This window comes from Proteus sp. G2626 (genome assembly GCF_009915985.1).
Classification (GTDB): domain Bacteria; phylum Pseudomonadota; class Gammaproteobacteria; order Enterobacterales; family Enterobacteriaceae; genus Proteus; species Proteus vulgaris.
Map to the genome: position 1 here is coordinate 288358 of NZ_JAABNH010000029.1, position 57671 is coordinate 346028.

Annotated in this window: 48 protein-coding genes and 1 tRNA gene (1 of these 49 running past the window's edge); 28 read left to right on the plus strand and 21 right to left on the minus strand. The window is 36.9% G+C overall.

Features of this window, described 5'->3' with window-relative positions; translation table 11 throughout:
• Window positions 1-10: 10 nt before the first annotated feature.
• On the minus strand, window positions 11-841 hold the full coding sequence (gene elyC / locus GWJ05_RS17555) for an envelope biogenesis factor ElyC (protein ID WP_036938094.1): 831 nt from the start codon (window positions 839-841) through the stop codon (window positions 11-13).
• Window positions 842-1218: 377 nt separating this feature from the next.
• On the opposite strand from elyC, the gene cmoM reads away from it, so the two are divergent.
• The 8 genes from cmoM (at window position 1219) to GWJ05_RS17595 (ending at window position 13076) form a co-directional block, all read left to right on the plus strand.
• A complete protein-coding gene (gene cmoM / locus GWJ05_RS17560; RefSeq protein WP_036938089.1) occupies window positions 1219-1992 on the plus strand; it encodes a tRNA uridine 5-oxyacetic acid(34) methyltransferase CmoM in 774 nt (257 codons plus the stop codon).
• 9 nt (window positions 1993-2001) lie between these two features.
• On the plus strand, window positions 2002-3324 hold the full coding sequence (mukF, locus tag GWJ05_RS17565; RefSeq protein ID WP_036938087.1) for a chromosome partition protein MukF: 1323 nt from the start codon (window positions 2002-2004) through the stop codon (window positions 3322-3324).
• On the plus strand, window positions 3305-4036 hold the full coding sequence (gene mukE / locus GWJ05_RS17570; protein WP_161681529.1) for a chromosome partition protein MukE: 732 nt from the start codon (window positions 3305-3307) through the stop codon (window positions 4034-4036). The genes mukF and mukE overlap by 20 nt, the downstream gene beginning before the upstream one ends.
• Window positions 4033-8493, plus strand: a complete 4461-nt coding sequence (gene mukB / locus GWJ05_RS17575) for a chromosome partition protein MukB (protein ID WP_036938082.1) — start codon at window positions 4033-4035, stop codon at window positions 8491-8493. The genes mukE and mukB overlap by 4 nt, the downstream gene beginning before the upstream one ends.
• Before the next feature lie 226 nt (window positions 8494-8719).
• Window positions 8720-9433, plus strand: a complete 714-nt coding sequence (aphA, locus tag GWJ05_RS17580) for an acid phosphatase AphA (RefSeq protein WP_036938080.1) — start codon at window positions 8720-8722, stop codon at window positions 9431-9433.
• 350 nt (window positions 9434-9783) lie between these two features.
• Complete coding sequence (ldtD, locus tag GWJ05_RS17585; protein WP_161681530.1) at window positions 9784-11511, plus strand: L,D-transpeptidase; 1728 nt, start codon at window positions 9784-9786, stop codon at window positions 11509-11511.
• A 328-nt stretch (window positions 11512-11839) separates the two neighbouring features.
• Complete coding sequence (locus GWJ05_RS17590) at window positions 11840-12388, plus strand: YcbK family protein (protein ID WP_036938074.1); 549 nt, start codon at window positions 11840-11842, stop codon at window positions 12386-12388.
• A gap of 37 nt (window positions 12389-12425) precedes the next feature.
• Window positions 12426-13076 carry an MBL fold metallo-hydrolase gene (locus GWJ05_RS17595; RefSeq protein ID WP_036938071.1) on the plus strand — a complete coding sequence of 217 codons (651 nt, stop codon included), beginning with the start codon at window positions 12426-12428 and terminating at the stop codon, window positions 13074-13076.
• Between the two features lie 148 nt (window positions 13077-13224).
• Here GWJ05_RS17595 and GWJ05_RS17600 read toward each other — a convergent pair whose 3' ends face one another.
• The 4 genes from GWJ05_RS17600 to pncB form a co-directional block, all read right to left on the minus strand.
• Window positions 13225-14415: an amino acid aminotransferase gene (locus tag GWJ05_RS17600; RefSeq protein ID WP_123821987.1), complete on the minus strand. Its 1191-nt coding sequence runs from the start codon at window positions 14413-14415 to the stop codon at window positions 13225-13227.
• 448 nt (window positions 14416-14863) lie between these two features.
• Window positions 14864-15943, minus strand: a complete 1080-nt coding sequence (locus GWJ05_RS17605) for a porin (protein WP_087803593.1) — start codon at window positions 15941-15943, stop codon at window positions 14864-14866.
• A gap of 340 nt (window positions 15944-16283) precedes the next feature.
• The gene (gene asnS / locus GWJ05_RS17610) at window positions 16284-17684 is read right to left on the minus strand and encodes an asparagine--tRNA ligase (protein ID WP_036938062.1); all 1401 of its coding nucleotides are present in this window, start codon (window positions 17682-17684) and stop codon (window positions 16284-16286) included.
• 257 nt (window positions 17685-17941) lie between these two features.
• On the minus strand, window positions 17942-19156 hold the full coding sequence (gene pncB / locus GWJ05_RS17615) for a nicotinate phosphoribosyltransferase (protein ID WP_036938060.1): 1215 nt from the start codon (window positions 19154-19156) through the stop codon (window positions 17942-17944).
• A gap of 340 nt (window positions 19157-19496) precedes the next feature.
• Between pncB and pepN the strand changes: the two genes are divergently transcribed.
• From pepN to GWJ05_RS17630, 3 genes are all read left to right on the plus strand, one after another.
• Window positions 19497-22112 (plus strand): aminopeptidase N, encoded by a 2616-nt coding sequence (gene pepN, locus GWJ05_RS17620; protein ID WP_036938058.1) that lies wholly within the window; start codon window positions 19497-19499, stop codon window positions 22110-22112.
• Window positions 22113-22316: 204 nt separating this feature from the next.
• Window positions 22317-23327, plus strand: coding sequence for a quinone-dependent dihydroorotate dehydrogenase (gene pyrD, locus GWJ05_RS17625; RefSeq protein ID WP_036938056.1), 1011 nt, complete (start codon window positions 22317-22319; stop codon window positions 23325-23327).
• Between the two features lie 218 nt (window positions 23328-23545).
• Window positions 23546-24097: a cell division protein ZapC gene (locus GWJ05_RS17630; RefSeq protein ID WP_036938053.1), complete on the plus strand. Its 552-nt coding sequence runs from the start codon at window positions 23546-23548 to the stop codon at window positions 24095-24097.
• 267 nt (window positions 24098-24364) lie between these two features.
• On the opposite strand, the gene GWJ05_RS17635 is transcribed toward GWJ05_RS17630, so the two are convergent.
• Entirely contained in the window at window positions 24365-25489 is a 1125-nt protein-coding gene (locus GWJ05_RS17635) for a YcbX family protein (RefSeq protein WP_036938050.1), read from the minus strand.
• 107 nt (window positions 25490-25596) lie between these two features.
• Between GWJ05_RS17635 and rlmKL the strand changes: the two genes are divergently transcribed.
• The 7 genes from rlmKL (at window position 25597) to rmf (ending at window position 34408) form a co-directional block, all read left to right on the plus strand.
• Window positions 25597-27711, plus strand: coding sequence for a bifunctional 23S rRNA (guanine(2069)-N(7))-methyltransferase RlmK/23S rRNA (guanine(2445)-N(2))-methyltransferase RlmL (gene rlmKL / locus GWJ05_RS17640; RefSeq protein ID WP_087803591.1), 2115 nt, complete (start codon window positions 25597-25599; stop codon window positions 27709-27711).
• Between the two features lie 6 nt (window positions 27712-27717).
• A complete protein-coding gene (locus GWJ05_RS17645; RefSeq protein ID WP_087803589.1) occupies window positions 27718-29649 on the plus strand; it encodes an ABC transporter ATP-binding protein in 1932 nt (643 codons plus the stop codon).
• Window positions 29650-29740: 91 nt separating this feature from the next.
• Window positions 29741-31030, plus strand: a complete 1290-nt coding sequence (gene pqiA / locus GWJ05_RS17650) for a membrane integrity-associated transporter subunit PqiA (RefSeq protein ID WP_036938039.1) — start codon at window positions 29741-29743, stop codon at window positions 31028-31030.
• Window positions 31023-32675 carry an intermembrane transport protein PqiB gene (pqiB, locus tag GWJ05_RS17655; protein WP_036938037.1) on the plus strand — a complete coding sequence of 551 codons (1653 nt, stop codon included), beginning with the start codon at window positions 31023-31025 and terminating at the stop codon, window positions 32673-32675. Before pqiA ends, pqiB begins: the two co-directional genes overlap by 8 nt.
• A complete protein-coding gene (pqiC, locus tag GWJ05_RS17660) occupies window positions 32675-33247 on the plus strand; it encodes a membrane integrity-associated transporter subunit PqiC (protein WP_036938031.1) in 573 nt (190 codons plus the stop codon). Before pqiB ends, pqiC begins: the two co-directional genes overlap by 1 nt.
• A 100-nt stretch (window positions 33248-33347) precedes the next feature.
• Window positions 33348-33761 carry an ASCH domain-containing protein gene (locus tag GWJ05_RS17665; protein WP_036938028.1) on the plus strand — a complete coding sequence of 138 codons (414 nt, stop codon included), beginning with the start codon at window positions 33348-33350 and terminating at the stop codon, window positions 33759-33761.
• 476 nt (window positions 33762-34237) lie between these two features.
• Window positions 34238-34408: a ribosome modulation factor gene (gene rmf, locus GWJ05_RS17670; RefSeq protein WP_023581348.1), complete on the plus strand. Its 171-nt coding sequence runs from the start codon at window positions 34238-34240 to the stop codon at window positions 34406-34408.
• Window positions 34409-34750: 342 nt separating this feature from the next.
• Here rmf and fabA read toward each other — a convergent pair whose 3' ends face one another.
• Together fabA and GWJ05_RS17680 are read right to left on the minus strand one after the other, a co-directional pair.
• Complete coding sequence (gene fabA / locus GWJ05_RS17675) at window positions 34751-35269, minus strand: bifunctional 3-hydroxydecanoyl-ACP dehydratase/trans-2-decenoyl-ACP isomerase (RefSeq protein ID WP_023581351.1); 519 nt, start codon at window positions 35267-35269, stop codon at window positions 34751-34753.
• An 83-nt stretch (window positions 35270-35352) separates the two neighbouring features.
• Window positions 35353-37095: an AAA family ATPase gene (locus GWJ05_RS17680; protein WP_036938024.1), complete on the minus strand. Its 1743-nt coding sequence runs from the start codon at window positions 37093-37095 to the stop codon at window positions 35353-35355.
• A 362-nt stretch (window positions 37096-37457) separates the two neighbouring features.
• Here GWJ05_RS17680 and matP point away from each other — a divergent pair, with 362 nt between their 5' ends.
• A complete protein-coding gene (matP, locus tag GWJ05_RS17685; RefSeq protein ID WP_036938021.1) occupies window positions 37458-37919 on the plus strand; it encodes a macrodomain Ter protein MatP in 462 nt (153 codons plus the stop codon).
• A 156-nt stretch (window positions 37920-38075) separates the two neighbouring features.
• Here the strand turns inward: matP and ompA are convergent, their stop codons facing one another.
• On the minus strand, window positions 38076-39167 hold the full coding sequence (gene ompA / locus GWJ05_RS17690) for a porin OmpA (protein WP_036938019.1): 1092 nt from the start codon (window positions 39165-39167) through the stop codon (window positions 38076-38078).
• A 349-nt stretch (window positions 39168-39516) separates the two neighbouring features.
• Window positions 39517-40068, minus strand: a complete 552-nt coding sequence (sulA, locus tag GWJ05_RS17695; protein ID WP_036938018.1) for an SOS-induced cell division inhibitor SulA — start codon at window positions 40066-40068, stop codon at window positions 39517-39519.
• 229 nt (window positions 40069-40297) lie between these two features.
• On the opposite strand from sulA, the gene GWJ05_RS17700 reads away from it, so the two are divergent.
• Window positions 40298-40906: a TfoX/Sxy family DNA transformation protein gene (locus GWJ05_RS17700; RefSeq protein ID WP_036938016.1), complete on the plus strand. Its 609-nt coding sequence runs from the start codon at window positions 40298-40300 to the stop codon at window positions 40904-40906.
• 69 nt (window positions 40907-40975) lie between these two features.
• On the opposite strand, the gene yccS is transcribed toward GWJ05_RS17700, so the two are convergent.
• On the minus strand, window positions 40976-43144 hold the full coding sequence (yccS, locus tag GWJ05_RS17705) for a YccS family putative transporter (RefSeq protein WP_036938014.1): 2169 nt from the start codon (window positions 43142-43144) through the stop codon (window positions 40976-40978).
• Between the two features lie 115 nt (window positions 43145-43259).
• Between yccS and helD the strand changes: the two genes are divergently transcribed.
• Entirely contained in the window at window positions 43260-45311 is a 2052-nt protein-coding gene (helD, locus tag GWJ05_RS17710) for a DNA helicase IV (protein ID WP_036938011.1), read from the plus strand.
• A 2-nt stretch (window positions 45312-45313) separates the two neighbouring features.
• Here helD and GWJ05_RS17715 read toward each other — a convergent pair whose 3' ends face one another.
• On the minus strand, window positions 45314-45772 hold the full coding sequence (locus GWJ05_RS17715) for a methylglyoxal synthase (protein ID WP_036938008.1): 459 nt from the start codon (window positions 45770-45772) through the stop codon (window positions 45314-45316).
• Window positions 45773-45908: 136 nt separating this feature from the next.
• Between GWJ05_RS17715 and GWJ05_RS17720 the strand changes: the two genes are divergently transcribed.
• Window positions 45909-46322 carry a CoA-binding protein gene (locus GWJ05_RS17720; RefSeq protein ID WP_036938006.1) on the plus strand — a complete coding sequence of 138 codons (414 nt, stop codon included), beginning with the start codon at window positions 45909-45911 and terminating at the stop codon, window positions 46320-46322.
• A gap of 78 nt (window positions 46323-46400) precedes the next feature.
• On the opposite strand, the gene hspQ is transcribed toward GWJ05_RS17720, so the two are convergent.
• A complete protein-coding gene (gene hspQ / locus GWJ05_RS17725) occupies window positions 46401-46721 on the minus strand; it encodes a heat shock protein HspQ (RefSeq protein ID WP_179951906.1) in 321 nt (106 codons plus the stop codon).
• Window positions 46722-46918: 197 nt separating this feature from the next.
• On the opposite strand from hspQ, the gene GWJ05_RS17730 reads away from it, so the two are divergent.
• Window positions 46919-47194: an acylphosphatase gene (locus GWJ05_RS17730; RefSeq protein WP_161681531.1), complete on the plus strand. Its 276-nt coding sequence runs from the start codon at window positions 46919-46921 to the stop codon at window positions 47192-47194.
• Between the two features lie 51 nt (window positions 47195-47245).
• On the opposite strand, the gene tusE is transcribed toward GWJ05_RS17730, so the two are convergent.
• Entirely contained in the window at window positions 47246-47575 is a 330-nt protein-coding gene (gene tusE, locus GWJ05_RS17735; RefSeq protein ID WP_036938000.1) for a sulfurtransferase TusE, read from the minus strand.
• A gap of 182 nt (window positions 47576-47757) precedes the next feature.
• On the opposite strand from tusE, the gene GWJ05_RS17740 reads away from it, so the two are divergent.
• Window positions 47758-47845 (plus strand) — tRNA-Ser (locus GWJ05_RS17740).
• A gap of 337 nt (window positions 47846-48182) precedes the next feature.
• On the opposite strand, the gene GWJ05_RS17745 is transcribed toward GWJ05_RS17740, so the two are convergent.
• The 5 genes from GWJ05_RS17745 to GWJ05_RS17765 form a co-directional block, all read right to left on the minus strand.
• Entirely contained in the window at window positions 48183-49115 is a 933-nt protein-coding gene (locus GWJ05_RS17745) for a nucleoside hydrolase (RefSeq protein WP_036937998.1), read from the minus strand.
• Window positions 49116-49190: 75 nt separating this feature from the next.
• Window positions 49191-50378 carry a NupC/NupG family nucleoside CNT transporter gene (locus tag GWJ05_RS17750; RefSeq protein WP_036937995.1) on the minus strand — a complete coding sequence of 396 codons (1188 nt, stop codon included), beginning with the start codon at window positions 50376-50378 and terminating at the stop codon, window positions 49191-49193.
• A 53-nt stretch (window positions 50379-50431) separates the two neighbouring features.
• Window positions 50432-51631 carry a PfkB family carbohydrate kinase gene (locus GWJ05_RS17755; RefSeq protein WP_161681532.1) on the minus strand — a complete coding sequence of 400 codons (1200 nt, stop codon included), beginning with the start codon at window positions 51629-51631 and terminating at the stop codon, window positions 50432-50434.
• 281 nt (window positions 51632-51912) lie between these two features.
• On the minus strand, window positions 51913-52188 hold the full coding sequence (locus GWJ05_RS17760) for a DUF2645 family protein (protein ID WP_161681533.1): 276 nt from the start codon (window positions 52186-52188) through the stop codon (window positions 51913-51915).
• Between the two features lie 487 nt (window positions 52189-52675).
• Entirely contained in the window at window positions 52676-53128 is a 453-nt protein-coding gene (locus GWJ05_RS17765; protein WP_036937992.1) for a multidrug/biocide efflux PACE transporter, read from the minus strand.
• A 100-nt stretch (window positions 53129-53228) separates the two neighbouring features.
• Here GWJ05_RS17765 and GWJ05_RS17770 point away from each other — a divergent pair, with 100 nt between their 5' ends.
• A complete protein-coding gene (locus tag GWJ05_RS17770) occupies window positions 53229-54101 on the plus strand; it encodes a LysR family transcriptional regulator (RefSeq protein ID WP_036937989.1) in 873 nt (290 codons plus the stop codon).
• 62 nt (window positions 54102-54163) lie between these two features.
• On the opposite strand, the gene GWJ05_RS17775 is transcribed toward GWJ05_RS17770, so the two are convergent.
• Together GWJ05_RS17775 and GWJ05_RS17780 are read right to left on the minus strand one after the other, a co-directional pair.
• Window positions 54164-54502 carry a DUF1869 domain-containing protein gene (locus GWJ05_RS17775; protein WP_036937986.1) on the minus strand — a complete coding sequence of 113 codons (339 nt, stop codon included), beginning with the start codon at window positions 54500-54502 and terminating at the stop codon, window positions 54164-54166.
• A 9-nt stretch (window positions 54503-54511) separates the two neighbouring features.
• Entirely contained in the window at window positions 54512-54844 is a 333-nt protein-coding gene (locus GWJ05_RS17780) for a DUF1971 domain-containing protein (RefSeq protein ID WP_036937983.1), read from the minus strand.
• A 367-nt stretch (window positions 54845-55211) separates the two neighbouring features.
• Here GWJ05_RS17780 and cbpA point away from each other — a divergent pair, with 367 nt between their 5' ends.
• The 3 genes from cbpA to GWJ05_RS17795 form a co-directional block, all read left to right on the plus strand.
• Window positions 55212-56153 (plus strand): curved DNA-binding protein, encoded by a 942-nt coding sequence (gene cbpA / locus GWJ05_RS17785; RefSeq protein ID WP_036937980.1) that lies wholly within the window; start codon window positions 55212-55214, stop codon window positions 56151-56153.
• Entirely contained in the window at window positions 56153-56461 is a 309-nt protein-coding gene (gene cbpM / locus GWJ05_RS17790; RefSeq protein ID WP_036937978.1) for a chaperone modulator CbpM, read from the plus strand. Before cbpA ends, cbpM begins: the two co-directional genes overlap by 1 nt.
• Window positions 56462-56736: 275 nt before the next feature.
• A protein-coding gene (locus tag GWJ05_RS17795; RefSeq protein WP_036937976.1) for an amidohydrolase crosses the window boundary here: on the plus strand, window positions 56737-57671 show its 5' portion. It continues 340 nt past the right edge of the window; only the first 935 of its 1275 coding nucleotides appear in the window; it begins with the start codon at window positions 56737-56739; the stop codon falls past the right edge of the window.

Below are 57671 nucleotides of genomic sequence, written 5' to 3' on the forward strand. Positions count from 1 at the left end.
TATCTTTTAATTATTGGCTTTCTTCTTTATCAGATTGATGATTTTCATTTTCAGTAATAGTGGCAGGTTGCCCCGCAGGTTTGACTGATTGCCACATTGATCCTAAAAACTCATACCACGCACGTTCACTATGTTGAAAATAGGTCGCCGAAGGAAAATACTTCTCCCAAGGATGCAATGGCGAAGTGATTGCTAATTGGTTAGCCGGTGCCACAATAGGCTTCATACCTCTGGCTAAAAAGAAACGTTCAGCACGTGCTAAATGGTTGGCTGAAGTCACGAGTAAAAAAGGTTGTTTACCGATGAGCTTATCAACCTCATAGGCTTCTTCTTCGGTATCTTTTGGTATTGATAATGCAATGGTTTTATTCGCGGGTACGCCTAAAGATTGTGCTACCTGAGTTGCAACCTCTGCACTACTTATTTGATTAACGCCAGCACCACCTGTAAAAATCAATGTCGCATTAGGATTACGATAATAAAGCCTAACGCCTTCTACAACACGAAATAAGCTATTATTGAGAAGGTTAGCACTAGGTGCCCATTCGGGGTTATAAGTAAATCCCCCCCCTAAAACAACAATGTAGTTCACATCTTGTGGTGAATTTTCTCGTAATTCATAACGAGCTTGATACTCTTTTTCACTTGGCATTAATAGAGTATCAGCAACAGGTTGTATGCCTAAAATAGTGAGTAGAATAAGTACCACCGTAAGTAGGCTTTTTCCTGTTTTTTGCCAACGAGTAAACCAAAGCAGAGCCAAGGCAAAAAAAGCGATTAATAAGAGCAAAGGTAAGGGCATTAGAAAGCCAGCAACATATTTTTTGAGCAAAAACAGCATAAATCATCCTAAATTGAGTGAAATACATGCAATTGATAGTGAAAGCTTAGTGAAAACTAGGGGATCATAGAGGCATTGTGTCAAAATAGTGAGCACAACGACATTTCACTAAGTTTTAATCAATAGAAATAAAGAACCGTTAAATTATTTATAAAACGATAAGCGTTTGAACGTTAATTTTTTCATTAATAAGCGTTATATTTATACTGCGCTTTGCGAATAGTCTGATTCATGGCTTATTTCTTTAGAGAAAACAGTCAGTATCATAGAACACTGGTAAAATTGCTGTCTTAATTTTATGTACAGTGTCTCATATTTTTTGAATTTATCAGAATGCAAAGAGCGCAAGTAGCAGGTTGTTATCATGAGGCGTTTTAATGTCAGATCGTAATTTTGACGATATTGCAGATAAATTCTCCCGCAATATCTACGGCACAACAAAGGGTAAAATTCGCCAAGCGGTGATTTGGGAAGATTTACAACAATTATTAACTCTTTTCCCTAACCGTACTCTGCGTATTTTAGATGCAGGCGGTGGTGAAGGGTATTTCTCTCGTCAGTTAGCTAAATTGGGACACCAAATTATCTTATGTGATTTATCACAAGAGATGCTTAATCGCGCGCAAGAAGCAGCTATTGACGAAGGTGTTGCTGAGAATATGACATTTATTTGTTGTGCTGCTCAAGAGATTAAAGAGCATAGAGATGAAAGCGTTGACTTAATTCTGTTTCATGCTGTATTGGAGTGGATCACGGATCAGAAAGACGCCGTAAATGTTCTTACCGATATGTTGTTACCTAATGGTATCTTATCGCTGATGTTTTACAATGCAAATGGCATTGTTATGAGAAATGCGATATTGGGGAATTTTCATCTGGCAAATCCTGAAATTCCTCGAAGAAGAAAAAAATCGTTGTCACCTCAAAACCCATTGCAACCTGAAGATGTCTATCAATGGCTGACTGAATTTTCAATGACAATATTAGGAAAGACAGGTGTTCGCGTTTTTCATGATTATTTACAAAGTCGTCAGTTACAAAATAAAGATTTTCCATCGTTGCTTGCATTAGAGCAACGTTATTGTCGACAAGAGCCCTATATCAGTCTGGGGCGTTACATTCATGTCATGGCACAAAAGCGTGTAAATTAAGGATGTACTATGAGTGATTTTACCCAGACCGTTCCTGAGTTAGTGTCTTGGGCGAGAAAAAATGATTTCTCAATCTCACTGCCACCTGAAAGATTAGCTTTTTTGATGGCAGTCGCTGTATTAAACAGTGAACGCCTTGATGGCGAAATTAGTGAAGGGGAGTTAATTGACGCCTTTAGAGAGGTCTGTAAAGGCTTTGAACAACCCGCAGAATCAATACAAGTCCGTGCCAATAACGCCATTAATGATATGGTTAAGCAACGGCTTTTTAACCGTTTTACCAGTGAACTGGTAGAAGGTAATGCAATATATCGTCTAACCCCGTTAGGCATTGGAATAAGTGATTATTATATTCGCCAACGTGAGTTTTCATCGTTACGTTTATCTATGCAGTTATCTATAGTGGCCGGAGAACTCGATTCTGCTGCAAGCTCTGCTGAAGAAGGGGGCGATGAATATCATTGGCATCGCAATGTTTTTGCACCACTGAAATATTCAGTAGCAGAAATTTTCGATAGCATTGATTTGTCACAGAGAATTATGGATGAGCAGCAAAATACGGTAAAAGAAGATATTGCTGAGTTATTAAATCAAGACTGGCAAGCTGCTATTTCAAGCTGTGAACAACTCTTATCTGAAACTTCCGGCACACTAAGAGAGCTACAAGATACGCTTGAAGCCGCAGGTGATAAACTTCAAGCCAATCTGTTGCGTATCCAAGAAGCAAACATGAATACAGGTCATGTCGATCAAATTGATACGTTAGTATTTGAGCTACAAAGTAAGCTTGATCGTATTATTAGCTGGGGTCAGCAATCTATTGATTTATGGATTGGCTATGATAGACATGTCCATAAATTTATTCGTACGGCGATTGATATGGATAAAAATCGTATATTCTCTCGTCGATTACGTCAATCAGTACAAAACTATTTCGACAGCCCATGGGCATTAACTTACGCTAATGCAGATAGGTTGTATGATATGCGTGATGAAGAACTAACGCTACGAGATGAAGAAGTCACCGGTGAATTACCCGAAGAACTCGAATACCAAATGTTCAGCGAAGTGAACGAACAAATAACGCAATGGGTAGAACAAGAGCTTGCTTCTTACAAATTAGAGCAACGAGCATTAGATCTCAGTTCAGTATTAGTTGAATATCTTAATCGTTATCCGCAACAGAAACATTTCGATGTTGCCCGTATTGTCATTGATCAGGCGGTGCGATTAGGTGTGGCAAAAGCTGAGCTCGCAGGATTACCTGCAAAATGGTCAGAAATTAACGAATATGGAGCTAAGGTACAAGCGCATGTCATCGATACATACTGAACAATTTATGCCAGCAAAACTGGCGCAGGCATTAGCGAACTCACTTTTCCCTGAACTGGATAGCCAATTACGTGCAGGTCGGCATATCGGTATAGATTCTCTGGATAATCATGCATTCTTGATGGACTTTCAAGATGAGTTATCAGATTTTTATGTGCGTTATAATGTTGAATTAATTCGAGCACCAGAAGGTTTTTTCTATTTACGTCCTCGCTCAACTACGCTTATTCCTCGTTCTGTACTATCTGAAATGGATATGCTGGTGGGGAAAATTCTTTGTTATCTCTATCTTAGCCCTGAACGATTAGCGAATCAGGGAATATTCACTGTTCAAGAATTATTTGATGAATTAAGAACATTAGCAGATGAAGCCAAACTTTTACGCTTAGTGAACCAACGCTCAACGGGGTCTGATCTTGATTTGCAAAAATTACAAGAAAAAATGAGAACCTCTCTAAATCGTTTACGGCGTTTAGGTATGATTTCATTCTTATTAAATGATATGCAGCGTTTTTCAATCACTGAGTCTGTTTTTCGCTTTGGCGCTGATGTGCGTAGTGGTGATTCACCTATTGAGGCTCAAATACGAATGATCCGTGATGGTGAAGCTATGGCGCTTGAGAACAGTTCCGAATCACCAAACGAAGATGAAGAAAATGAAGATGAGCAGTTACAATCGAGTGAAGATGATGCGGAGGAAGAAAATAAATGATTGAACGTGGAAAATTTCGCTCATTAACACTGATCAACTGGAATGGGTTCTTTGCTCGTACTTTTGACTTAGATGAATTGGTGACGACATTATCAGGCGGGAATGGAGCAGGTAAATCAACCACTATGGCTGCATTTATCACCGCAATGATCCCTGATCTTACTTTGTTGCACTTTCGCAATACCACCGAAGCAGGATCGACAAGTGGTTCTCGTGATAAAGGGCTATATGGGAAACTGCGTCCTGGTGTGTGTTATGCCGTATTAGATGTGATCAACTCACGTCACTTACGTGCTGTGGTTGGTGTGCGTTTACAGCAAATTGCAGGGCGTGATAAAAAAGTTGATATCAAACCCTTTATGATCCAAGGGTTGCCGATGGCAGAGAATCCAACAGAAATTCTGACCCAAGCTGTTGCCGATCGCCAAGCGCGCGTTTTACCACTCAATGAATTAAAAGAAAAAGTTGAAGCGATTGATGGTGTTGTTTTCAGACAGTTTAATTCTATCACTGATTTTCATGCCGTAATGTTTGATTTAGGCGTTATCCCTAAACGTTTACGTTCAGCGAGTGATCGCGCCAAATTCTATCGTTTAATTGAAGCCTCATTGTATGGTGGTATTTCAAGTGCGATCACACGTTCTTTACGAGATTATTTATTACCTGAAAATAGCGGTGTAAGAAAAGCATTCCAAGATATGGAAGGTGCATTGCGGGAAAACCGCATGACACTTGAAGCTATTCGTGTCACACAATCTGATCGTGATTTATTTAAGCACTTAATTACAGAAGCGACATCTTATGTTGCAGCTGATTATATGCGCCATGCTAATGAACGACGTGTTCATCTTGATGAAGCGCTAGAAGTCCGCCGTGAATTATGGCGCCAGAGAAAATCCATCAATAACGAGGCATATCGCTTTATTGAAATGGGTAAAGAGTTGGAAGAGCAACAAGCACTTTCTTCTGATCTTGAGGCGGATTATCAAGCAGCAAGTGACCGATTAAACTTAGTGCAAAATGCGGTTCGCCAACAAGAAAAAATAGACCGTTACGTTGCTGATGTAGAAGAGATCACTTTCCGTTTAGAAGAGCAAAGTGAAGTGGTTGAAGAGGCGGCTTCTAAAAAAGAAGAGCTCGAAGCGCGAGTAGAGTCTGCGGAAGAAGAAGTTGATGAACTGAAAAATCAGTTAGCAGATTATCAGCAAGCATTAGACGTACAACAAACACGCGCTATTCAATATCGTCAAGCAGTACAGGCTTTAGAGCGAGCAAAAGCACAATGTAACATTGCTGATTTAGATGAAACTAATGCGGATCAATGGGCTGAACATATTCAAGCAAAAATTCAAACTCTTACCCATTCGCTACTTTCTATGGAACAGAAACTCAATGTTTCTGAAGCGGCAAAAACACAGTTTGATCAAGCGTATAAATTGGTTAGCGGCATTGTTGGTGAGGTTGATCGTAAAGATGCATGGGGTGTCGCCAAAACCGCATTACGTGAATGGTCTTCTCATCGCCATCAAGCAGATAGGGTTCATCCTATTCGTATGCAGTTGGCAGAATTAGAGCAACGCTTACATCAAAGAAATAATGCCCAGCGCCAGCTTGAAGAATTTAATAAGCATCATGGTAAATCGATGGAGCCAGATGATCTTTTAATTTTACAAGATGAGCTGGAAGCAAAAATTGAAGAGCTTAGCGATTATGTTAACGAATCTGGTGAACATCGCATGCAAATGCGCCAAGAGCTGGATCAACTCAAGCAACAAATTGAAAAGCTGAAAAAACAAGCACCTGCATGGCTTGCGGCACAAGATGCGTTAACACAGCTGTGTGAGCAAACTCGCCAATCTTTTGAAACGGGTCATCAAGTAACTGAATATATGCAACAGTTACTTGAAAAAGAGCGTGAAGCCACAGTATTACGTGATGAAACTGCGACGCGTAAACAGCAGATTGAAGCACAAATTGAACGTTTAAGTCAGCCTAGCGGTGCTGAAGATGGACGATTAATTACGCTAGCAGAGCGCTTTAATGGGGTTTTATTATCTGAGATTTATGATGATATTACATTGGATGATGCGCCTTATTTTTCAGCGCTATATGGCCCTGCACGTCACGCAATTGTTGTGCAAGATTTGTCTCAAGTTCAGGAACAGTTAGAAACGTTAGAAGATTGCCCTGAAGATCTCTATTTTATCGAAGGGGATCCACAATCTTTCGATGACAGTGTATTTAATGCACAAGAGATGGAGAAAGCGGTTCTTATCAAGAGCTCAGATAGGCAATGGCGTTATTCTCGCTACCCTGAAATTCCGCTTTTTGGTCGCGCGGCGCGTGAGAATCAATTAGAAATATTATCTCGCCAACGCGATGAGCTTTCTGAGCTTTATGCAACGCAAGCTTTTGATGTACAAAAAATTCAACGTGCGCACCATGCTTTTAGCCAATTTGTCGGGCAACATATTTCAGTCGCGTTTGAAGCTGATCCTGAAGAGGATATCCGTCAACTTAATCAAAGACGCAATGAGCTAGAGAGGGCATTAACACAGTATGAAGAGAATACTCAACAGCAACGTCAACATTATGCTCAAGCAAAAGAGTCGTTAAATTTACTTAATAAACTGATCCCTCAAGTGAATATCTTGATGGATGAAACGCTAATTGATCGCGTTGAAGAATTACGTGAAGAGCTGTATAGCGCTGAAGAGTCTATGCGCTATTTACAGCGTCATGAAAAAGCACTGGCAACATTAGAACCTATTGCATCAATTTTACAAAGTGATCCACAAGAACATGAGCAATTAGCACAGGATTACGAACACGCTAAAGCAGAACAACAGCGTTATCAACAACAGGCTTTCTTGCTGGTGGAAGTTGTACAACGTCGTGCACACTTTAGCTATAGCGATGCGGTTGAGATTGTGAGTGAAAATAGCGATCTTAACGAGAAACTACGTCATCGTTTAGAAATGGCAGAAACAGAACGTGCTACGGCAAGAGAACTTTATCGTCAGCAACAAGCTCAATGTGCTCAATTTAATCAAGTACTCGCATCATTAAAAAGCTCCTTTGACACTAAATCTGAATTGCTCAGAGAACTTGAGCAAGAGATGCGTGATACAGGGATCCATATTGATGTTGGCGCAGAAGCAAGAGCTAAAGAGCTACGTGATCAACGTTATGCTGCTGTCAGTGCTAACCGTACACGAATTAGTCAACTTGAGCGAGATATCGCACTGAGTGAAGCTGAACGCGATAATCTAACCAAGAAAATTCGTAAACTTGAACGTGACTACATTCAAATTCGTGAGCATGTTGTGAGTGCAAAAGCGGGCTGGTGTGCGGTGATGCGGTTAGTGAAAGAAAATGGTATGGAACGTCGTTTGCATCGCCGAGACTTCGCTTACCTTTCTGCTGATGAATTGCGTTCAATGTCGGATAAGGCGCTAGGTGCATTACGTCAAGCTGTTGCTGATAATGAATATTTACGTGATGCATTACGTCGTTCTGAAGATGCAAAATATCCTGATCGTAAAGTTCAGTTCTTTATTGCGGTATATCAGCATTTAAGAGAGCGTATTCGCCAAGATATCATTAAAACCGACGATCCAGTTGATGCAATTGAACAGATGGAAATTGAGCTTGCTCGCTTAACGGAAGAACTGACAAGCCGTGAACAGAAATTAGCGATTAGTTCACGAAGTGTCGCGAATATTATTCGCAAAACTATCCAACGAGAGCAAAACCGTATCCGTATGCTAAACCAAGGTTTACAAGCGGTTTCATTTGGCCAAGTGCGAGGTGTTCGACTTAACGTCAATATTCGTGAAAGTCATCAAGTGCTTCTTGATGTGTTATCAGAAGAAGATAATCAATACCAAGACTTATTTAAAAACCAAAACCTTACCTTCTCTGAAGCGATGGCGAAGCTTTATCAACGTTTAAATCCACAAGTAGATATTGGTCAACGTATGCCACAAACTGTGGGGGAAGAGCTGTTAGATTACCGTAATTACCTTGAAATGGATGTTGAGGTTAATCGTGGGCCAGAAGGGTGGTTAAAAGCGGAAAGTGGCGCTTTATCGACTGGTGAAGCGATTGGTACAGGAATGTCAATTCTGGTGATGGTTGTACAAAGTTGGGAAGAAGAATCACGACGCTTAAGAGGAAAAGATATTTCTCCTTGTCGCTTACTCTTCCTTGATGAAGCCGCACGTTTGGATGCGAAATCTATAGCGACATTATTTGAACTTTGTGATCGTCTCGATATGCAATTGATTATTGCGGCACCAGAAAATATCAGCCCAGAAAAAGGCACGACTTATAAACTCGTCCGTAAAGTGTTCAACGGTACAGAACATGTTCACGTTGTGGGTTTAAAAGGTTTTGGCCAACACGCTGAAAAAGATAAAATTGCATCATCAAATGTTGCTGAAATAACAGAATAATTTTATTTCGTTATCAACGACAGAGAGAAAAATAGAAAGGCGCTATGGGCATATGCTCATAGCGCCTTCTTTTTTCAAAGTGTTAGATAGATCAAAAAATGAAAGTAAATTAACAAAAAAATGAAAATTTAAATGATATAACGTGCGCCACATCTCATTTAAATGTAAGCGTGATGTCTATGATTGTTGCCGTATGTGATTAATATAAAAAATTAAAGGAAAGAAAATGCGTAAAGTCACGTTAGCTTTTAGTGCAATTGCTTTAGCGTTAAGTTTAAATGGCGCGGCAATGGCAAAAGTTCATATGCCAGAAGTTGTCAGCCCAGGTGTTACTGTTGCTCAATTAGCACAACAACAACCAATTAATTGGGTTTCTGTTGCAGATATAGAAAAAAGCTTAGCAGGCCAAGCGCCAATGGCGGTTGGTTTTGATATTGATGATACTGTTTTATTCTCAAGCCCAGGTTTTTATCGCGGTAAACTAGAATATTCTCCAAATGATTTCAGTTATCTGAAAAATCCAGAGTTCTGGGAGAAAATGAATAATGAGTGGGATAAATTCAGTATGCCTAAACAAGTCGGTATCGATCTTGTTCAAATGCACTTAAAACGTGGTGATACTGTTTATTTCATTACTGGTCGTACTAAAACTAAAACTGAGACTGTGACCAAATATGTTCAAGAAGGTTTAAATATCCCTGCTGATAAAATGCAGCCTGTTATTTTCGCGGGTGACCAACCTGGTGCAAATAATAAAGTAAGCTGGATGCGTGATCATAAATTGAAAATTTACTACGGTGATGCTGATGCAGATATCGCGGCAGCAGATGAACTGAATATCCGTGGTATTCGTATTCTGCGTGCTGCTAACTCTTCTTACCAACCATTGCCAAAAGCGGGTCAGTTTGGCGAAGAAGTTGTTATCAATTCAGAATACTAATTTTTATCCTTTGTTTACCTTTATTTGTCAGGCGTAGGAAACTACGCCTTTTTCTCGATTAAAACACCTTTTATTTAAATAATCTTATTATCTATTTTCAATATTTTATTATATTTTGAAATTTTTTTTCAAAATGTCTGTTTTTTGTTCTTTTGTTGATTTTTTATTTAAACTCTATTTTTGAATATAAAAATAACTAAGTGGTCTTTTTTTGATTGAATAAAATTAAATTTCCATCAAAGGGTTATAAAACTTTAAAAATATTAGTTTATTCCTATAAAACTCTTCTCCAAGCTCATCTAATATTCTAGGATATCAAAATAATAATAAGGGATGAGGGTAGGGGATTTATGGCGTACCAACCAATTAAAAGAGCAATTACATATTCAGTCGTTATAGGAACTCTTCTTTCTGGGCATTATGCAGTGGCTACAGAAGCGGAGTCAGCTATTTTATCTACACCCGAAATAGAAAACGCAACGTTAGTTCCTATGACTAACGAAGCTATGACTATACCTGCCACTGTGGTAATGAATATTCCACAAGTTACCGAGTTAGAGGCAAGAACAAAACTACAATCATGGATCCCAACGGGATATAAACCATTCTATTTAACTCAATTAGTGAAAGTTTACCAAGCAAATAACCTCACATTAATCTGGCAAGATGAAAAAATCGCACAGCAATTACAGGAACAAATTGCAGAAGTGGCTATTTCAGGTATTCAGCCTCAATTTGGACAATGGTTAACACAATTAGAAACACCGGAGTTAACAAAAGAAGGGCGTGATATTATTTTATCAGACGCATTTTTAGGTTATATCAGTTTTGTTGAGCAAGTGAATAAATCAGGCGTATCTTTATTGTATCGTGATGGCGCAAAAAGCCTACCATCACCGTCAGATAAATCCATGGTTGACCTACAACAAAATATTCAAAATAGCACTTTAGGTAGCTTCGTTATTTCTTATGCTCCGTCTCATCCTTATTACGCTTTAATGAAAGAAGAAGTACGTAAACAATTACATAGTTCGATTGTTTGGCCTGAGATGACGGGAACGACATCATTAAAACCAAATCAATCATCACAAGAAGTTGTACCACTGAGACAGATTTTACGTTATTTAAAATTAATTCCTGATTTGGCTGAAAATGAGCAAGAAATTGCGACAATCGTTTATGATGCACCTTTAATCACTGCTGTTAAATTATTTCAAACCGCTCATGGTTTAGAGCCAGATGGAATTATTGGGCGACAAACGCGTGCATGGTTAAATACAACGCCAACACAACGCGCCAGTATTATGGCATTAAATATTCAACGCCTTCGCTTAACACCGGCTATTGGTGACACAGGCATTTGGGTGAATATTCCTGATTTTTCACTCTATTTTTATGCCAACAACGAACTTATTCTTGATTCAAAAGTGATAGTCGGTCGTCCAGATAGAAAAACGCCAATTATGAGTAGTGCATTAAATAATGTTGTGGTTAATCCACCTTGGAATGTGCCAACAAGTATGACTCGCAAAGATATTGTCCCTAGAGGTAAAGCAGATCCTAGCTACTTTAGCCGTAAGGGATATACCATTTATTCCGGATGGGGCAATGATGCTTACCCAATTAATCCTTATGATATTGATTGGCAAAATATGAGTGCAAGTAATTTCCCTTATCGAATTTGGCAGGCGCCAGGACCAACAAACTCATTAGGGCGTTATAAGTTTAATATGCCAAATTCAGATGCGATATACCTACATGACACACCAAATCATTCACTGTTTTCAAAAAATATGCGCGCAATTAGCTCGGGATGTATTCGTGTTAATAAAGCCTCTCAGTTGGCCTCGATTTTATTAGGTGATGCAGGATGGAAACAAGATAGAATTGATGCGGCATTAAAACGTGGATCAACACAATATGCGCCCATTCCTGAACGTATTCCTGTTTATTTATATTATCAAACAGCATGGGTTGCACAGGAAAATGCACCTCAATATCGAGCAGACATTTATGGCTATGATAAGAGCATTACCAATGCACAACCTTATTTAGAGAATATTAAGAAATACTTGTAATATTAATAAATATAAATTGGATAAAGGGCGATTAGTTTAATTGCCCTTTATTTCTATATAAATCAATAAGATGTTTTTTTAATTTTATATATAAAAATAAGATCACTAAAAAATTATAAATTTATAAAATATTTTTAAAATTTCCATTAAAAATAGAAAGATAAAAAGAGACTTTAGTATAAATAGCTAAATTTATAAAATGTCTGATGGCATTAAATTGAAATGAATTGTTATTTACAATACTATACAAACCATAAGAAACAATTCGAGAAAAATATTGTCATAATAAAGGTTCTTCCTCCTGAAATAATTATTGAGTACATATACTATGGATATTATTGATTCACATCGCCGTAAGTGGCTAGGGCTCGGTATGGCCGCTGTGGGGTTGGGGTTATTGCCTTCTCATGCTTTTGCTTCATTAGCAACACCTCGTCCAAAAATCCTTCGCTTTAATAATTTAAATACTGGTGAAACTATTAAAGCCGAGTTTTTTGATGGAAAACGTTATAATAAACAAGAGCTTGCTAAGTTAAATCACCTTTTTAGAGATTATCGTCAAAATAAAATTAAAACCATCGACCCTGCATTGTTTGACCAAATTTATCTATTGCAAGTGATGCTGAATAATAATAAGCCCGTTGAACTTATTTCAGGCTATCGCTCTTTAGTGACCAATAATAATTTACGACAAAGTAGCAGTGGTGTTGCGAAGAAAAGCTATCATACTCGCGGACAAGCAATGGATTTTCGTTTAGTGGGGACTGAGCTTTCAAAAGTTCGTCAAGTGGCGCTAAGAATGAAAGCGGGGGGAGTTGGGTATTATCCAAAAAGTAATTTTGTTCATATTGATACGGGACCAGTCCGCTCATGGTAAGCTATTGAGAATTAGTTAATAGAGAGTGGAGTGATTCATGATGTATCACATTGTACCTGTGACAAACTATATGCAAAATTGCACCCTTATTTGGTGTGATGAAACGAAGGAAGCGGCAATTGTTGATCCTGGTGGCGATGTCGAAAGACTGATTGCGGAAATCGAAAAACGCCAATTAACATTGACCAAAGTATTATTAACACATGGACACTTTGATCATATTGCAGGCACCTCTCAGATTGTTGAGCACTTTCATGTTCCTATTTATGGGCCTCATAAAGAAGATAATTTCTTATTAGAGGAATTAGAGCAACAGTGCCGTATGTTTAATTTCCCTTGCGGAAAGTCATTTGCACCAGATAGCTGGTTAAATGAAGGCGATACCATCACAATTGGTAAAACAATTTCGTTATCTGTTTTACATTGCCCTGGGCATACACCAGGACATATTATTTTTGTAAATCATAAGAATAAACTTATCTCTATGGGAGATGTGTTATTTAAAGAAAGCATTGGCCGTACCGATTTTCCACGCGGAAACCATGCCGATCTTATTGCATCAATCAAAAATAAAGTGTTGCCTTTAGGTGATGATTATCTGTTTATTCCGGGACATGGCCCTATGTCTAATTTAGGGCATGAACGCCAATACAACCCGTTTTTACAAGATGAAATGCCAATCTGGTAATAGTTGCGCTGAGTAAAGTGAATAAGTGAAAGCTCTTTATAATAAAGAGCTTTTTTATACGTAAAAAATATGATTTTTATTTCTTTTGTTTAAATAAAAATGCCACATTGTATAACGTGGCATTCATCTAATTGCACGTTAAAGACAATTAGAGTACTGCAACGATGGCTTCACACAGTGGCACCATATTCTCAAGGGTTAAACCGGCAACGTTAATACGACCAGAGCCTACGATATAAATACCGTATTCAGCACGTAAGCGCTCAACTTGCTCTTTATTCAAACCACTAAATGAGAACATGCCATTTTGGTCAATAATAAAGCTAAAGTCTTGCTTAGCCCCTTTTTCTTGTAGTGTCGTAACTAACAATTGGCGCATACGCTGAATGCGTTCACGCATAGTCGTTAGTTCTTCAATCCACTCTTCTTTTAATTCTGAGTTAGAAAGAATCGTTGTTACCACTGAAGCACCGTGTGCTGGTGGGTTTGAGTAGTTAGCACGAATAATGGCTTTTGCTTGGCTAAAGGCTTTTTCAGCCGTGTCACTGTCTTTGGTGACAATAGTACATGCACCTACACGTTCATTGTAAAGACCGAAGTTTTTAGAATATGAACTTGCAACAATAAGCTCAGGATTTTTTTCTGCAAAGAGGCGTAAACCTTGTGCATCTTCTTCAAGACCGCGAGCAAAACCTTGGTATGCGAAGTCAAAAACAGGTAACCAGCCTTTCTCTGCTGATAGCGCTGCTAATTGACGCCATTGTTCTTCCGTTGGATCAATACCGCTTGGGTTATGACAGCAACCGTGGAACAGGACAACATCACCCGCTTGAGCTTTAGTAAGGCTTGCTAGCATACCATCAAAGTCTAATCCATGATTTTTTGCGTCGTAATAATCATAATTACAGATCTCAAGACCTGCAATTTGGAAAATATTATTATGATTAGGCCAAGTAGGGTTGCTTATCCAAACGCGTTTTGCTGTGGTTTGCTGAGCAATAAAATCAGCAGCAATACGTAAAGCTCCTGTTCCCCCAGGGGCTTGTGCTGTGCGTGCGCGTTTTTCAAAGATAATAGAATGTTGTTCACCAAACAAAAGTGCTTGGGTCACATTGCCAAATTCAGGGATACCGCTAATAGGAAGGTAATTTTTGGTGGTTTCGTTTTCTAACAGGTATTTTTCTGCTTTCTTAACTGTGGTTAAAACAGGCGTTTTACCTGTCTCATCCTTGTAAACACCAATCCCTAAGTTAATTTTGTTTTCACGAGGATCAGAACGGAAACTATCAGCTAAACCCAGAATAGGATCGGCTGGTGCAGCAATGATTTTCTCAAACATAGTGTAATTGTTCCCTAAGCTCAAAACGAAGCCGAAATATGAGTATCAAGAGTAACGCTATGAGGGATTTTTGCCAACTGTTTGTAGAGAAATTAACAAGAAGTTGTGAACTAAGTGAGAATAAATAGCAAATCAAGATGTAAATAAGTGAATATCCTGTGATTACATTAACATGTAAAAATAATCACTAAAAAATAATAATTGTTTAGTATGATAAACTTTTTGAAGTTGTTAAAAATAAAGAAGTTACAATGTTTTTCAGTGAATAAATAAACAGATCTACTGCAAATGCAAAAATAAAGAGAAAGAAAACATCGAGAATAAGAAGAAAAAAGAGGGATAAATAACAAGAGATTGAGATAGACAGTAGTAGTACAAATAAAAAAGCAACACCGAAGTGTTGCTTTTCAAATCAATTAACTTGACTGTTTAATTACCTAAGCGGTAATTAGAACTGATAAGTCAGACCTAAACCAACTACGTTGTCGTCGTTGATGCCCAGTTTGTTATCAGATTTCAGCAGGTTGATTTTGTAATCAACAACTGCAGTCATGTTTTTGTTAAATTTGTAGAAAGAACCTACAGAGATATATTTAACTAAATCTTCGTCATTTACGCCGTTAACATCTAAGTCTTTACCTTTAGATTGAACATAACCTAAAGATGGTTTCAGACCTAAATCAGCGAAGTCATACTGCGCAGTTAACTCAATGTTTTGAGTTTTGTTAGCAATGCCTTTATTGAAGCTAGTCATGTTACGAGTTTCACCGTACATAGCCGCTAAGTAAACATTGTTAGCTGCGAATTTACCACCAACGTTCCATGCTTCTGCACGAGAACCTTTAGCAGTGCTGTCATCTTGCTGCCAAGAAGTACGAGCAGAGTTTGAATAACCACCACCCAGAGTTACGCCCCAGCCTAAGTTATAAGCTGTAGAGAAACCGAAGCCGTCACCATTAGCTTTTTTACCATCACGCTTGTTGATAGTATTTTCGTTGTTTTTGCCTTGGTATTGCAGAGCAAAGTTCAGACCATCAACATAACCGAACATATCAGTGTTACGGTAAGTTAAAACACCAGTAGTACGGCTAGTCATGTAAACGTCAGTTTGTGCCATGGAGTCGCCACCAAATAAAGGTAGAACGTCTGTCCATGCGTTGGTGTCGTAAATTACACCGTAGTTACGACCATAGTCCATAGAACCGTAGTCAGCAAATTTAAAACCTGCGTAAGCAAAACGAGCACGTGAATCAGTATCACCTTCAGCATTGCTAGTACGAATTTCGTATTCAAAACGACCAAAACCAACTAAATCTTTATTGATTTGAGTTTCGCCTTTGAAGCCGATACGTGCACGAGAACCGTCACCGTCTTCACCTGAGTCTTTATCAGCGAAGTAATGACGAACGTCAACTTTACCGTAGATGTCTACTTTGTTGCCGTCTTTGTTGTACATTTCAGCTGCGTTTGCTGCACCAGCAAACATTAAAGCTGGGATTACCACTGCAAGAAGATTGCGCTTCATCATTATTATTACCCTCATTGGTGTTATTCAGACACCTTTGCCACTGCCAGAAATAGTTTCTTAATTTTTATGGAACTATTTATGAGAGTTAAGTGTCGTCTGTGTCGGGTGACAGTGTTCCATTGGTAAAAAATTTTATCTACCCCCAATTTGCTACAAAAACGAAAAAAGTGTAACAAATTGTAACTATGTATTTCAAAGTGTGTATTTAGGGGAACTTTTTAATCAAATAACAGCCATGCATAAAAAAAGCCAACCTTGCGGTTGGCTTCTTTACTTAAGCTAAATCTGTACAATAAAACAGCACTACAAAATTTTAGCTAAATACTAATCAATCACTAAATTAGAAATCTGCATTTCTTGGTGTACGAGGGAATGGAATAACTTCACGAACATTTGCGACACCGGTCACATAAGCAACTAAACGTTCAAAACCTAAACCGAAACCTGAGTGAGGTACAGTGCCATAACGACGTAGATCACGATACCACCAGTAGTCTTCTTTACTCATTCCCATTTCGTCTAAACGTTTATCAAACATCTCTAAACGCTCTTCACGTTGAGAGCCACCAATAATTTCACCAATGCCGGGTGCTAATACATCCATCGCTGCTACGGTCTTACCGTCTTCATTCATACGCATATAGAATGCTTTGATATCTTTCGGATAGTTTTTCACAACAACAGGTGCTTTAAAGTGTTTCTCTGCCAGATAACGTTCATGCTCAGAAGAAAGGTCAACACCCCAGTAAACTGGGTTTTCAAATTTCTCACCACAGTTTTCAAGCACCGTAACTGCATCGGTATAATCAATTTGAGCAAAATCAGAGGTGATAAAGTTCTCTAAGCGTGTGATAGCGTCTTTGTCGACACGTTGTGCAAAGAACTCCATATCATCTTTACGTTCTGCCAATACGGCAGCAAAGGTGTATTTCAACATTTTTTCAGCAAGGGCTGCGATATCGTTAAGATCAGCAAAGGCCACTTCAGGTTCAACCATCCAGAATTCAGCAAGGTGACGACTGGTATTTGAGTTTTCAGCACGGAATGTTGGGCCGAAAGTATACACTTTGCTTAATGCAGAGGCGTAAGTTTCACCATTTAACTGACCTGATACGGTTAAAAACGCTTCACGGCCAAAAAAGTCTTCGCTGAAATCAACTTCGCCTTTATCTGTACGTGGCAGATTGTTCATATCGAGTGTAGAGACACGGAACATTTCACCCGCACCTTCTGTATCAGCCGCTGTAATTAGTGGCGTAGAAACCCAGAAGAAGCCTTGTTCATCGAAGAAACGATGTAGTGCTTGTGCTAATGTGTGACGAACACGTGCAACTGCACCAATTAAGTTAGTACGAGGACGAAGGTGAGCAACTTCACGCAGGTACTCAATACTATGACGTTTGGCGGCCATCGGATAAGTTTCCGGATCATCGACCATTCCTACCACAACAACATTGGTGGCGTGAATTTCAAAGTTCTGTCCCTGGCCCGGAGATTCAACAATTTTACCGGTGACTTCCACAGAACAGCCTGTGGTTAAGTGCAGCACTTCATCTTGATAATTCGGTAAATTATTATTAATGATGGCCTGTACTGGATTAAAGCAGGAACCGTCATAGACGGTAAGAAATGAGATACCAGCTTTTGAATCTCTTCTTGTACGTACCCAACCGCGAACGGTGACGTCTTCGCCAACCGCGATACGGCCTTGCAGTACGTCGACTACAGGCGCAACGATCATAAATAAATCTCTCTTCGTTTAATTAAAATAATTGTTTGGTTAATTCACTCTGCCCCTGTCGGACAGTTTTTCTATGTTACTTGCAATAGCGCAGGAAACAAGTAGGAAATTTTAGTTTAAAGAGTCAATAAAGAAGAGAAAAGCTTTTGTATAAAATAAATTGATAAAAATAGGGGAATTATTGATAAAAGTAGAGGTTATGACAAAAGAAAGGGCAATTATTACCCTTTCTTTTACTAATAAAGATTTTTAGCTAATTAACAGGCTTGTTTGACAAGAGGAACATCAAAGGCTTTGCGTAGCTTGTCAACAAAATCATCGTCTTCGCAAATCGTTTTGCCTGGACTATCTGATAATTTAGCAACTGGCTTACCATTACACTCCACCAGCTTAATGACAATATTAAGTGGCGTTATTTGCGGAATATTACAAGTGAGCCGAGTACCAATACCAAAGATTAAACGAATACGTTTATGGAAATGTTTATAAAGTACTAATGCTTTTTGAAAATCTAGGCTATCAGAAAAGACTAATACTTTACTCATTGGATCGATGCCCAGTTTCTCATAATGTGCAATCGCTTTTTCCCCCCATTCAATAGGGTCGCCAGAGTCGTGACGTAAACCTTGATAACGCTCTGCAAAGGTCTTATCAAAATCACGCAAAAAAGCATCCATTGTAATACAGTCTGTTAATGCAATACCTAATTGATCGGGGTATTCATCTAGCCAAGATTGCAAGGCAGCACGCTGACTATTTGATAGTTCAGGACTAATTTGTTGATGTGCCTGAAACCACTCATGAGCTTGTGTACCCACAGGGGCTAATTGCATACGTTCTGCTAAATGATAGTTGCTTGTACCAATAAGATAAGGAAAATGATTTTTCAGCTCATCCACAATGGCGCACTGCACATCATAAGAAAAACGGCGACGAGTACCAAAATCCATCAATTTAAAATCAGCTAAGTCAATCTGCTGTTCAGCGGCATCACGGTAGAAGATATCAATCAATTTACGTAATTGGTTAACGGCATCATCGGGGGTGATTTGAGGTGAGCGAGTACGATGTACAATTTCACTCACTAAAGCCAATAACGGAACTTCCCATAAAATAACTTCACGCCAAGGGCCTGTAATTTTAATGGTAAGTTGGTTTTCAGGTGTGGTTGAAATATGGACTTGTTCTGGCTTAAAACGGAAATGTTTAAACCATTGCAGATAGTCATTTTTGAAAAAAGGGAGACTCTGAAGATAGTCAAACTCTTCATTTGTTAATGACAGGTTTGCCATCATGTTAACTTGATGGCGTAAGGTTGTTGCATATTCACCTAGACGTTCATCACTCCGACAGCGGAACTCAGCAACGACAGGAATATCACTATAATGGTGGTAAACCGCTTGTTGCATGTGGAGCTTATATGCATCGGTATCCAACAGTGATGTAATAATCGGTGTAGCGTCTAAAATCATAGCGCGTCAAGCATCCTCACGGAGCGTTTTTATGTCTGCTAAATCGTTAAGGTTGGAGAGTATACCCGAATATGATGACAAAGCGTCACTATTCAATAATATTTCTCTGCGACATAAAAACAAGCTGTAAAACTTAGATAAGTTTACCACGTTAAACAAAATTTGGGAGTCTATTAGCATCATTTACCAAATAAATTGATTACATGTATTAATGAAATATTAACATTCTGTTGACTTTTAATGTTTTCAATTGAATATTCGACTGGCTAAACAGATTTTTGACGAGTAAGCTTTGGCAATATAACCGTTAAATAGTCGTGTTAACTAAAAGGTTTTTTCTATGACACAACAAAGAATCGCGAAATTTCGCAAAGATTATCGTGCCCCTGACTACACAATCACCGATTTACATCTTGATTTTATCTTAGATAAAGAAAATACCCAGGTTACGGCGATAAGCCAATGTAAACGTCTAAACTCAAATGCGACAGCATTAGTATTAGATGGTGAAGATTTAACATTAAAATCAATTTCTGTTAATGATGTTGCTTGGACACACTATAAAGAAGAAAACGGCAAACTCATCATTGAACAATTGCCAGAGCAATTTACATTAAAAATTATCAACGAAATTAATCCATCAGCCAATACAGCATTAGAAGGGTTGTATGTTTCTGGTGATGCGTTATGTACACAGTGCGAAGCTGAAGGTTTCCGCCATATTACCTACTATTTAGATAGACCGGATGTGTTAGCTCGTTACACCACAACAATTACGGCAGACAAAAAACAGTATCCTTATTTATTGTCAAATGGTAACCGTATTGCACAAGGTGAACTTGATGATGGTCGTCATTGGGTAACATGGGAAGATCCACATCCAAAACCAAGTTATTTATTTGCGGTAGTGGCGGGTGACTTTGATGTATTACGAGATACTTTTATAACCAAAAGCGGTCGCGAAGTTGCTTTAGAGCTTTTTGTTGATAAAGGTAATTTAGATCGTGCCGATTGGGCAATGACCTCATTGAAAAATGCGATGGCATGGGATCAATCTCGCTTTAATTTAGAATACGATCTCGATATCTATATGATAGTCGCTGTTGACTTCTTTAATATGGGTGCGATGGAGAATAAAGGACTGAATGTCTTTAACTCTAAATATGTACTAGCAAAAAGTGAAACGGCAACTGACAAAGATTATTTAGGCATTGAGTCTGTTATTGGTCATGAATATTTCCATAACTGGACAGGTAACCGCATTACTTGTCGTGATTGGTTCCAGTTAAGTCTAAAAGAAGGCTTAACGGTTTTCCGTGACCAAGAATTCAGTTCAGATTTAGGCTCTCGTTCTGTTAACCGTATCAATAATGTACGAGTGATGCGTACTGCTCAGTTTGCAGAAGATGCAAGCCCAATGGCACATCCAATTCGTCCTGATAGTGTGATCGAAATGAATAACTTCTATACTTTAACAGTATATGAAAAAGGTTCAGAAGTGATCAGAATGATCCATACCTTATTAGGCGAAGAGCAATTCCAAGCGGGTATTCAGATGTATATTCATCGTCATGATGGAAGTGCGGCAACCTGTGACGACTTTATTCAAGCGATGGAAGATGCTTCTAATGTTGATCTCACGTTATTCCGTCGTTGGTATAGCCAATCAGGTACACCACAACTGACAGTGCGTGACAGCTATGATGTGGATAAAAAGCAATACACCTTAACTGTTAGTCAAATGACACCACCAACAGCTGATCAAGCTGAAAAACAAGTGCTACATATTCCATTAGATATTGAATTGTATGATCGTGAAGGTAATGTGATCCCTCTGCGTTCACAAGGTCAGGCGATTTCTAATGTATTGAATGTCGTCCGTGAAGAACAACAATTTGTATTTGATGACGTTCCAGAACAGCCAATCCCATCTTTATTACGTGAGTTCTCTGCGCCTGTAAAATTGGACTATCCATTTACGGATGAGCAACTGTCCTTTTTAATGAAATATGCACGTAATGCATTTTCACGCTGGGATGCAGCGCAATCATTATTAGGTCGCTATATAAAAGAAAACGTCGCCCGTGCACAGAAAGATGAAGCATTTATTCTTCCTGAAATGGTGGTTGATGCTTTCCGTGCAGTATTACTAGATAAAGATATTGATCCTGCATTAGCAGCACTTATTCTGACATTGCCAACGGATGTTGAAGCGGGTGAGTCATTTAGTATTATCGATCCAATGGCTATTCATGAAACACTTGGTTTTATACGTAAAACATTAGCCACTGAAATGGCGGATGAATTCTCTGCTGTTTATCATTCTATGCATATTGGCGCTTATCGTGTTAATCATGAAGATATTGCAAAACGTGATTTACGTAATGTGTGTTTAGGTTATTTAGCGGTTGAAAATGAGCAAACAGGCAACAAACTTGTTGATGCACAATACCACAACAGCGATAACATGACCGACGCGCTTGCCGCACTTAGCGCTGCTGTAATGGCTCAGTTACCTTGCAAAGATGCGCTATTACAAGAATTCGATGATAAATGGCATCAAGATGGTTTAGTCATGGACAAATGGTTTAGCTTACATGCCATGAGCCCAGCAAAAGATGTGTTACAAAAAGTACGTAGTTTGTTATCTCATCGCTCATTTACACTAGCAAATCCTAACCGTACTCGTGCATTAATTGGCGCATTTGTAAATAATAACCCAGTCGCTTTCCACGCTGAAGATGGCTCTGGTTACTTATTATTGACAGAAATTCTGACTGACTTAAATAGCCGTAACCCACAAGTTGCTTCACGTCTTATTGAACCGTTTATTCGTTTAAAACGCTATGATGCAACACGCCAAGAAAAAATGCGTGCAGAGTTATTAAAGCTGAAAGCACTTGAGAATTTATCAGGTGATCTCTATGAAAAAATCACCAAAGCTTTAGCTGATTAATATTACGTTTTATATCATTTTATGAGTGAGTAAATAGTATAAAATCAGTATGATAATTAGATCCCCAGCATAGTCTGGGGATTTTTTATGGCGAATTGTGAAATTGAAACGTTTACTTTTCGTGCTTTTATCTATATGATGCACGACGCTTAATTTGTCGTAGACATATCATTCCTAATACCCGATATTCTCAATGGAGATCGTATGTATTATTCCTTAGTAAGGAAGGCATTGTTTCGGCTAGATCCTGAACGTGCCCATGATTTTACCTTCCGTCAGTTAAAACGTTTATCTCATTCCCCATTTCAATTTCTTATTCAGCAGTCACTTCCTTCAAAACCCGTTTCCTGTATGGGACTCTCATTTAAAAATCCACTTGGTCTTGCCGCCGGTCTTGATAAAAACGGTGATTGTATAGATGCATTGGGTGCAATGGGATTTGGTTTTATTGAAGTTGGTACGGTGACACCTCGTCCTCAAGTAGGAAATGATAAACCTCGTTTATTTCGCTTAGTGGAAGCTGAAGGCTTAATTAACCGAATGGGCTTTAATAACCTTGGCGTCGATAACTTAATTGAAAATGTAAAACAATCTCGTTATGGCGGTGTGCTAGGTATTAATATTGGTAAAAATAAAGATACTCCTGTAGAGCAAGGCAAAGACGATTATCTGATTTGTATGGAAAAAGTTTATGCACATGCGGGTTATATCGCGATCAATATTTCATCACCCAATACTCCAGGTTTGCGTACACTGCAATATGGCGAAGCATTAGACGATTTGTTATCTGCAATTAAAAATAAACAATTAGAGTTGCAAGGAAAATATCAAAAATATGTTCCTGTTGCTGTCAAAATTGCACCTGATTTAACACATGAAGAATTAATCCAAGTTGCAGATAGCTTAGTGCGTCATCATATTGATGGTGTTATTGCGACAAATACCACATTAGATAAATCATTAGTCAGTGGTTTAGATCATTGTAATGAAGCAGGGGGATTAAGTGGCCGCCCGGTACAATCAAAAAGCACACAAATAATTCGTCAATTAAATGAAGAATTAAAAGGCGCATTGCCTATTATTGGTGTAGGTGGAATTGATTCATTAACGGCAGCAAGAGAGAAAATGGATGCGGGTGCTTCTCTCATTCAAATCTATTCAGGATTCATTTATCAAGGTCCTGCACTTATCAAATCTATAATTAATCATATCTAAATACATTTTATAATGAGTTAAGGGCTTTTCTTCTGTCCTTAACTCGTTTATATTGCCCCTAGTTGGTTATTTTTTATTAAATTGCACTGATTGTGCTTAATTAATAGTAAAATGAATCCTGTTTTTGTTAGGTGATATTAAATATTTTATTTATGTCATTTAATTTTGATTATTTGTCAGAGTATAAAACAGGTTATGAATCGAAGGGGGATTAATTAGTGATAATAAAACCCGATGATCGCTGGCGTTGGTATTTTGATGTTGAGCAACAAAGATTAATGCTTGATTTAGCCAATGGCATGGTTTTTCGTTCTCGCTTTCCAAGCAAAATGCTAAGTGAGAGTGCTTGCCAATCAGCATCTTTTACCGTCGATGATGCAGCTCTTTATTATGGATACGATGAGCAGATCCGCCAAATTGATATGCCGTCAGAATCAAGAGCTGAATTAGCTTTAAATGCATTAATAGCCCATCGCTTTTTAAAACCACTGATGCCTAAGAGTTGGTATTTTGAAGTTAACAATAATCAAATCAACCCTTATTTATCGCAAGTGGTAGAGGCTTCATTAAAAGAAGGTAATGAAACAGCACTTTTTTTAGTGGCAGAAGTGGGTACTCAAGCTTGTTTATGCTTATTAGCGCAACCGCAATTAACGTTATTCGATAGAACACTTAATTTTTGTGACCCAATAAAAATTATGAATGACAGGTTAAGTTATTACCATAAAGAGTCGGAGTCAGGATCATTTTTGTACGAAAAAGTTATTTAACAAAAAGAGTAAAAAGGACTTACTCTTTTTATCGTTACACATTATTTATAGCATTCTAAAAACAAATTCACTCTAAACAATACTCCCCAAAATCAAATCTTCATTACTCTCTTTTTGTGATCTTTTTCTAAAAATAAAATAAGCTTATTGATAATTCATCATTAAGTTCTTAATGAGATAATTCTTATTAAATAAACTGTTTTATTTAAAATAAAAAAAGAAGGTAAGTAAAAATTACCTTCTCTTAATTTGTGATAAAGATAAGTGTTATTTTTTATTAAGTGAAAGTTTTACATTACCGTTAGGAACACAGCTACAGGCTAAAATTTTACCTGAACGTTTAATTGCACCGGCTTTTAATGCATTAACATCACCTTCATCTAGTTGGATAACACAAGAGCCACAAAGGCCCGCTCGGCAACTATAAGGAATAGCATAACCATTATTTTCAAGCTGTTCTAATAGAACTTCTTGGTTATTACCTTCGAAAATCTCACCGTTAAATTCAATACTGACAGACTGTTCTTGTGTATTTTCAATAATAGGCGTTGATTGTGTTTCAACAGGAGTCGTTACAAGATACTGTTTCGCTTCTTTATAAGCTAATACCTCAACAGTATCTCCCACCCGAATAATACCCGTTTGGCGAATGATGATATTTTGACCAAAGTCGACATCACCAGTTTCATCACTACGGAATGTTTGCAGTGTTGCAAGTGGTTCTGTGTTAGGATGTTTAACGCCTTCATCAATACTAATTGTGGTCATGATACAACGGCTACAAGGTTTTATCAGATCCATCACAACAGAGCCAACACGAATAGTTTGCCAAGTATCTTCTTCAAAAGGCTTTGCACCTGTTATGAGGATATTACCTCGAAATTGCTCAATATTAATTGAAGCGGGGCAACGCTGTTGTAAGTATTGAAATGAGGCTTCATTAAGTAATAAGTAAGGATAACCATCAGCGAAAGAAACAGCGGTTTCTGGATTTTTTTTCACTCGGCGTGTCGATTTTTCGCCAGTCCAACGAAGTTGAACATCCATTTTTAAATAATGACTGAACCACTGATTTATTTCATCTGGCGCCACATACGCGGTAAAATGGTTGCCCCAAACTTCTGTCGGTTGCAATGTGGTCTCAAAATCTTGATAGGTGATAGCAATACCCTCACCATCAGGGGCTTGAATATAAATACCATTTGCCATGACAGTAGGGATAAAACACAGCAAAACGGGAAATTTTCGTGCCGTGATAAACGTCCCTTCAGGGGTGGTTATCATAAAATCACGATCAAACGTGAATCCGCTCTCACGAGCAAATGCATGAGAAAGCCGAATTCCCTTCATTGATTTAACTGGGTGTATATAAAGGCGTGAAACGTTGATCATCGGTGCTCCCAAAAGACATTATTATTTTTTATAGCCAGTAACTTTATGACAACGTAATACAATTAGCTATAATGCCCAACAATTTTATTTTAGGTGGTAACAATACTATGCGCTCTCTGTTTGCCAGCACAGGCCGAGGTCTGGAAGAACTATTAAAATCTGAACTTGAACACTTAGGTGCTCAGGCTTGCCAGATAACACAAGGCGGTGTTTATTTTCGTGCTGATGATAAAACCATGTATCAGTCTTTACTTTGGAGTCGTTTAGCGTCACGTATTATGTTGCCGTTAAATGAATTCAATGTGTATAGTGATTTAGACTTATATCTTGGTGTGCAGGCAATTGATTGGAGTGAGATTTTTACTGTTGATCAGACTTTTGCTATCCATTTTAATGGCACGAATGACATTATTCGTAATAGCCAATATGGTGCATTAAAAGCGAAAGATGCCATCGTTGACTCATTTCAACGTAAAATAGGGCAACGTCCTGATGTGGCTAAGCAATCTCCTGATATTCGCTTAACTATTCATCTGCATAAAGAAAAAGCATCACTCTCTTTAGACTTAAGTGGTGATGGTTTACATCAACGTGGTTATCGTGATCTAACCGGACAAGCACCTTTAAAAGAAAATTTAGCGGCTGCGATTATTATGCGTTCAGGTTGGAAAACGGATACACCATTAATTGACCCTATGTGTGGTTCAGGAACATTATTAATTGAAGCTGCTATGATGGCTTCGGATTGTGCTCCAGCATTAAACCGTGTGCATTGGGGCTTTCGTCATTGGCTAGGCCATGATGAAGCATTGTGGAAAGAAGTCACTCATGAGGCTTTTACTCGTTTTCGTGAAGGCAAAAAGAATACCACTGCCCGTTTTTATGGTTTTGATGTTGATAAACGTGTGTTGGATATGGCTAGAGCCAATGCGCGCCGGGCTGATGTTGCTGATTTAATTACCTTTGCGCATGGTGATGCGGCAAAACTGGCTAATCCTGTGTCAGCTGAAGTAAAAGGAACAATTATCAGTAACCCACCTTATGGTGAGCGTTTAGAAAGTGAGCCCGCACTAATTGCACTGCATAGTCAATTAGGAAGAGCTATAAAGGCACACTTCCCAGGCTGGCGATTATCGCTATTTAGTGCATCACCTGAATTATTGAGTTGTATTCAATTACGAGCAGAGCGCGAGTTCAAAGCAAAAAATGGTCCTCTTGATTGTGTACAGAAAAACTATTTACTTTCTGATACTCCATCAATGATTAATACCGGGCTTGCTGAAGATTTTGCAAACCGTTTGCGTAAAAATGAGAAAAAACTCGCGAAATGGGCAAAACAACAGCAAATTGAATGCTATCGCTTATACGATGCTGATTTACCTGAATATAATGTTGCTGTAGACCGTTATGGCGAAAAAGTGGTTATTCAAGAATATGCACCACCTAAAACCGTTAATGAACATAAAGCACGCCAACGTTTGTTTGATGTTATTAGCGCTACGATGGAAGTATTAGTATTACGTTCTGATCAACTGATTTTAAAAACTCGTCAACGCCAAAAAGGTAAATTACAGTATGAAAAAATGGCCGAGAAGGGTGATTTCTTTTTAGTTAATGAATTTGGTGCAAAATTCTGGGTAAATCTTACAGATTACCTCGATACAGGACTGTTTTTAGATCACCGTATTGCACGAAAAATGCTGGGTGAAATGAGCAAAGGAAAAGATTTCTTAAATCTCTTTGCTTATACCGGTACTGCATCTGTACACGCTGGGATTGGTGGTGCAAAAAGTACGACAACCGTTGATATGTCACGTACCTACCTTGAATGGGCTGAGAAAAACTTCCAAGCAAATGGCCTATCAGGTAGACAACATCGTTTAATGCAGGCTGATTGTTTACAATGGCTAATGCAAAGCAATGAACAATTTGATGTAATTTTTATCGATCCCCCTACGTTTTCTAACTCAAAACGTATGGAAAATACCTTTGATGTTCAACGCGATCATATTGAATTGATGAAACATCTAAAACGTTTGTTGAGAAAAGGTGGCACTATCATGTTCTCAAATAACAAACGTGGGTTCAAAATGGAACATGACGAGTTAGCAAAAATAGGATTATCCGCAAAAGAGATAACACAGAAAACATTATCACAAGACTTTGCGCGTAACCGCCAAATCCACAATTGCTGGCTGTTAACTCATGCTGGTGAGGAATAATTTACAATGCCGTTAATTAGTTTGACAGGGGCTTATTTATCTTTCAGTGATGCCCCTCTATTAGATAGCACCGATTTATTTATTGAAGAAAATGAACGTGTTTGCTTAGTGGGGCGCAATGGCGCAGGAAAATCAACGTTATTAAGAGTGCTATCTAAAGAGCAACCTTTAGACGATGGCCAAGTTGTTTATGAACAAGATTTGGTCACAGCACGCTTACAGCAAGATCCACCAAGAGATATTGAAGGTACTATCTTTGATTTTGTGGCTGAAGGTGTTGAAGAAGATGCCAAGTACCTAACGGAATATCACCATATTTCAAAACTGATTGAGACAGATCCATCTGATAAAAATCTTAATCGTATGGCGCAACTGCAAGAAGTACTTGATAGCCGTAACTTGTGGTTGCTTGATAGCCGTATTGCAGAAGTACTCGAAAAATTAGGTTTAGACGGTGACTCCGATCTTTCTTCTTTGTCAGGTGGGTGGTTAAGGAAAGCCGCATTAGGGCGTGCATTAGTTAGCGCACCAAGAGTTCTTTTTTTAGATGAACCGACAAACCACCTTGATATTGAAACGATCCTTTGGCTTGAGAAATTTTTAAAAGATTTCCAAGGTAGCATTGTGTTTATTTCCCATGACCGTTCATTTATTCGAAATATGGCAACCCGTATTATCGACCTTGATCGAGGCAAACTCTCTTCATGGCCAGGAAATTACGATAAATATCTTGAGAGTAAAGAAGAAGCTTTACGTGTTGAAGAACAACAAAATGCAGAATTTGATCGTAAATTAGCGCAAGAAGAAGCTTGGATACGTCAAGGAATTAAAGCACGACGTACTCGTAATGAAGGTAGGGTACGTGCTTTAAAAGCACTGCGTGTTGAGCGTAGTGAACGCCGTGAAGTGTTAGGCAGTGCGCGTATGCAGGTCGAAGAAGCAACTCGCTCTGGTAAAATTGTATTCGAGCTAGAAGATGTTAATTACAGCATTGGAACTCGTAAGTTAGTTCATAATTTTTCTGCCAAAGTACAACGTGGTGACAAAATTGCGCTGGTGGGACCAAATGGGTGCGGTAAAACGACGTTATTAAAACTGATGTTAGGTGACTTAAAAGCAGACAGTGGTCGAGTGCATTGTGGTACTAAGCTTGAAGTAGCTTATTTCGATCAACACCGTGCTACACTTGATCCGGACAAAACCGTGATGGATAACCTTGCTGAAGGTAAGCAAGAAGTCATGGTTAATGGTCGACCTCGTCATGTATTAGGTTATTTACAAGATTTTTTATTCCCACCTAAGCGTGCTATGACACCTGTTCGGGCACTTTCTGGTGGCGAAAGAAACCGTTTATTACTGGCTCGTTTATTCTTAAAACCAAGCAATCTTCTTATTCTCGATGAACCAACCAATGATCTTGATGTTGAAACATTAGAGTTATTAGAAGAGCTTGTTGATGCTTATCAAGGTACGGTTTTACTGGTCAGCCATGACCGTGAGTTCGTTGATAATAGTGTCACAGAATGTTGGATCTTTGAAGGTGATGGCGTTATTAACAGTTATGTTGGTGGCTATTACGATGCTCAGCAACAAAAAGCACAAACAGTTTCCTTGAGAAATGAACAAAATAAATCACGTAATGCACCAGAAAAAGCTGAAAAAGAAGCCAAAACTAAAGATAGTGCTAAAAAGAGCACCCGTAGTGGCAATAAGTTAAGTTATCATTTAATGCGCGAACTTGAACAACTGCCCGCTAAGCTAGAAAGTTTAGAAACACAGTTAAGTGCGTTACAAGAAGAAGTGAGTGCTCCAGACTTTTTTACTCGTCCCCATGAGGAGACGGAAAAAGTCCTAAAAACACTTGCTGATAAAGAGCAAGAGCTTGAAGCCGCTTTTGATAGATGGCAAGAGCTAGAAATGATGCAGAACGGTGAATAAATAGCCAGTCTAAGACGGGGCATATTGCCCCGTTTTATTTTCTGGATTAAATATTCTTTTATTGATCATTAAAAAAATAAGAGGTGTCGCTGTGTGCTCTGGTCAACAACATCGTCATGAACATAAACATAAGCAAATATTATGTCCTCAGTGCGATCTGGTGGTCAGTGTTCCCGAATTAGTGCAAGGAACCAAAGCAACATGCCCACGTTGCCACACAATGCTAATTGCACGTTGGCGACAGCCTTTTTATCAACCTGTTGCATTGGCAATTAGTGCATTATTTATGTTACTGATGGCAAGTCAGTTTACATTTGTTAGCATGGAAGTTGCTGGTATTGCTAATAATGTGACATTGATGCAGATCCCAAGTGTGATGTTTAGTGAAAACTATATCGAGCTGGGGGCTTTTTTCTTACTATTTGTCCAAATTGTGCCTGCTTTTTGTATGGTAGCAATCTTATTGCTGTGTACACCAATCAAACTACCTAGAAAACTGCAAATCTGGTTATCTCGCATTTTATTCCAACTTAAATCATGGTGTATGGCGGAGATTTTTCTCGCGGGTATTTTAGTCAGTTTTGTCAAATTAATGGCTTATGGTGAGATTGGTTTAGGGTTAAGTTTTTTACCTTACGTTTTGTATTGTTTATTTCAAATCCGTGCTTTTCAGTGTCTTGATAGACATACACTATGGGAGAAATTAGAACCTCGCCCTGATTACCCAAATATTGAATCAGGTAAATCAGGATTAAAACAAGGTGTGAGATTATGTCGCTCATGTACTGCGATTTTACCGGTTACACAATATGAATGTAGTCGTTGTGAAGTTAAAGGGCATGCCCGAAGACCAAAAAGTTTGCAATGGACAGTATCATTATTGATTACGTCACTTATTCTTTATATCCCGGCTAATTTATTACCTATTATGGTGACCGAATCACTAGGTAATAATATCTACTCTACAATTATGGCTGGGGTGATATTGTTATGGGAAGATGGCTCTTATCCTGTTGCGATGGTGATATTTATCGCCAGTATTATGGTGCCAAGTTTAAAAATGGTCGCTATAGCTTGGCTGTGTTGGGATGCACATAAATCAAAAGGTAAAAGAGATCCTGCTAAAATGCATTTTCTCTATGAAGTTGTTGAATATGTAGGGCGTTGGTCAATGATTGACGTCTTTGTTATCGCTGTTTTAGCTTCATTAGTCAGAATGGGACGTCTGATGAGCATTTACCCAGATTTTGGTGTAGTGCTATTTGCAGTGGTTGTTGTATTAACTATGTTCTCTGCAATGATGTTTGATCCTCGGTTGACGTGGGACAAATGTACAGCCGATGATGATAAATCGAAGATTAAGGAGCCTAAGGGTGACTGAAAAGAATGAAACTGCTTTAACAGAAGCAAAAATTAACAAACTAAAAAGCTGGTCTCCAGTTTGGATCATACCACTTGTCACTTTATTGATCGGTGCATGGATACTTTATTATCATTTCAGCCATCAAGGTCCAGAAGTTACCTTAATTACTTATAATGCTGAGGGCATTGAAGCCGGTAAAACGAAAATTAAAAGCCGTAGTGTCGATATTGGTTTAGTCGAAAGTGTCACTCTCGACAGTAATTTTAGTCGCGTTATTATCAATGCGCGCCTTGATACAGGCATGAATGAACTATTACGGTCAGATACCGCTTTTTGGGTTGTAAGACCGCAAATAGGTAAAGAAGGGGTAACGGGTTTAGGTACTTTGCTTTCTGGTGCCTATATTGAATTGCAACCAGGTTTAACCGGTAAAGAGAAAGAAGAATTTGATCTTCTTGATGCCCCACCTCTGGCCTCACCTGATGCAAAAGGTATTCGTATAAATTTGGTGAGTGAAAGAGCTGGACAGTTAAATGCGGGTGATCCTGTTTTATTCAGAGGTTACCAAGTTGGCTCTGTTGAAACCAGTGAATTCAACATTGATAGCCGAGACATGCATTATCAACTTTTCATTAAAGCACCTTATGACAAAATGGTGACATCCAATGTTCGCTTCTGGAAAGATTCGGGGATTGCTTTTGATATGTCTTCATCTGGTGTACGTGTTGAAATGGCGTCACTTTCTACACTCTTTAGTGGTGGTGTAAGTTTTGATGTTCCTGCGGGCTGGTTGCCTGGTGAACAAATTGCACCTAAAACAGAATTTAAACTCTATGATAATGAAAAGAGCATTCAAAACTCGTTATATACGGATTATCGCAGTTATATCATGTTTTTCTCTGATTCTGTAAGAGGGTTACAAGCTGGAGCACCTGTAGAGTTCCGAGGAATTCGAATGGGGACGGTTGTTCAAGTGCCTTATTACACAAAAGGTATGCAACAATCACTAGATAAAGATTTTCGTATTCCAGTGCTGATCCATGTCGAACCAGAACGTTTTGCCAATGATGTTGGTGAAAGTTTTGATTTCGTCAAAGAGCTCTCTACCGCCTCTAATAATGGGCTAAGAGCCTCATTAAAATCAGGCAATCTTTTAACGGGCGCTCTATATATCGACCTTGATTTTTATCCAGATGAAAAGAAATGGGAAGGACCTCGTGAGGTTGCAGGCTTTCAACAAATTCCTACTGTAGGGTCGGGGTTAGCGCAAATTCAGCAAAAAGTGATGACATCGCTTGATAAGATCAACAATCTTCCTGTTGAACCGATGCTTAAAGAGATGACAGCAACCTTATCTGAAAGCCAAAAAGCGGTAATGGAAGCAAAAGAAACACTAAAAGCATTGAATGCCATGATTGGTAGTGATGAATTTAGAAATCTTCCTAATGATATTCAACAATCATTAAAAGAGATCAATCGTAGCATGCAAGGATTCCAGCCAGGCTCTCCTGCATACGGAAAAATGATCGATAATATGCAACAGCTTGATCAGGTTTTAAGAGAAATGCAACCTTTATTGAAAACACTGAACAATAAAAGTAATGCATTAATTTTTGAAGCGAAGGAAGGTAAAGATCCAGAACCAAAGAGGGCTGAAAAATAATGAGATACATCATTGGGATATTTGTTTTGATGTTAACGGCATGTTCAAGCCAAACTGAGAAAACCTATTATCAGCTACCTGATATTTACCAAACAGGGGTATCAGAACAAGTCACGACCATACAGTCAGCGAAAAAGCCTCAAATTTGGGTTCAGCCGATCCGTTTGTCCAATATGCTGGTTAATGCTGGTATTGTTTATCAAACAACAGATATTAACTATACCGTAGCAAATCAGCATTTATGGATAAATCCGCTTGATCAGCAATTACAGCAGAACCTCATTTCGGGTTTAACAAAAGCATTACCAGGAACGGTTGTTGCCAACCAACCGATTGAAGATAATTTGGCAAAATTAACAGTTACGGTTAATTACTTTCAAGGTCGTTATGATGGGCAAGTGATCATTTCTGGTGATTGGATTTATACTGAAAATAGCAAAGTGATTAGTCAGCCATTTTCTCTAGTGCTAACACAAACAGAAGATGGTTATCCCGCTTTAGTCCGTACATTAGGACAAGGCTGGGAGCAGGTTGTTTCTGATATTGCGACAACAATTCAAGCTCAATACTAACTGACTTAGTCTCACATTTATTAAACCCAATATTCTCTTAGATAATGGCTAAGTTGAGTATTGGGTTTTGTTTATTTAAAAGAAAAACAAAGGAAATAATATGTTAGAAAAACTTAAAAAGAAATATCCAACGGCAATCAGTTGGTCATTTGGTGACAGTGAACAATTAGCTGATGAACTTGCTACATTAGTGATAGAAGGTAAGAAGACAGTAACCTGTAGCTCATTAAGTGGTTTTTTTAGTGATAGTGTTATTCCTGTCATTGGTGGTTTTAGCATTATTCTCAATAGTCATAACCAGCCTGTATGTGTTATTCGAACACGCTCTTTATGGTTAATGCGCTTTAATGAAGTCACTGAAGATCTGGCTAAAAAGGAAGGTGAAGGCGATTTAAGTTTGGCATATTGGCAAGAAGGGCATAAAGCATTTTTTAGCCGAGAAGGCAGTTTTTCAGAAGATATGGAATTGGTATTTGAAGAGTTTGAATTAATCGAAGTATGTAAGAGGCATTAATCGCCTTTTTTATCTTCGATTATGGCTAATCCCTTAATAAAAAAAAGGTAATTAAAACGAGTTTACTAGAAAGAAATAAAAATAGAGCAAAAAATCATATTGATAAATCAAGCTATATATTGACATAAATTTAAAAATAAATATTATTTTATCTTATTTAATTTATTGATTACATAAAATAAAAATAATTGTACATTCTAAAGATTTTAAATAAATATGTTGAATATCAATTTGTTATTTTTATTTTTTTGATGGTCTTTAAATGCGACAGATAAATTTTTAATTTAAACGTTAAATAAAAACAAATAGTAACAATGGTTACTTTATTTAATGTTGGCTTGACATCACAAATATGACATTTGTATTAACTTCTTTACTTGCTTAAATGCTCAATAAAGCGTATCAATTTATAGGTGTTGTTGAAAAAACAATCACTATCTTTCCGCTTAAACTTAGAACGTGAGGGTTGTCTAGATATGAAAAGACAGAAACGAGATCGTTTAGCTAGAGCATTATCGAAAGGTTATCAAGCTGGTATGCAAGGCCGTTCAAAAGAACTTTGTCCCTATTTCGCGATTGATGCGCGTTCACATTGGCTGGGAGGCTGGCGACAGGCCATGGAAGATCGCCCGAGTCTGGTAAAATAAATAACCCGTCGTAGTGAAATAAACAATAGTGATATTAAATATAATCACTAAATTTTGCCGACGAAAAAATAAGGGTTATTTATATATATTTCTGTGTTTACATTGAACACAGGACAATTTGAGTATAAATAACAAACAGTAGTTATAAATTGAATACAAAAAGGCTTGCATACTCTGCGAGCCTTTTTACATTATATTGGCATTATTTTTTATTCGGTTGTGTTTATTTTCTTTAAATCTTTTTTTATAAGGAAAATAAATATGTTATTAGCACAGATAAAAAAATACCGTATATTTTATATTACACGGTATTTTTATAATAAATTTTGGAAAGCATTGATTTTAGAATGCAGTTGTATCTTTAAATAAGCCAACTTTTAAATCTTTTGCTTCATAAATCAGCTTACCATCAACATACACTTCACCGTCGGCAATACCCATAATCAGTTTACGATTGATAACACGTTTGAAATCAATTTTATAGGTAACTTTTTTGGCAGTCGGTAATATTTGCCCAGTGAATTTAACTTCACCTACACCAAGAGCTCGGCCTTTTCCTTCACCACCAAGCCAGCCAAGATAGAAGCCAACAAGTTGCCACATGGCATCAAGGCCTAAGCAACCCGGCATCACAGGATCATTGACGAAATGACAATCAAAGAACCATAAGTCGGGCTTGATATCGAATTCTGCTTCGATAAAGCCTTTATTATGGGTGCCGCCATCTTCAGTCATTTTAATGATGCGATCCATCATTAGCATATTACCAGACGGCAGTGGTGGGCCATCTTGGCCAAATAATTCACCACGGCCTGAAGCAATGAGGTCTTCTTTAGAATAAGATTCGCGTTTATCAACCATTGTCTATATAGCCTTTATCAAGTGTAAGACAACAGAATAGCTTACACTTGTACGCTGAACAACTCCGATCACTTGAAACAGAATTATCTGAATAGACGTAAGAACCAAGGCAATTTAGGTCTATCTTGATTATTTGCGAGTGTTATGCGGTCATGGATCACAGCTAACAAGTGTGCATCAGATTGTTCTGGCTCACATTGTTCTTCATAATATGGCTGACGAGTCAGTAATGTTATAGCTTCAGCGACATGTGTTACAGGCCAAATATGAAATTTTTCTTCTTTGACAGCTTGTTGAACACTTTCATTGAGCACTAGATGGCGAATATTCGCGAGAGGAATAATCACACCTTGTGATCCCGTTAATCCTCTTTGCTGGCAAATATCAAAGAACCCTTCGATTTTTTGGTTTACACCACCAATAGGTTGAACCTGACCAAATTGATCAACAGCACCCGTCACTGCAATTTGCTGATCGATAGGTTGTAGTGCAAGTGTGCTAATTAATGCACACAGTTCAGCGAGAGAGGCACTATCACCATCTACTTCACCATAAGATTGCTCAAAGACAATAGAAGTGCTAAATGGTTGTGGTTGGTCCAAACGTAATTCTGAGTTTAAGTAAGCTTGCATGATCATCATTCCTTTAGCATGAAGATTGCCACCAAGCTCCGCTTTACGCTCAACATCAGTAAACTCACCATCACCAATATGCGCGACACAAGTTATACGTGTTGGTTCACCAATTAAATCAGGATAACCAGGGTAGTCTAAGACAGAAAGCCCATTGATTTGGCCAACAGCTTCACCTTCTGTTTGTATCATTACCTGATCTTGTAAAATTTCATCACGGCTACGTTCTAATAGATAACTATGTCGCCATAAGCGATTCTCTTCTGCTTTTTTTAGCGCATCTGCATTTAAATAAGCATCATGATTAAAACGTATGGCATAACGGAGTTGACGTAAGATCCACTCTAAATCTAAGCTCAATATCAATTGATCTTCATGTTGTCTTGCCGCTTGTGTTAATAAGACTTCCCAAGCATCTGCTGATAAAGAAGGAAGGCGATATTTTTGGCACAATGCATTTACAAAGCTACACCATTGAGAAAGTGCTTTTTCGTCTTCTAAATACATATCGTATTCATATTCGCCATATAAAGCTGTGCTACTGAGTTCAGGCTCCATAAATTCAAGCTCTTCAAGGCTCAGTCTATCGCCAACTAAAATCACTCGCAGATTGAGTGGCATACTTTCAATGGGTAAAGGTAATGACTGGTTATCATTCCAGATAAGCCATTCAAAGCGTTGCGATTCAACCATTTTTTTCAAGCGGAACCACATCAATGGTTGAGCTAATAAAGATTTAATGGAGAGAACGAGAATTCCACCATTAACTTTATGTAATAGGCCTGGGCTGACAGTGACATTATCTTTATGATGATAGAAAGAGCCAAACAGTTGTTCGGGTTCTATCCACTGGCAACAAGTAATAGATTCTGATGATGAAAATGTACCTTGTACATTTTCTTGCCAATAGATTTTATTTGATTCTGCTTGATAGGCACCAATCACCGGATAGGTTTTGATCTCTGCTTGCGTTAATGTGTCTGTCAGCATATCAAAGTAAGCGCTAGAATCATCAGCTTTTAAGAGCATAAATTGACCGGGTTCTGCATTATTTAGCCATTGTAGGCTTTCGTACAGGCGAGGTTGAACCTCACGAAGTAGAGATGCAGGTAATTGAGACGCTGTTTGAAAGAAAGTCTGGTAGGAGGCGTAATCAGGACGTAACGCCTGCCATTCTAATTCGTTGTTTTTCAAGGTTACCGTTTTTATTATTGGTTAGTGAAAAGTGATTTATTAGATACCACTATAAGTGGGTATCTATCCTGCAATAAGACGGTTCTTTAACTGTCATCAACTGCATAGGCAGGGAATATGTATCGCTATTACCTTATAACAATAAGCTAATAAATAAGTTATTAGGTTTTATTATAGCGACGCTCGATTCTATCATAACGTGCTCAGAAAACTATCCCTTATCAAGCTTGTTATTAATTGATAAAAAAGATTATCCAAAATATCTTCGCTTATAAAATAGGCAAAAAATTTCGGTTCAGTGGCAGTATTTTTGTAAAATTGTTGATATGCTAGTGGATAGTTACGTTGTCACGGGGATTTGTATGAAATATCAACAATTAGAAAATCTAGAATGTGGCTGGAAATGGGCATATCTCGTCAAAAAACACCGTGAAGGTGAGTTAATTACCCGTTATATTGAAAAAAGCGCGGCTGATGAGGTTATTGAACAATTATTGCTTATCGAATCACAACCATTAAAAGTTTTAGAATGGATAGATTTGCATATGAATCCTGATTTATCCAATAAGATGAAACAAACTATTCGTGCTCGTAGAAAGCGGTATTTTAATGCAGAGCACCAACATACACGTAAAAAATCGATAGATTTGACGTTTAAAGTTTGGCAACGTTTATCCGCTTTATCACAACGTCGAGGGATCACATTATCAGAAACGATAGTGCAATTAATTGAAGATGCGGAAAGAAAAGAGCAATACGCATTAAAAGTACATAGTTTAAAAGATGGCTTAATTGAGCTATTAGAAAGAGATAAAAATAAATAATCAATATTTATTGTTTTATATACATTAACGGCCCATCTTCATCTTGTGATATTTCATACCCATTTTCGTTTTGGGTATTTTTTCTTCCTATAAAGAAAAACCCTGCCAATGGCAGGGTTTTGAATTCATCAACAGTAGATTATTCTACTATCTGAATTATTGACCAGGTTGAACAACAACTTCAGTTGTACCTTGGATTTCGATTTCAACACGACGGTCTGGCGCTAAGCAATCGATCAGAGCTGAACGAGCTTTAACGTTGTCACATGTGTTGCCAGTAACTGGGTTTTCTTTACCACGACCTTCTGCAGAGATGCTGTTTGCAGGGATACCTTTAGATACCAGGTAATCAACTACAGATTGAGCACGTTTTTCTGACAGAGGCAGGTTGTAGTTTTGAGAACCGATACGGTCAGTATAACCAATAACAACTACACGACCTTGAGTTGGGTCGATGTTAGCCAGTTCATTGTACAGACCATTCAGAGCTTCTTGACCTTCAGTTTTCAGCGTAGATTTGTTGAAGTTGAACAGAACATCTGAACGCAGAGTAAAGGTTTTGTTCTCTACAACTGGCGCTGGAGCTACAACTGGTGCTGGAGCTACAACTGGTGCTGGCGTTTCTTGGTTGAAACGGTAAGCAACACCAACACTCAGCATGCCGTTATCTGGACGCGCATTCAGAGTACCTTTATCACCGATGTTGTTGATCCACTGATATTCAACACGGGTAGCGATGTTTGGAGTGATCGCGTACTCAGTACCTAATGCAAATACTGGAGAAACGCCAGTATCGTTATTAGAGAAACGTTCTTGTTTTGGAGATAATGAAGTCGCGTTTTTAGTTGCAGAAGAATCTGCACGCCATACCATACCACCTAAACGAGTATAAACGTCTAAGTCTTCCATTACTGGATAACTTAATTTAGTGGTTAATTGGATACCTTGTGCACGGAATGCACCATTGTCATATGAACCTTTATAAGTCATACGACCTAACCAATCATAACCCAGTTCAAAACCTAAGTATTGGTTGTACTGATAACCAGCAAATGCACCTGCACCTAATTGATCACGGTGAGTGTTACCATTACCGATAGAAGTACCATCAAAATGGTTGCTAGTACCTTGGTATTGAGACCAACCTAATTTACCACCGGTATACCAGGTATTGTCTTTTGGAGCTGCTTGCGCTGCAGTTGCGAAAGCTGCCACTGCCACTGCTAATGCGATAGCTGTCTTTTTCATTTTTACGCCTCGTTATCATCCAAGTTAGGCATTTGGCTTTAAGCCTTATTATTTGCCCTTGGTTAAATTATTGTTAGGAATCCAATACTTTCATCAAGTGATGATCCCAAAAAACGGGATTTAAAGCATAACCTTAACGACATAAAGTCTACAATGAACTTAAAAAGTTACAAGTAATCCTTTAAAATTCGACTTAAAATTTTAAAAAGATCTGCTTAATTCCACAATGGGGAAGATTCTGTATTTTTGTTAAATTCATTGTAACTATATGATTTAGGTTATAAATACTTTTCACTTATCTTAAATGATACAAGGGGGTCCTTAGTATTAGGAAAACTCTTAAATTTCACTAATGGTAGTGAATTGAATGAATTTTTACGGAATTCAAATGTCGTTTAGATGTATTAGTACTTTCTAAATGGATATTTGTATTCATTTGCTGCCTCATAATAAGGCCTAAGCTTTTACCTTTACTGGCAGCAGATTCTAATCTTTTCATCTCTTCTGGCGATATTTCTGGTAACCAACCGAGAACGACACTGTAATTACCACTCATTAATGCTTTTTCCATAAAATCAACTGTGTTTATCATATTTATATGATTTAATTGGATTATTTTATTAAGTGGTAATCCTGCATTTTTCAGCCAAGAGCGATTAAGTTTTTGTTGTGGGTTTAGCCACAATAACCAACGTGATTCATGGCTATACTGTTTCAATAATGGCAAGAGAATATGATTAATGACGAGAGGATTTTGGTAGAGAAGTTCACTTACCATGCCTTGTTTATTATCACTATCAGAAGTACCCCTTGCTGAAGGGATAGATAGAGGTAATACCTCATTAGAGATCTCTTGGAGAATGGTATTTTGTCTTGTCGGAGATGATGTTGAGATTTTCATGTTTACCTCTGCCTATATGTACTGTATGAATATACAGTATCTCTAAATTTCGCTTAAATCAAGCTCAATTTTTTGAAAGTTCCTCTCAAATTTTATGTAAATTCCTATTTTTGAGTCGCTAACTGTTGGCAATAAAAAGGAAATTCTTTATTGTCTTTTTCGTGATGTTTTATGCATGTTTTTGAATTCAAGGATAAATTTTTAATCTAAAGTTTGTATCGGAGTTTTAATGTCATTTTTACCTGAGCAACGGAAGGCTCATTTGCTATCGCGTATTGCGAAATATGGAGAGTTAACAATAAAGTCGCAATTTGGTGGTGTTAGCTTAATGATCGATAATGTTATGTTTGCTATTACGTCTGATAATGAGCTTTATCTAAAAGGAAGTGATTTTTTGGAAACGCTTTATAAAGCAACGAAAATGGAAGCCTATATTTATCTAAAAAAAGGAAAACCAATAACATTACGTTATTATCAAATTACGGATGCTTTATGGGAAAATCAGAAAAAATTAGATCAATATATTGATTTGTCATATCACTACAGTATTCAAGAGTATTTAGGCCAACGAAAAAAACCATGTCGAATAAAAGATTTACCTAATTTAGGCGTTATTTTAGAGAAAAGGCTAAGCCAAATTGGTGTTAATCAGGTCGAGGAGTTACGGCTTATTGGAGCTAAAGCGTGTTACTTAAAGTTAATGCGCAATCATAATTTAAAAAATAGTGAACTTTTACTTTCATTAGCTGGGGCAATAGTAGGGTGTCATCGTTCAGTGTTACCCAACCAGCTTAAAACAGAATTATTGGATTGGTATGACGAGTTATCTTTTCAATAAGATAAAATCAATAATAGTTATTTTCTCTAATATCATATGGAAATTAGAGAAAATAACGTTAATTACATATTAATGTTGTAGTTGAGGTGTGTTATTTACTTCGCCTTGTTCAATCATTTGAATACAGTTAATGATTTGTGGTAGTAAATCTAACAATAATCTAATTTGAGTTAGAACTAATTGAATTTGTCCATCATCAGCATTCGGTAGTGAATTGATCTGTTCAATTAATTTTAAATGAGATTGTTTAAATGCTTCGTCGTGTGGTGTTTTACGGCGTAAAGCAGAGTCGATATAACAAACTGTATCGTTAAGCAACGTAAGTACGGTTTCATCTTCGATTTTAGAACGATGAACACCCAGTGCTGAAATATAACTAAGTAAGGTATGATTCAAGCAGAGTAACTGGAAAGCGACCTCTTGGGATGCTTGATAACTTTTTGGCTCCGAGGACATATTTGAGATAAGTGATGCAAGTTCACCATCACTGCTATGAGCATTACGGCGAGCAATTCGATAACCTAAACTATTATCTTTTCCTTGGTAATACTGAATAAGAATAGCATCAAGATAGTAGCAGTTATTTGTCATTGTTTTTTGAATAACAACTGGAAGTTGACGAAATTTCCAATCAGGCCAAATAAAGCTCACAGCAAACCATGCTATAGCACAGCCTATTAAGGTATCAATAATACGAGGAAGAGCAACATCATAACCTTCACCGAGCAAATTGAAGCTTAATAAAACTAATAAGGTAATAAATAGCGTGGCATGCGCATATTGTATTGTTCGAAATGCAAAAAAGAGCGTACCAGTGATAACGATTAAGACGAGTTGTCCTTCAATTGAGGGAACAAAATACAAAATAGGGAAACCAATTAAAATACCAATAATGGTGCCACTTACGCGTAATGTTAAGCGCCTACGTGTGGCATTGTAGTTGGGTTGGCAAACAAATAAGCTGGTTAATAATATCCAATATCCCCTGTCTAATTGGAAAAATTGAATAATGGCATAACCAATACATAGCACCAGTGACATTCTTACTGCATGTCTAAAAAGTGCTGATTTAGGCGTAAGATGCTCTTTTATTCTTAATGCGATATCTCGCCATCCGGTTAAACCATCATCAGAAAGTTGCGTTTCTTCTTTTTGATCATGAGATATTTGATACTGTTCTGTGCTAATACTTCGTAAAAGTGCATCAATCCCTTGAAGATTTTGTAATAAATTATTCAAAGGTGTCATTAATTGCGGTTCTGAGATTGTCTTTTTTAAATGGTTGAGAGCATTTTCTAAATAATTAATAGAACGCTCAAGTGCAGGATTATGCTGATACTTTTTATGCCAAAGAATTGATTGTGCAACTTGCTCACAAGCTCGTGCCTGCATAGAAAGTAAACGTTGAAAACGAAAAAGTACATCACTGTGACGTAACTCATTACTCAATAATTGATACTGGACATGAGATGAACTGGCTCTTTCATGAATATCTTGAGCGACAAAATAGTAATGCAGTGTAAAACGGCTACTACGTTGGCCTCTATCACCTTTTAATCGGCTTAATAATGTGACTTTAGTTTGATTCATAGTGTCAATAAGCTGGCTATTGGCCATAGCTAAACTATAAAGCGAATGTTGATAGTCATCTTCAACATCAGGATCAAATAAAGTTGCTTTCGCTTCGAGATAAGTTGCAAGTTGCTGGTAACACCGGGTTAAATTGTCTTGCACTGGACGAATAGGGAACAATAAGTGACCAACCAAGGTTAACGAGTTATACCAAATAGCACCTAATAACAGTAAAATAGGTTGTTCATACCAAACAGGGAAAATAGGCATACCGAGCATAGTGTAAATGGCGATGAGTAATGCACCAAAAGCAATGGTCGCGTAGCGTTGCCCTAACGCACCTAATAAAATAAATCCCCAAGTTGAAATGGCTAAACCGAAAAAGAACAAAATAGGATAGGGATAAAGTAATCCTATTGATGCTGATGCAAGAAGAAAACAGCATAATGTAATGACGAGATTTTTTAAGCGTCCGACAAGCCTATCATCTAAGTCAGTTAATGCAGCTGCGACCACACCTAAAGTTAGCGGAATGGTATATTTAGGCTCTTGACCTAAAACCCAAGGAAACAAAGTCGTTCCTGTAAGTGCGATTATTATGCGAATATAATAGAGAAAGTGGCTATTATAGATAAATCGGCGGGCGCCATTTAGCAAAGTGAACACAAAAAAGCCCTTAAATAAACAAGATGAAGATAATTACCTCTTAGAATATAGGGTTTATCACCGATTAAAAAGAGCTTAACAACAGACTATTTGTTATTTATTGCAGGAATTACGTATGGAACTGAAATCCACTCCGATGGGACAACGTTTAGCACAGCATCCTTATAATAGAGTCAAATTGTTAAATGCGGGTATTGAGGTCAGTGGTGAGAAACATCAGTATTTAATTCCTTTTAACGAATTGATTAATATTTACTGTAAAAAAGGGATTGTCTGGGGTGAATTAGAATTTTTATTGCCTGAAGATAAAGTGGTTCGATTACATGGAACAGACTGGGAGGAAACTCAGCAATTTTATCGATATCTATATCATACATGGCAAAATTGGAGTCAAGAAATGAGTGAAATAAGTGCTCAAGTTCTTGAGAAGGAACTCCATAATATTGCTGAAATGACGCAATCAAATAAATGGATAAAGCAATCTAACCTTAGTGAAATTCAACAATCTATCAAAGAAAGCTTCTCAGCTATTCCACTTCCACTTGAACGTCTTACCCAATTTGATAATTGCCAAGCACTCTATCAGCAATGTTTAGAGTGGCTAAAACAAGGTGAATCACTTATTAATAAAGAAAATTCCGCGTGGATAACACAAATGCTAAATGAGCATGCGGAATTTTTTAATACCATTGAATCATCTCCTCTCAATGGATCACAATGTCGCGCTGTTATTAATGGTGAAGAAAATATTTTAGTTTTAGCGGGAGCGGGAAGCGGTAAAACATCTGTATTAGTGGCAAGAGTAGGATGGTTATTACGCCGAAATTTAGCGCAACCAGAGCAAATTTTGGTATTGGCATTTGGACGTAAAGCAGCACAAGAAATGAATGAACGTATTTCAGCACGTTTACATGCCGATATTACGGCAAAAACATTTCATGCATTAGCATTATCAATTATTCAGCAAGCAACAAAAAAGCAACCTAAAATTAGTGAGCTTGAAATAAATAGTGAAAAAAGAAGAACATTACTATTAGACGAATGGCGAAATCAATGTCAACAGAAAAAAGCACAAGCAAAGGGATGGCGTGAATGCCTATCTCAAGAACTTGGCTGGGATATTCCAGAAGGTGAATTTTGGCATGATAAAAAAGTAGAGAACCAAGTTGCCGTAAGATTAGAGCGTTGGATTGGTTTATTAAGAATGCAAGGAGGTAGTCAAAAATCACTAATTGAAAGTGTACAACCTGAATATACAGAAGCATTTAAAAAATATTTAAAATTGCTATCTCCTTTATTAAAAGCTTGGAAAGTGGCATTAAAAGAAGAAGATGCGATAGATTTTTCGGGTTTATTGCATCAAGCTATCAATCTTATTGAAAAAGGGCGTTTTATTAGCCCATGGAAACATATTCTTGTTGATGAATTTCAAGATATTTCGCCACTTCGAGCATCATTATTAACAGCATTAAAACAGCAAAATAAACAAACATCTTTATTTGCTGTGGGGGATGATTGGCAAGCTATTTACCGTTTTAGTGGTGCAGAATTATTATTAACGACTTCTTTTCATCATTCTTTTGGAGAAGGTGCAGTATGTGCATTAGATACGACTTATCGTTTTAATGACACAATTGGTGATGTTGCCAATAGTTTTATTCAGCAAAATCCGATGCAATTATCTAAGCCTCTAAATAGTTTAGTTAAAGGTAATAAAAAAGCCGTTGCTCTGTTATCGGACGATCAGCTTGAAAATCTATTAAATAAAATGAGTGGTTACGTTGAAGAAGATGAAACAATCCTCTTACTTGCTCGTTATCACTATTTAAAACCTGAATTATTAAAAAAAGCTAAAACGCGTTGGCCTAAATTAAATTTAGAATTTATGACTTTTCATGCTTCAAAGGGGCAGCAAGCTGATTACGTTATCATTTTAGGTTTACAAGATGGCAAAGATGCTTTTCCTGCGCCAGCCAGAGAGTCAATTATTGAATTAGCGTTATTACCAAAAGTTGAAGATTATCCTAATGCTGAAGAAAGGCGTTTAATGTATGTCGCTTTAACTAGAGCAAAAAAACAAGTATGGCTATTATTTAATAAACAACAACCATCTTGTTTTGTCTCAGAGTTAAAATCTCAAGGTGTTCCTATACAGCGGAAACCTTAGGATTATTTTAATCTTTCTTTTAAATAACCGTCGTAATCAGGAATTTTAATTGTAGCTTCTTGTGAGAACAAAGGTGATGAAATTAAAAAATTTGCAGTTGCACGATTGGTGGCAACCGGAATGTTCCATACGGTGGCTAAGCGTAGAAGAGCTTTAACATCCGGATCGTGTGGAACGGCGTTCAATGGATCCCAAAAGAAAATCATAATATCGATTTTCTTTTCAGCGATCATTGCACCTATTTGTTGATCACCGCCCATTGGGCCACTTAGCATTTGAGTAACATGAAGGCCTGTATGGTGATTAATTAAATTTCCTGTGGTCCCTGTCGCAAATAATTTGTGTAGAGACAGTTGTTCGCGATTATTTTGAACCCATTCAAGTAATGAGCTTTTACAGTGATCATGGGCAACAAGCGCGATATTTTTTTCTTTTAAGAGCGTGCGGTCAATTTGTTCCATTTGATACCTTTAAAATAAATATAGTTATTGTTCCAGTTGTCAAAATACCTTTTTTTTATCTTACAAGCTATGAACGGATCAAGATACTATGATGTATCATAATATTTTCAATCTTCATGATGAACGGAGTATATAAATGGTGGACTCAGACATTTATGACATTTTAAGAAGTGTCAAAACAATTGCGCTTGTTGGTGCGAGTAGCAAAGAAGATCGCCCAAGCTATAAAGTCATGAAATTCTTATTGGAACAAGGTTATGACGTTATTCCTGTAAATCCTGGTATGTCTGGACAGACATTGTTAGGGCAACAATGCTATACCTCATTAAAAGATATTCCGGTTGCTATTGATATGGTTGATGTTTTTCGTCAATCTTCTGCTGCATTAGACATTGCAAAAGAAGCGATTGAGATTAATGCCAAAGTGTTATGGTTACAAATTGATGTGATTAATGAAAAAGCCAAAGAGCTAGCAGAAAAAGCTGGATTACGAGTAGTTATGGATCGTTGTCCTAAAAAAGAAATTGAAGCGCATGGTCTTCCTTGGTAATTAACCAAAATAAAATCGCCGAAAATAAATTCGGCGATATCGTGTTTATTCAGGTCACAACTTATTTAAATTATTCGATTAATTCCTTAATCGTGGAGCCTGTAATTGGCTACGAATTGATTGTGATAGCTCATCTAATGAGTCATTATCTAAATGTTCATCTGAAACTTCATAAGTTATCTGCGCTTCCGCGAGATAAGTATGAACGGGTTGTCCTTCATCATCTTCCATCACAACATGATACCAAGGTGCTGCTCGCAAGGTCACATTAGATGCAATATCATCCTCATTAGGTTGATCAAAGGAATATTCAGCATCCACATCGACAATAACCCCTAAGTAGCCGAGTAATTTATGTCTAACTTGCTGTCCTATCCCAAATTTGCTGGCGGTCATCATAGTATCACCTCCATATAGCCTTGCTTATTAGTTATATATATGAGGGCACAAAGTGAAATTTCAAGGATTTGAAAAAAATATAATCCTTTGCTTTCATAATGAATAAAGAACCTCACAAAATCAGATTATCTATTGTATAAAGAAAAGACAATAACCTGAGTAGAATTTTTATTTCAGGAACACTATCAGGAGAGTGTATGAAAATGGGACGCGAATATATTATTCAAGGGCGAGTGCAGGGCGTTGGATTTCGTTTTTTTACTTATCAATGGATGGAGAAACAACCAATAACGGGATATGTTTGGAACCGTGATGATGGCAGTGTGGGAGTAAGAGCGTTTGCGCAGGAAGATGCATTAAAAGAATTTGAAAATTGGTTAGAAGCGGGGGGACCAAAAAGTGCCAAAATTACATTTTGGTCTGCCACACCTTGTGAATATGAATCAATGGCAGATTTTTCAATCCGCCATTAGGGATAATATAGTTTTAAGGATTTTTAATTATCTTTTATTAAAAACTAATTTTTAAATACATTTAACGGGTTTAGGTAAACCCGCCAGTTTTGTGGCTTGCTTCGCTGGGCCTTTAGGAAATAAGCGATAAAGGTAACGGCTATTACCTTTTTCATCGCCATATTTTTGAGCTAAAGCTTTTACCAGCATACGAATAGCAGGGGATGTATTAAATTCTAAATAAAATTGGCGAACAAAGCGGATTATTTCCCAATGTTGTTCTGTTAGTTCAATTTCTTCTATTTTAGCTAATGTTGGAACCATATCTTCGCTCCATTCATTACTATTTTTTAGATAACCGTGACTATCTGTCTCGATTTCTTTTCCGTTAAAGACAAACATGTGCATTATGACCAATCAAAAATAATAGCGTTAATTTAGCAAAAATAAAGAAAATACCCAAGTAGAACCCATAAATCGTTGATTAATTAAGCCATTGACTTATGATGCGTTTAATTTTACAGCAAACAGTACAATAAGACCTTTACAATATAAGTCTAGATGTTTATATTGCTCCCCATTGCGGAGGGGTGGCCGAGCGGCTGAAGGCAGCGGTCTTGAAAACCGCCGATGGGAAACCATCCGAGAGTTCGAATCTCTCCTCCTCCGCCATCTCATCACTTCCTAGCGTCTCCTGAAGTCTCTTAATCCCAAGTAAATCAAGCATTCTAGTAAAATCATTATCTCTTAATGTCTCTTGCTATTTTCTAGCGTTGTAGATATTTGGAGGAAGGTTCTATGTCCATCAATATTTAATCTTCTCAATAATTAGTGCAATAAATTTATTCCCATTGAGATTTATTGAGTATCGAGTATCTCTATTTTAAAGTAGAGAGGAGTAATAAGATTTTATTTTCTCCTGTATTTATATTTTTAGATATTAATAATATAATAAAGTTTAATACAGAGAAGTTAGACTTCTCTGTATTACTTTTTATTTTTACCCAGTTTATAAAGATAGAATTCGTTCAGATATTAGCGACATTAATTTATCCGATTGAACATCGGTAATTATCATCGTATTTATACGGCATTCATTTAAATTACTATTATTTTTGGTGGATCTTGAATCATCGTGGACTGTGGCAAAACTTAAACCAAATAGTTTGCGTGATTCGTATTCAATGTCAATATGACCATTTATACCAGTGAAAATATCTGGGCGAATTAGATAACCTATTACACAAGGATCATGTAAGAAGGGGTCAAATGTGGCATATCCACGAGCCATTTTGGCTGCTGTTTTAGCAATGACATTACCTTGATCTAACGATTGGCATAAACCAGCTCGGATATCTGCTTTATGGGTAACATCCAATCCCAGCATCGTAATGTGCTCAGCTGTATCAAAGACAATATGTGCTGCATGTGGATCGACATAAAAATTGAATTCGGCTGCCGGAGTTATATTGCCATTACAAAATGCAGCTCCTCCCATTAGAACGATATCTTTCACATTATCCTTAAGCCTTGGTTCTTTGAGCATTGCCATCGCAATATTAGTCAGTGGCGCTGTCGGACAAAGGGTGACTTCTTTAGGGTTAGACATCACAGTATCAATGATAAAATCCACTGCGTGTATATCGGGATAAGTATAATTGGATTTTGGTAACGTCACACCAGCAAGGCCGTTATTACCGTGTACTTGTGTTTTACTTCCTCGACGGGCTATCAAAGGTCGTTCACATCCTCTGGCTAGAGGAATGTCGGGGCGTGACACAAACGAAAGAATGTTGCGAGCATTCTCATGAACTTTATCTAACTCAACATTTCCAGCTACTGTTGTGATCCCCAGCACTTTGATTTCTGGTGATGCCAATGCAAGTAAAATTGCAATAGCGTCATCTACACCCGGATCACAATCTATAATAATTTTAGTCATATACTTCTCCTTTGATAACTTACATAACGCATTGAACAACATACAAAACTAAAAGTAGGGTTTATAAAATAAGTGTTAGCTCACAAAAATACCGACCATCGTTGCGGATAAGCAACTCACCAATGTTGAACCCACGATCAATCGAAAACTATTAGCCGCTATCATTTTTCCATGTTCTTTGCTGATACTGGCGACACAGGCGATAATCATCCCCACTGAACCAAAATTTGCGAACGAGATCAGGAAGACAGAGATAATGGCTTCAGTTCTTGGGCTTAGATCCTCTAATTTGATATAATCAACCATTGCGACAAATTCATTTGTTAAAATTTTTGTGGCAATAATCTGCCCAAATTCAATACTGTCTTGCCATGGAACGCCAAGTACAAACGCAATTGGTGAGAAAATATAACCAAGAAGGCCTTGGAAACTAATTCCTATGATGCGTAAGAAAATATCATTCAACATGCTAATTAGAGCAATAAAACCAAGAAGCATAGGAACTATTGCTAGAATTAATTTAAAACCATCGAGCATATGTTCTGTTAGTACTTCAAAAAAACTATGATGTTCATTTTTAGGACCAGAAAAGTTGCTGGATATCTCAATAGGATCGTTAGGGTTAATAATAGAAACAATAACGAAAGTACTAAAAAAGTTTAGACACACACCAATAAAGACAAATTGAGGTGATAACATTTGAGTATAAGCACCCAGTATTGCGATATCGACAGTTGATAATGAACATGCTGCTATTGTATACATTTGTGGTTTTGTTAAATTGGGTATGTATTCTTTAATTGATACATACACGGCCATCATACCTACAACGACAGCACTAACTGCTGAAAAAGATTCAAGTTTGCCAACTTTTGCAATTTTATTAATAAGGTATCCGATGGTTATAATAATCAATCGAAGAATACCAAAATATTTTAATATCCCAATAATTGAGCAAATAAACACTAAAGGCATTAGTGCAACAATAACAAAAACAATAGGTGTTTTATTGCTTATATCTCCAAAAACAAAATCAATACCTTTATTTGCATGATGTACTAAATACTCTATACCAATATTCGTTGTATTAAGAATCGTTATTCCAATAGATGTATGCAAAAGTATGAAAGCAACGATGGCCTCTAATAATAAAAGAATAATAATGGGAAAGATTTTTCTTTTTATTTTATTAGCATTAAAGCTAATAGAAGATGCCACTATAAAAATTAAGAGAAGGCTAATAATGAAAATTAAATATTTCATAACGACCTCGGTTATATAAATTATCAACGGGGTGGGTTATTTATGCACTTCCCTTACATACGCTCTTTTTTTAGTCTGGCATCAACACTTGTTTGAGATGGCATTGATGATGCTCCTTTTTTTTCAACTGCTAATGATGCATAGGCAATGGAAAACTTAATAGCCTCATCCATATTTTTGCCTTCTATTAATTTTGCCGCCAATGCACCTGTAAATGCATCACCTGCGCCACTAGTATCAACGACAGATGCCTCCATCGCTTTGTAATACTTCATAGTGCTACCATTGAAATAAAGTGCTCCACTGTCACCAAGTGTCATCACTATTTCTTTAACACCTAAGTTATGTATTGCTTTTATGGCTTCCTGTGCTGAAATAACGCTATCAATTTTAATATTTGATATTAATTCTGCTTCTGTTCCATTCGGTACTAATAAATCAACTGAAGGCAAATGTGAGACAATTTGATCTGAATAAGGCGCAGGATTGAGAATGACATAACATCCCGATTTTTTTGCTATTTCAATAGCAAATTTGGTCGCTTCTATATTGTTTTCTAATTGGGTAAGAAAAATCTTTGCCGATTGTAGATTATTAATATCTGAAAGAATTTCAGCTTTAGAGATAGTTGCATTAGCGCCGAGATCAATAACAATGCTATTGTTTCCCGTGGCATTCTCAACCATAACTAATGCATTTCCTGTCTTTGAATTGGTATCCTTAATTAATGTATATGAACTTATTTTTGTTGTACTGAAATATTTTTCTGCGGTCGTGCCAAATGAATCATCGCCTACTTTAGCGAAAAAATGTACATGATCATTTAATTCTGCCGCCGCGACCGCCTGGTTAGCTCCTTTTCCACCAGGGTAAAAATTTGTAGAGATTGCTTTGATTGTTTCTCCTATAAAAGGAAATCTTTCAACTTCTGTTACAACATCTAAATTGAAAGATCCCAAAATATATAATGAGCACTTATCTGCATTTTTTTTATCTCTATTTTGTTCTTCACGATCAATTTGAAGTACTCTAGTTTCATCAATAGTTCTATTTATTATTGGTTCTAATTCAATTTTTTGTAATCTGACACCACCATGAAATTTAGTTGCTATACCTAATAACTGCAATTCGTCTATATATCTTCTTACTGTTCTTTCTGATACATGAAGTAGAGCACTGAGCTCTTTTACGTAGATGGAATTATCTTTAACTAATTTTTTTCTGATAAATGCAATACTGCTCTTTTTTTTCATATCACCTCTTGTTTGTTAAAAAATGTTTTATCATTTGTTAAGATAATAGTGGTTAATAAAGTTTATTCTGCCTGGATAGTCACGTTTTTTGCTCGTAATTGGACAATTATCTGTCCGTTTATATAAATTTTAAGAAAAATATGTGGTGATCGCAGTTTACTTGTATTGGATGACTATCTGAGGTGGTAATGAAATTATTGAAGATTATTTACTTATTTTTGACTTTCGATAGCATTGAAATGCTTGAATATCTAGAGAGTATATAGGGGGATTGATCGTTTTTAGTACCCACTAAACGTAAAAAATGACCAATTGAGTGCTATTACTGTGTACGAGTATCTCAACTTTTGCTTTCTTTCATACAGGGAAAGCAAAATATAAGGAATTAAAACGAGGATAGGTTCGATAATATATCTTCCGCCTAGAGGAAGTTGGTCAAGTTGTTTTATATCACCATCACCTAACATCCATTCGTAATTTAAGCTTGAAAGTATCCGGATCAGAATTAATAAAAAGATAAAATAAAGAAAGAAAAATATCTTTAATAGCATTTTCATATAAACATAAGTTCAATCAAAGCAATTGGCTGAGTAAAATAAAAATAAGGAAAATATCAGCGATAATAAGTAATACACAAATAGGTGCTCTTGCTAAAAGGTATGGAAGAAAGGAGAGCGTTATTAATACATTGATAAATTGGATACAACTCATGGTATCTGTAAGTCAACGTACTTTAGAAAACCTATTTTCTGGTGAATTACGTATTAAATAAATTAGAAAAATAACAAGAAATAAAAATAAATTACAGCCTGTTGAGAGAATTAAAATATTAATAGACAAAACATAATATAAAAATAAGAAAATGCTCACTTGATTATTTAATAATAAATAATTATAAGTAATTTTTTATTTTACTAGCGAGTAATCACGGTATTAAAAATGAATGAAATGGTAAAGCTAATTTCATTTTTATATATGATAAAATTCTATAATATAAAAGAAAGCACTTAATAATGTTTTATTAAGTGCTTAAGATAGTTGTTATTAGTTACGTGCGATAATAGGCTTTTCTTTGCGATTAAACCAACTTTCACGTAATTTATCGTAGCTAAGATTAAATGCATAAGTATAAAAAAGGAAAAAGACAAAGAAGCCAATTTCTAATAAGAATGCATTCCATAATGACATATCTAATAAAAGTGCCAATATCGGTAATCCTATGATCACAAAGCTAAACTCAAAACCAATTGCATGTATAATACGTATTTTTGTTGGTCTTGAGCCTTTTGACAAAGGCCAATAGTGATCAAAAATCATGTTATAAAAAAGATTTAGCAACATAGCTAATGTTGATAAGACAATAGCGACTGTACCCATCTGAAAAATTGAGCGCTCCAAAAGCCATGCACTAAGCGGTGCCGTTATGGCAATAGCAATCGCTTCAAATGAAACAGCGTGAAAAACGCGCTCAGTAAATGTTTTTTGATATTGGCTCATATCTCACCTCAAATTAATTGGTTAACAAAAAACGAGTGCAATTATTGGTGATATTTTGTATATATACAAAATAGGAGCCATCGGAAAAATCGATACCATAATGAATTATTCTATAGAAACTTTGCGTACATTTGTTGAAGCTGCTTCATTAAAATCATTTTCTGCAACAGCAAGGAAATTAAATAAAAGTCAATCTACTGTGAGTAGCACGATTGCCGGATTCGAAGATGATATGGGCTTTGAGCTATTTGAGCGAAAAGGGCGAGAATCAACGCTGACTTTTGCAGGACAAAAAGTGTTGAGCTTGGTTGAGGACATATTAGCTGCTGATGAACGATTACAAGCATTAAGAATAGACCTCTCTTCAGAAATGGAGCCTCGTTTAAGTTGTGTATTTTCTGATATGTACCAGCCCCCTTATTCTGAACAGCTTTTAAAAATTCTGGATACAGAATTTCCACATCTTGAATTTGAGTTTCTTGTTGCTGAGAATGATGATGTGATTAATATGTTACAAAATAATCAGGCGCATATTGGTATGATGGAATCGCGAATAGAATATCCTGCTGATATTGCTTTTGCTCGTTTGCCTGTGAGTGGCAAGTTAGGATTATATGCACATAAAACACATCCACTGGTGAAAGAAAAGAAAATTAACTATCAACACTTAACAATGCATCGTCAATTAAGGCTAAGTAGCCGTGCTCAATTCGCGATTAATAGTGAAAAGAACTGGCTAGCACCTAATTATTTATTGTTACTTGAAATGGCAGAGCAAGAAATGGGATGGGCGATATTACCTACATGGTTAGTCGAGCAATTTGGACATAATTTGTTAGTCAGTCTGAATTATGATCAATTCCCTAAGAAAATAGATATTGATCTAGTATGGTCGAGAAGTAATCCCCCCGGAAAAGCAGGATATTGGATGATAGATAGACTTTTGAAAAATGATCTTAAATTTTCTCTCTAGGCATCAATCACCTTCATTATTAATAGATATAGTGAAGGTGATGTGTTTTTTCTGGTATCAGATCACCAGCCACAAACATTTGTTTCTTCGTCCATATCATAACCACGTACGATATTAATAAGATCTTTCACCATTAAGCTGGACATATCTGCGTCTAATAAATCAGCTAAAATACAGTCTTTATCAACAGAAACACCATTATTTTTGTTTGTTAAGACTAAGGTGAGTTCTTGTGGATCACTATTTACCTTATTTTTTAGCTCATTAACTAAAAGTAGTACTTCTTTAGTGGCAATTTCTGGAATATATAAAATTTTAGGATTTAGAAATACTTTTTGAGATTTTTCTTGTCCATTGGTATTAATCAATTCTAATAAATAGCCTTTATTTTCATTTTCCATATTATTCTTTTAACCTTCGGCAAGTATTTTAGGGTCGACATAAAAATCGACATTAAAAACAGTATCTTCAGTTTTTGCTTCTATTTTGTGCCATGTTTCTGGTGGGAATACACCAAATTCACCTGCATTAATTACTAATGTTTCTGTTGGCTCTGGGCTAAATTCATCTGCATATGCGTAATAAACAATCATTCCTTGCATAACTGAGAGCTTAGGGTAAACCCCTTGACGCGTTCCTTTGTCTAAATGTCTTTCCCAAATAGATTTAGGTGCAGTGTCTTTAGTCCAAAGTGGCGTTGATCGTATATGGACATAGTGAGTGGGAATAATAATTCGTTCCATTTTACCTCCCTAAAAAATGAAGAGATCAATCTTTCTTTTTATCTTAGTTAAGAAGAAAAATTATCACATAATAATGTAATAAGTTATTGTGCTGTTGGATAAAATCTACCTCTTATAATAATGTATTTCAAATGCAATTTTATAGAAAAAAGTGACAATTATAGCTCTGGATCTATTAATATCTTGTTTTACTTAACTAAATTATTTTTTAAAAATTAAATTATTTTTTGTTTAGAGGTCATTTTTTAATCGCCTATTGGTGCTATTATAGGATTTTTACTCATCAATATAATTTCTTTGTTCTATAATTAATCAAGTTTAAGGTATTAATATTTAATTCATTATTTAACATAATTGAGATATCACGATGGAATTAAAGGATTACTACGCCATAATGGGTGTTAAACCTACAGATGATACTAAAACGATTAAAACGGCATATCGCCGTTTAGCCAAAAAATATCATCCTGATGTCAGTAAAGAGCCGAATGCTGAAGAGCGTTTTAAAGAAATTGCTCAAGCATGGGAAATATTAGGGGATGAACAACGAAGAGCGGAATATGATGAACTTTGGGCACATCGTAATGATCCTAAGTTTAAGCAATTTACACAACAACATTCGAATACAAATCAAGAAACTTTTAGCCAAGAAGATTTTGATGATATTTATGCTTCATTCTTCGGTCAACGTTCTCCATTTGAAGAGCGCAGAGCTCATCAGTCTTTTAAACAACGAGGACATGATTTAGAAATAGAATTAGCTATCTTTTTAGAAGAGTCGCAAGAAGAACATAAACGCACAATTAGCTATCATTTACCGGTTTATAATGTTTTTGGGATCGTAGAAAAAGAAATACCTAAAACATTAAATATTAAAATTCCTGCGGGTGTTATTGATGGGCAACGAATTCGTTTAAAAGGTCAGGGAACTCGAGGTGAAAATGGCGGAGAGAATGGTGATTTATGGCTAACAATTCGTATTGCTCCTCATCCTCTGTTTGATATCAAAGGCCATGATTTAGAAATAGTCGTTCCGGTTGCTCCTTGGGAAGCGGCATTAGGTACAAAAATTCCTATACCTACAATAAAAGAGAAAATATTGTTAACTATTCCAGCGGGAAGTCAAGCAGGGCAAAAATTACGTATTAAAGGAAAAGGATTGGTTAGCAAAAAAGTGAGTGGTGATTTATATGCAATTTTAAAAATTGTGATGCCACCTAAACCAGATGAAAAAACACGCGAATTATGGCAACAAATTGCAGATATTCAGACCGATTATAATCCACGTAAAGATTGGGAGAATAAATAATGGGTCAATTAACAACAACCGTATTTACTGTTACTGAGTTTTGTCATCATACCGGGATCTCAAATGACGAACTTAACGAATTTGTCTCTCTTGGCATGATCGAGCCATTAGAAATTGAAACCCAAGAGTGGTATTTTGATGATCATGCACTTGTGATAACGCATCGTGCATTAAAACTTCATAAAGAACTCGCATTAGATTGGCATGGGATTGCTATAGCGCTGACATTATTAGATGAAAATGAGCAGCTAAAACAAGAAAATAAACAATTACGCCAGCAACTAATGCGATTTATTGATGAATCGTGATTAATAAAATAGCTACTAAATGTGTAAATGACTTTAGTGGCTATTTTTATCTCTTAATTTATTTTTCTTGTATTTCCATACGCATTATTCATTGATTTTACTCATTATTTTCTATTTCTATCTGAATGCTATTATATAATCGCCATGCTTTAAAAATGAGCAAAATGGCGATGAGATCACATTCATATATATAACCATTAAGTTATGATTATTATAATTTATTAATTATACTCTATTGGTTATTAATAGAGGCTTACTTTTTATAAGGGAAAATAATGAAGCCGATCCAAGTAAATAAGTTAATAGAATGGCGTAGGGCTTTTCACCAGTTTCCAGAAATTGGTTGGGCCGAGTTTGTAACTACGGGAACGATAATAACGTTATTGCGTGATATGGATATTGAAGTCAAAGCTGGGCCACATATTCTTTGTCGGGAAAGTATTTTAGGGCGAGATGAAGAATTAGTTAAAGAAGCAATCAAAATAGCAAAAGAAAAAGAAATCAGCACTGAGCTATTAACTGAAATGGATGGTCTGACAGGATGCATGGCTATTATTGATACAGAAATTCCTGGTCCTACATTTGCCTTTCGTTTTGATATTGATTGTGTTTATGTCCAAGAATCAAATGACGAAAATCATCTACCTAATAAACAGGGGTTCGCCTCATGCCGTTCTGGGTTAATGCATGCTTGTGGTCATGATGGGCATACTGCGATAGGGCTTGGTTTAGCGCATTGGTTAAAACAAAATATTCACGTTTTACGTGGAAAATATAAATTAATATTTCAACCCGCAGAAGAAGGAGTAAGAGGCGCAAGAGCAATAAGTGACAGTGGGATCTTAGATGATACTGATTATTTTATGGGAATGCATATTGGATGTAATTTAAAAAAAGGTGAAGTTGCACTCGATCCTTTTGATTTTCTTTGTACAACTAAATTAGATATTTTTTTAAAAGGAAAAGTCGCTAATGCTACGGATGAGCCAGAAAAAGGCACTAATGCATTAGTGGGAGCTTGTTTTTTAGCTAATGAAATATTAGCAACACCAAGACACGGCAAAGGAATGACGAGAGTAAATGTTGGAACCTTAATTGCAGGTGAAAATCGTAGCCTTATTCCTAGTTCTGCGAAGATGCAACTGGAAGTCCGTGGACAAGATGCTGAAATAACAAAATATTTATTTGATAATATAAAAAAATATACTGC

Bases quoted from the DNA above. Each gene is read 5' to 3' on its own strand.
- elyC (WP_036938094.1), bottom strand. From the start codon at position 841: ATGCTGTTTTTGCTCAAAAAATATGTTGCTGGCTTTCTAATGCCCTTA.
- cmoM (WP_036938089.1), top strand. From the start codon at position 1,219: ATGTCAGATCGTAATTTTGACGATATTGCAGATAAATTCTCCCGCAAT.
- mukF (WP_036938087.1), top strand. From the start codon at position 2,002: ATGAGTGATTTTACCCAGACCGTTCCTGAGTTAGTGTCTTGGGCGAGA.
- mukE (WP_161681529.1), top strand. From the start codon at position 3,305: ATGTCATCGATACATACTGAACAATTTATGCCAGCAAAACTGGCGCAG.
- mukB (WP_036938082.1), top strand. From the start codon at position 4,033: ATGATTGAACGTGGAAAATTTCGCTCATTAACACTGATCAACTGGAAT.
- aphA (WP_036938080.1), top strand. From the start codon at position 8,720: ATGCGTAAAGTCACGTTAGCTTTTAGTGCAATTGCTTTAGCGTTAAGT.
- ldtD (WP_161681530.1), top strand. From the start codon at position 9,784: ATGGCGTACCAACCAATTAAAAGAGCAATTACATATTCAGTCGTTATA.
- GWJ05_RS17590 (WP_036938074.1), top strand. From the start codon at position 11,840: ATGGATATTATTGATTCACATCGCCGTAAGTGGCTAGGGCTCGGTATG.
- GWJ05_RS17595 (WP_036938071.1), top strand. From the start codon at position 12,426: ATGATGTATCACATTGTACCTGTGACAAACTATATGCAAAATTGCACC.
- GWJ05_RS17600 (WP_123821987.1), bottom strand. From the start codon at position 14,415: ATGTTTGAGAAAATCATTGCTGCACCAGCCGATCCTATTCTGGGTTTA.
- GWJ05_RS17605 (WP_087803593.1), bottom strand. From the start codon at position 15,943: ATGATGAAGCGCAATCTTCTTGCAGTGGTAATCCCAGCTTTAATGTTT.
- asnS (WP_036938062.1), bottom strand. From the start codon at position 17,684: ATGATCGTTGCGCCTGTAGTCGACGTACTGCAAGGCCGTATCGCGGTT.
- pncB (WP_036938060.1), bottom strand. From the start codon at position 19,156: ATGATTTTAGACGCTACACCGATTATTACATCACTGTTGGATACCGAT.
- pepN (WP_036938058.1), top strand. From the start codon at position 19,497: ATGACACAACAAAGAATCGCGAAATTTCGCAAAGATTATCGTGCCCCT.
- pyrD (WP_036938056.1), top strand. From the start codon at position 22,317: ATGTATTATTCCTTAGTAAGGAAGGCATTGTTTCGGCTAGATCCTGAA.
- GWJ05_RS17635 (WP_036938050.1), bottom strand. From the start codon at position 25,489: ATGATCAACGTTTCACGCCTTTATATACACCCAGTTAAATCAATGAAG.
- rlmKL (WP_087803591.1), top strand. From the start codon at position 25,597: ATGCGCTCTCTGTTTGCCAGCACAGGCCGAGGTCTGGAAGAACTATTA.
- GWJ05_RS17645 (WP_087803589.1), top strand. From the start codon at position 27,718: ATGCCGTTAATTAGTTTGACAGGGGCTTATTTATCTTTCAGTGATGCC.
- pqiC (WP_036938031.1), top strand. From the start codon at position 32,675: ATGAGATACATCATTGGGATATTTGTTTTGATGTTAACGGCATGTTCA.
- GWJ05_RS17665 (WP_036938028.1), top strand. From the start codon at position 33,348: ATGTTAGAAAAACTTAAAAAGAAATATCCAACGGCAATCAGTTGGTCA.
- rmf (WP_023581348.1), top strand. From the start codon at position 34,238: ATGAAAAGACAGAAACGAGATCGTTTAGCTAGAGCATTATCGAAAGGT.
- fabA (WP_023581351.1), bottom strand. From the start codon at position 35,269: ATGGTTGATAAACGCGAATCTTATTCTAAAGAAGACCTCATTGCTTCA.
- matP (WP_036938021.1), top strand. From the start codon at position 37,458: ATGAAATATCAACAATTAGAAAATCTAGAATGTGGCTGGAAATGGGCA.
- ompA (WP_036938019.1), bottom strand. From the start codon at position 39,167: ATGAAAAAGACAGCTATCGCATTAGCAGTGGCAGTGGCAGCTTTCGCA.
- sulA (WP_036938018.1), bottom strand. From the start codon at position 40,068: ATGAAAATCTCAACATCATCTCCGACAAGACAAAATACCATTCTCCAA.
- GWJ05_RS17700 (WP_036938016.1), top strand. From the start codon at position 40,298: ATGTCATTTTTACCTGAGCAACGGAAGGCTCATTTGCTATCGCGTATT.
- helD (WP_036938011.1), top strand. From the start codon at position 43,260: ATGGAACTGAAATCCACTCCGATGGGACAACGTTTAGCACAGCATCCT.
- GWJ05_RS17715 (WP_036938008.1), bottom strand. From the start codon at position 45,772: ATGGAACAAATTGACCGCACGCTCTTAAAAGAAAAAAATATCGCGCTT.
- GWJ05_RS17720 (WP_036938006.1), top strand. From the start codon at position 45,909: ATGGTGGACTCAGACATTTATGACATTTTAAGAAGTGTCAAAACAATT.
- hspQ (WP_179951906.1), bottom strand. From the start codon at position 46,721: ATGATGACCGCCAGCAAATTTGGGATAGGACAGCAAGTTAGACATAAA.
- GWJ05_RS17730 (WP_161681531.1), top strand. From the start codon at position 46,919: ATGAAAATGGGACGCGAATATATTATTCAAGGGCGAGTGCAGGGCGTT.
- tusE (WP_036938000.1), bottom strand. From the start codon at position 47,575: ATGTTTGTCTTTAACGGAAAAGAAATCGAGACAGATAGTCACGGTTAT.
- GWJ05_RS17745 (WP_036937998.1), bottom strand. From the start codon at position 49,115: ATGACTAAAATTATTATAGATTGTGATCCGGGTGTAGATGACGCTATT.
- GWJ05_RS17750 (WP_036937995.1), bottom strand. From the start codon at position 50,378: ATGAAATATTTAATTTTCATTATTAGCCTTCTCTTAATTTTTATAGTG.
- GWJ05_RS17755 (WP_161681532.1), bottom strand. From the start codon at position 51,631: ATGAAAAAAAAGAGCAGTATTGCATTTATCAGAAAAAAATTAGTTAAA.
- GWJ05_RS17760 (WP_161681533.1), bottom strand. From the start codon at position 52,188: ATGAAAATGCTATTAAAGATATTTTTCTTTCTTTATTTTATCTTTTTA.
- GWJ05_RS17765 (WP_036937992.1), bottom strand. From the start codon at position 53,128: ATGAGCCAATATCAAAAAACATTTACTGAGCGCGTTTTTCACGCTGTT.
- GWJ05_RS17770 (WP_036937989.1), top strand. From the start codon at position 53,229: ATGAATTATTCTATAGAAACTTTGCGTACATTTGTTGAAGCTGCTTCA.
- GWJ05_RS17775 (WP_036937986.1), bottom strand. From the start codon at position 54,502: ATGGAAAATGAAAATAAAGGCTATTTATTAGAATTGATTAATACCAAT.
- GWJ05_RS17780 (WP_036937983.1), bottom strand. From the start codon at position 54,844: ATGGAACGAATTATTATTCCCACTCACTATGTCCATATACGATCAACG.
- cbpA (WP_036937980.1), top strand. From the start codon at position 55,212: ATGGAATTAAAGGATTACTACGCCATAATGGGTGTTAAACCTACAGAT.
- cbpM (WP_036937978.1), top strand. From the start codon at position 56,153: ATGGGTCAATTAACAACAACCGTATTTACTGTTACTGAGTTTTGTCAT.